At 31.6% G+C, this 57,671-nt stretch carries 49 protein-coding genes and 3 tRNA genes (1 of these 52 running past the window's edge); 28 read left to right on the top strand and 24 right to left on the bottom strand.

Annotation, left to right across the window (positions count from 1 at the left end; translation table 11 throughout):
• From AQ1689_RS01820 to AQ1689_RS01780, 9 genes are all read left to right on the top strand, one after another.
• On the top strand, positions 1-1,812 hold the 3' portion of the coding sequence (locus AQ1689_RS01820; RefSeq protein WP_101914300.1) for a TonB-dependent receptor. The gene continues 984 nt to the left of window position 1, outside the view; only the last 1,812 of its 2,796 coding nucleotides appear in the window; its start codon lies beyond the left edge, outside the window; it ends in the stop codon at positions 1,810-1,812.
• A gap of 3 nt (positions 1,813-1,815) precedes the next feature.
• Positions 1,816-2,646 carry a DUF4249 family protein gene (locus AQ1689_RS01815; protein ID WP_101955002.1) on the top strand — a complete coding sequence of 277 codons (831 nt, stop codon included), beginning with the start codon at positions 1,816-1,818 and terminating at the stop codon, positions 2,644-2,646.
• 229 nt (positions 2,647-2,875) lie between these two features.
• Positions 2,876-3,844: a M23 family metallopeptidase gene (locus AQ1689_RS01810; protein ID WP_101914302.1), complete on the top strand. Its 969-nt coding sequence runs from the start codon at positions 2,876-2,878 to the stop codon at positions 3,842-3,844.
• Between the two features lie 36 nt (positions 3,845-3,880).
• Positions 3,881-4,210: a MerR family transcriptional regulator gene (locus AQ1689_RS01805; RefSeq protein ID WP_101914303.1), complete on the top strand. Its 330-nt coding sequence runs from the start codon at positions 3,881-3,883 to the stop codon at positions 4,208-4,210.
• A 26-nt stretch (positions 4,211-4,236) separates the two neighbouring features.
• A complete protein-coding gene (locus AQ1689_RS01800; RefSeq protein ID WP_101914304.1) occupies positions 4,237-4,833 on the top strand; it encodes a LemA family protein in 597 nt (198 codons plus the stop codon).
• A 6-nt stretch (positions 4,834-4,839) separates the two neighbouring features.
• Positions 4,840-5,277, top strand: a complete 438-nt coding sequence (locus AQ1689_RS01795) for a TPM domain-containing protein (protein ID WP_101955001.1) — start codon at positions 4,840-4,842, stop codon at positions 5,275-5,277.
• A complete protein-coding gene (locus AQ1689_RS01790; RefSeq protein ID WP_101955000.1) occupies positions 5,274-6,083 on the top strand; it encodes a TPM domain-containing protein in 810 nt (269 codons plus the stop codon). The genes AQ1689_RS01795 and AQ1689_RS01790 overlap by 4 nt, the downstream gene beginning before the upstream one ends.
• Positions 6,084-6,169: 86 nt before the next feature.
• Positions 6,170-7,873 carry an alkaline phosphatase D family protein gene (locus AQ1689_RS01785; RefSeq protein WP_101954999.1) on the top strand — a complete coding sequence of 568 codons (1,704 nt, stop codon included), beginning with the start codon at positions 6,170-6,172 and terminating at the stop codon, positions 7,871-7,873.
• Between the two features lie 351 nt (positions 7,874-8,224).
• On the top strand, positions 8,225-8,992 hold the full coding sequence (locus AQ1689_RS01780) for an NHL repeat-containing protein (RefSeq protein WP_232122572.1): 768 nt from the start codon (positions 8,225-8,227) through the stop codon (positions 8,990-8,992).
• Here the strand turns inward: AQ1689_RS01780 and AQ1689_RS01775 are convergent.
• The 5 genes from AQ1689_RS01775 to msrB are packed head-to-tail and all read right to left on the bottom strand — an operon-like array spanning position 8,985 to position 15,719.
• Complete coding sequence (locus tag AQ1689_RS01775; RefSeq protein WP_101954998.1) at positions 8,985-9,356, bottom strand: DUF423 domain-containing protein; 372 nt, start codon at positions 9,354-9,356, stop codon at positions 8,985-8,987. The genes AQ1689_RS01780 and AQ1689_RS01775 overlap by 8 nt on opposite strands.
• Positions 9,357-9,367: 11 nt before the next feature.
• The gene (locus tag AQ1689_RS01770) at positions 9,368-13,057 is read right to left on the bottom strand and encodes a metallophosphoesterase (RefSeq protein WP_101954997.1); all 3,690 of its coding nucleotides are present in this window, start codon (positions 13,055-13,057) and stop codon (positions 9,368-9,370) included.
• Positions 13,058-13,116: 59 nt separating this feature from the next.
• Complete coding sequence (locus tag AQ1689_RS01765; protein WP_101954996.1) at positions 13,117-14,682, bottom strand: protein adenylyltransferase SelO; 1,566 nt, start codon at positions 14,680-14,682, stop codon at positions 13,117-13,119.
• A 38-nt stretch (positions 14,683-14,720) separates the two neighbouring features.
• Positions 14,721-15,260 (bottom strand): peptide-methionine (S)-S-oxide reductase MsrA, encoded by a 540-nt coding sequence (gene msrA / locus AQ1689_RS01760; protein ID WP_101954995.1) that lies wholly within the window; start codon positions 15,258-15,260, stop codon positions 14,721-14,723.
• A gap of 12 nt (positions 15,261-15,272) precedes the next feature.
• A complete protein-coding gene (gene msrB / locus AQ1689_RS01755) occupies positions 15,273-15,719 on the bottom strand; it encodes a peptide-methionine (R)-S-oxide reductase MsrB (protein ID WP_101954994.1) in 447 nt (148 codons plus the stop codon).
• A 118-nt stretch (positions 15,720-15,837) separates the two neighbouring features.
• Between msrB and AQ1689_RS01750 the strand changes: the two genes are divergently transcribed.
• On the top strand, positions 15,838-17,043 hold the full coding sequence (locus AQ1689_RS01750; protein WP_101954993.1) for a Pycsar system effector family protein: 1,206 nt from the start codon (positions 15,838-15,840) through the stop codon (positions 17,041-17,043).
• Between the two features lie 12 nt (positions 17,044-17,055).
• Here the strand turns inward: AQ1689_RS01750 and AQ1689_RS01745 are convergent, their stop codons facing one another.
• Complete coding sequence (locus AQ1689_RS01745) at positions 17,056-19,443, bottom strand: GAF domain-containing protein (protein WP_101954992.1); 2,388 nt, start codon at positions 19,441-19,443, stop codon at positions 17,056-17,058.
• A 343-nt stretch (positions 19,444-19,786) separates the two neighbouring features.
• Positions 19,787-21,091, bottom strand: coding sequence for a ribosome biogenesis GTPase Der (gene der / locus AQ1689_RS01740; protein WP_101914314.1), 1,305 nt, complete (start codon positions 21,089-21,091; stop codon positions 19,787-19,789).
• 116 nt (positions 21,092-21,207) lie between these two features.
• Between der and AQ1689_RS01735 the strand changes: the two genes are divergently transcribed.
• Complete coding sequence (locus AQ1689_RS01735; RefSeq protein WP_101954991.1) at positions 21,208-21,714, top strand: ABC transporter ATP-binding protein; 507 nt, start codon at positions 21,208-21,210, stop codon at positions 21,712-21,714.
• On the opposite strand, the gene era is transcribed toward AQ1689_RS01735, so the two are convergent.
• Entirely contained in the window at positions 21,711-22,592 is an 882-nt protein-coding gene (era, locus tag AQ1689_RS01730) for a GTPase Era (RefSeq protein WP_101954990.1), read from the bottom strand. The two genes, AQ1689_RS01735 and era, sit on opposite strands and share 4 nt — an antisense overlap.
• 137 nt (positions 22,593-22,729) lie before the next feature.
• On the opposite strand from era, the gene AQ1689_RS01725 reads away from it, so the two are divergent.
• From AQ1689_RS01725 to AQ1689_RS01705, 5 genes are all read left to right on the top strand, one after another.
• A tRNA-Met gene (locus AQ1689_RS01725) sits at positions 22,730-22,802 on the top strand.
• Positions 22,803-22,918: 116 nt separating this feature from the next.
• Positions 22,919-22,991: transfer RNA gene (locus AQ1689_RS01720), tRNA-Met, on the top strand.
• A 118-nt stretch (positions 22,992-23,109) separates the two neighbouring features.
• Positions 23,110-23,182 (top strand) — tRNA-Met (locus tag AQ1689_RS01715).
• 150 nt (positions 23,183-23,332) lie between these two features.
• Complete coding sequence (locus tag AQ1689_RS01710; RefSeq protein ID WP_101914317.1) at positions 23,333-23,779, top strand: protein-disulfide reductase DsbD domain-containing protein; 447 nt, start codon at positions 23,333-23,335, stop codon at positions 23,777-23,779.
• A 20-nt stretch (positions 23,780-23,799) separates the two neighbouring features.
• Positions 23,800-25,761: a protein-disulfide reductase DsbD family protein gene (locus AQ1689_RS01705; RefSeq protein ID WP_101954989.1), complete on the top strand. Its 1,962-nt coding sequence runs from the start codon at positions 23,800-23,802 to the stop codon at positions 25,759-25,761.
• A 131-nt stretch (positions 25,762-25,892) separates the two neighbouring features.
• Here the strand turns inward: AQ1689_RS01705 and AQ1689_RS01700 are convergent, their stop codons facing one another.
• The gene (locus tag AQ1689_RS01700; RefSeq protein WP_180947517.1) at positions 25,893-27,203 is read right to left on the bottom strand and encodes a S28 family serine protease; all 1,311 of its coding nucleotides are present in this window, start codon (positions 27,201-27,203) and stop codon (positions 25,893-25,895) included.
• Positions 27,204-27,337: 134 nt separating this feature from the next.
• On the opposite strand from AQ1689_RS01700, the gene lhpI reads away from it, so the two are divergent.
• From lhpI to AQ1689_RS01675, 5 genes are all read left to right on the top strand, one after another.
• Positions 27,338-28,333 carry a bifunctional Delta(1)-pyrroline-2-carboxylate/Delta(1)-piperideine-2-carboxylate reductase gene (gene lhpI, locus AQ1689_RS01695; RefSeq protein ID WP_101954987.1) on the top strand — a complete coding sequence of 332 codons (996 nt, stop codon included), beginning with the start codon at positions 27,338-27,340 and terminating at the stop codon, positions 28,331-28,333.
• 82 nt (positions 28,334-28,415) lie between these two features.
• Entirely contained in the window at positions 28,416-29,507 is a 1,092-nt protein-coding gene (locus AQ1689_RS01690) for a proline racemase family protein (RefSeq protein ID WP_101954986.1), read from the top strand.
• Between the two features lie 114 nt (positions 29,508-29,621).
• Positions 29,622-32,651: an aminotransferase class III-fold pyridoxal phosphate-dependent enzyme gene (locus tag AQ1689_RS01685; RefSeq protein ID WP_101954985.1), complete on the top strand. Its 3,030-nt coding sequence runs from the start codon at positions 29,622-29,624 to the stop codon at positions 32,649-32,651.
• Positions 32,652-32,892: 241 nt separating this feature from the next.
• A complete protein-coding gene (locus AQ1689_RS01680; protein WP_101914323.1) occupies positions 32,893-34,212 on the top strand; it encodes an AAA family ATPase in 1,320 nt (439 codons plus the stop codon).
• Complete coding sequence (locus AQ1689_RS01675) at positions 34,212-34,436, top strand: hypothetical protein (RefSeq protein ID WP_101914324.1); 225 nt, start codon at positions 34,212-34,214, stop codon at positions 34,434-34,436. The genes AQ1689_RS01680 and AQ1689_RS01675 overlap by 1 nt, the downstream gene beginning before the upstream one ends.
• A 97-nt stretch (positions 34,437-34,533) precedes the next feature.
• Here the strand turns inward: AQ1689_RS01675 and AQ1689_RS01670 are convergent, their stop codons facing one another.
• From AQ1689_RS01670 to AQ1689_RS01640, 7 genes are all read right to left on the bottom strand, one after another.
• Positions 34,534-35,754: a M24 family metallopeptidase gene (locus tag AQ1689_RS01670; protein WP_101954984.1), complete on the bottom strand. Its 1,221-nt coding sequence runs from the start codon at positions 35,752-35,754 to the stop codon at positions 34,534-34,536.
• Between the two features lie 24 nt (positions 35,755-35,778).
• Positions 35,779-37,074: an aminopeptidase P N-terminal domain-containing protein gene (locus tag AQ1689_RS01665; RefSeq protein WP_101954983.1), complete on the bottom strand. Its 1,296-nt coding sequence runs from the start codon at positions 37,072-37,074 to the stop codon at positions 35,779-35,781.
• 59 nt (positions 37,075-37,133) lie between these two features.
• Positions 37,134-38,381 carry an NAD(P)/FAD-dependent oxidoreductase gene (locus tag AQ1689_RS01660; protein WP_101954982.1) on the bottom strand — a complete coding sequence of 416 codons (1,248 nt, stop codon included), beginning with the start codon at positions 38,379-38,381 and terminating at the stop codon, positions 37,134-37,136.
• Positions 38,382-38,389: 8 nt separating this feature from the next.
• Positions 38,390-38,665 (bottom strand): DUF3781 domain-containing protein, encoded by a 276-nt coding sequence (locus AQ1689_RS01655; RefSeq protein WP_198912988.1) that lies wholly within the window; start codon positions 38,663-38,665, stop codon positions 38,390-38,392.
• 32 nt (positions 38,666-38,697) lie between these two features.
• On the bottom strand, positions 38,698-39,705 hold the full coding sequence (locus AQ1689_RS01650) for a 4-hydroxyproline epimerase (protein WP_101954981.1): 1,008 nt from the start codon (positions 39,703-39,705) through the stop codon (positions 38,698-38,700).
• Between the two features lie 204 nt (positions 39,706-39,909).
• On the bottom strand, positions 39,910-41,436 hold the full coding sequence (locus AQ1689_RS01645; protein ID WP_101954980.1) for an aldehyde dehydrogenase (NADP(+)): 1,527 nt from the start codon (positions 41,434-41,436) through the stop codon (positions 39,910-39,912).
• 308 nt (positions 41,437-41,744) lie between these two features.
• The gene (locus tag AQ1689_RS01640) at positions 41,745-42,674 is read right to left on the bottom strand and encodes a dihydrodipicolinate synthase family protein (RefSeq protein ID WP_101954979.1); all 930 of its coding nucleotides are present in this window, start codon (positions 42,672-42,674) and stop codon (positions 41,745-41,747) included.
• Between the two features lie 150 nt (positions 42,675-42,824).
• On the opposite strand from AQ1689_RS01640, the gene AQ1689_RS01635 reads away from it, so the two are divergent.
• On the top strand, positions 42,825-43,664 hold the full coding sequence (locus tag AQ1689_RS01635; RefSeq protein WP_101914330.1) for an AraC family transcriptional regulator: 840 nt from the start codon (positions 42,825-42,827) through the stop codon (positions 43,662-43,664).
• A gap of 267 nt (positions 43,665-43,931) precedes the next feature.
• Here the strand turns inward: AQ1689_RS01635 and murI are convergent, their stop codons facing one another.
• The 8 genes from murI to AQ1689_RS01595 all read right to left on the bottom strand — a co-directional run bounded on the left by murI (position 43,932) and on the right by AQ1689_RS01595 (position 51,886).
• On the bottom strand, positions 43,932-44,720 hold the full coding sequence (gene murI, locus AQ1689_RS01630) for a glutamate racemase (RefSeq protein ID WP_101954978.1): 789 nt from the start codon (positions 44,718-44,720) through the stop codon (positions 43,932-43,934).
• A 65-nt stretch (positions 44,721-44,785) separates the two neighbouring features.
• Positions 44,786-45,295, bottom strand: coding sequence for an OmpH family outer membrane protein (locus tag AQ1689_RS01625; RefSeq protein ID WP_058884300.1), 510 nt, complete (start codon positions 45,293-45,295; stop codon positions 44,786-44,788).
• Positions 45,296-45,352: 57 nt separating this feature from the next.
• A complete protein-coding gene (locus AQ1689_RS01620; protein WP_232118886.1) occupies positions 45,353-46,135 on the bottom strand; it encodes an OmpH family outer membrane protein in 783 nt (260 codons plus the stop codon).
• 58 nt (positions 46,136-46,193) lie between these two features.
• On the bottom strand, positions 46,194-48,764 hold the full coding sequence (gene bamA / locus AQ1689_RS01615; protein WP_101954977.1) for an outer membrane protein assembly factor BamA: 2,571 nt from the start codon (positions 48,762-48,764) through the stop codon (positions 46,194-46,196).
• Entirely contained in the window at positions 48,757-49,509 is a 753-nt protein-coding gene (locus tag AQ1689_RS01610; protein WP_058884303.1) for an isoprenyl transferase, read from the bottom strand. The genes bamA and AQ1689_RS01610 overlap by 8 nt, the downstream gene beginning before the upstream one ends.
• A 2-nt stretch (positions 49,510-49,511) precedes the next feature.
• Complete coding sequence (gene porG, locus AQ1689_RS01605) at positions 49,512-50,192, bottom strand: type IX secretion system protein PorG (protein ID WP_101954976.1); 681 nt, start codon at positions 50,190-50,192, stop codon at positions 49,512-49,514.
• 104 nt (positions 50,193-50,296) lie between these two features.
• Positions 50,297-51,193, bottom strand: coding sequence for an NAD kinase (locus AQ1689_RS01600; protein ID WP_101954975.1), 897 nt, complete (start codon positions 51,191-51,193; stop codon positions 50,297-50,299).
• Between the two features lie 33 nt (positions 51,194-51,226).
• Positions 51,227-51,886 carry a CBS domain-containing protein gene (locus AQ1689_RS01595; protein ID WP_101914336.1) on the bottom strand — a complete coding sequence of 220 codons (660 nt, stop codon included), beginning with the start codon at positions 51,884-51,886 and terminating at the stop codon, positions 51,227-51,229.
• 59 nt (positions 51,887-51,945) lie between these two features.
• Here AQ1689_RS01595 and AQ1689_RS01590 point away from each other — a divergent pair, with 59 nt between their 5' ends.
• From AQ1689_RS01590 to clpX, 6 genes are all read left to right on the top strand, one after another.
• Positions 51,946-52,659 (top strand): pyridoxine 5'-phosphate synthase, encoded by a 714-nt coding sequence (locus AQ1689_RS01590; protein ID WP_101954974.1) that lies wholly within the window; start codon positions 51,946-51,948, stop codon positions 52,657-52,659.
• Between the two features lies 1 nt (position 52,660).
• Entirely contained in the window at positions 52,661-53,434 is a 774-nt protein-coding gene (locus AQ1689_RS01585) for an alpha/beta fold hydrolase (RefSeq protein WP_101954973.1), read from the top strand.
• A gap of 124 nt (positions 53,435-53,558) precedes the next feature.
• On the top strand, positions 53,559-53,909 hold the full coding sequence (locus tag AQ1689_RS01580) for a phage holin family protein (RefSeq protein WP_101914339.1): 351 nt from the start codon (positions 53,559-53,561) through the stop codon (positions 53,907-53,909).
• Between the two features lie 77 nt (positions 53,910-53,986).
• Positions 53,987-55,309: a trigger factor gene (locus AQ1689_RS01575; RefSeq protein WP_101954972.1), complete on the top strand. Its 1,323-nt coding sequence runs from the start codon at positions 53,987-53,989 to the stop codon at positions 55,307-55,309.
• A 127-nt stretch (positions 55,310-55,436) separates the two neighbouring features.
• Complete coding sequence (gene clpP, locus AQ1689_RS01570; protein ID WP_101914341.1) at positions 55,437-56,096, top strand: ATP-dependent Clp endopeptidase proteolytic subunit ClpP; 660 nt, start codon at positions 55,437-55,439, stop codon at positions 56,094-56,096.
• Between the two features lie 113 nt (positions 56,097-56,209).
• Entirely contained in the window at positions 56,210-57,448 is a 1,239-nt protein-coding gene (clpX, locus tag AQ1689_RS01565; RefSeq protein ID WP_101914342.1) for an ATP-dependent Clp protease ATP-binding subunit ClpX, read from the top strand.
• The last annotated feature ends 223 nt before the right edge of the window (positions 57,449-57,671 follow it).

Below are 57,671 nucleotides of genomic sequence, written 5' to 3'. Positions count from 1 at the left end.
TTTGGAGGTAGAGCTTCTTCTGTTTTAGATATGCGACAAAAAGAAGGTAGTTCTAAAATTTTTAAAGCAGAAGGAGGTGTCGGTTTGTTATTTTCAAGAGTAACTCTAGAAGGACCTATAAAAAAAGATAAACTTAGTTTTTTAGTATCTGGGCGTAGAACTTATTTTGATTTGTTTTTTCCGTTAGCAGGAGAGGATTTAAAAAATCAAAAAATGTACTTTTATGACTTAAATACAAAATTATCTTGGAATATAAACGACAATAATACGTTGTTTTTATCAGGGTATTTTGGTAAAGATGTAATGAAATTTAAGGCAGAAGAAGAAACAGAATATGACGAACAAACGCAAACAGAAACAACAGAACCAGCGGGTGAAATAAGTTTTTCATGGAATAACGCAACTACAAGTTTACGTTGGAATCATGTGTTTTCTAATAAGCTATTTATGAATTTATCAACTATTTATAGTTCGTATAAATATGCGTTAGCTGCTCAAAATGATGGTCCTTCACAAACAGATTCAGGAAGTGCATTTGAGTGGACATCATCCGTAGAAAATTATATTTTTAAACCAGATTTTACCTATTATTTGAATCCAGAAACAAAAATGAGATTCGGAATACATGGAACGTATTATAGGTTTACACCAGCAAAAATAACAAGTACCGAACAAACAATAGGTAGTATAGATTTATCTGTAGAAAAGGGCTTGGAGATAGCTCCGTATTATGAGCTAGAAAAAAAATGGGATAAATTATCAATGAATGTAGGAACTCGGTATGCTATTTTTAGAAATTTAGGTCCATACGAAGTGGCTTCTTATGCTTCAGGATTGCCTAAAACACCAAGTACAATAACAGGACAGGTTAAATATAAAAGTGGAAAAACCATCGCAAAATATGGTGGTTTTGAACCTCGTTTGTCTTTAAAATATGATATTGATGATCGAAAATCTTTAAAAATCGGTTATAATAAAATGTATCAGTATATACATTTAATGAGTAATAGTAGTGCCGCATTGCCTTTTGATGTTTGGAAACTTTCGGGAAAGCATGTAAAACCATTAGCGGTAAATCAATATTCTTTTGGGTTTGCTTTTGATAGTGAAAACAGAAATTATAATTTTTCGGTAGAAGGCTATTATAAAGATTTTAAAAACTTAGTAGAATACGTAAATAATGCCGATTTATTTATCAATAAAAATATTGAAACACAATTGCTTCCTGCTAATGGATATGCCTACGGATCAGAGTTTTCTGTACATAAAACAAAAGGAAAATTAACAGGTAATTTAAACTATACCTATTCGGTTTCTAAAAGAAAAACTGTTAGTGAGTTTTCATCAGAAAATATAAATAATGGTGCCTATTTTTCATCAAATTACGACAAGCCTCACATATTTAATGCAACGGCTAATTATAAGTTTAGTGATACATGGACTATGGGTACTTTTTTCACTTTTCAATCAGGGCGACCAACAACAATAATAACAGGAAGGGGTATTTATGGTAAAAATAAAGATGAAACTGTTTTTACATATTCTGATAGAAACAAGTACAGAATGAAAAATACACACCGATTAGATGTTTCATTAACATACAGCTCAGAGGCTAGTTTACATTCAAAATGGAAAGGAAGTTGGAGCTTTGGGTTTTATAATATTTATGGAAGAAAAAATGCTTTTTCTAATTATTATACTTTCTCTAATAATGACAATCAAAATGTAGGAATATCTAAAACATTAAAAAAGAAGCAGTTTTCGCTGTTTGGGGCTCCAATTCCATTTATTACGTATAATTTTAAATTTTAAAAAATGAAATCACCATATATATTATTCATAATTTTTATAAGCATATTTACTTTTTTCGGGTGCTCAAAAACCATTCCGTTAGATGATATATACGAACCTCATGTAATCGTACGAGGAGGAATAACAAAAAATAATATAATTTTTGTAGACTTACAACAAACGGTACCTGTAAGTGTAATAACGAAAAAACCAATTAATACAGCAAAAGTATCTTTGCATACCAAAGCAGAAAATAGTGCCGCTAAAAAAATAGCCGATGTATTAATTTTAGATGAAAAAGAGGGAAAATATGCCATTAAAAAGAAGTTTAATCCAATGGTAGGTAATTATTATTGGATAAAAATAATTTTAGAAGATGGCACTATTTTAGAATCAGTTCCTGAATTATTTAAACCGAAGGTTGTACTAAATGAAATTACAAAAGAAGATGAAAGTACCCGTATAACTTTTGAAGATTTTTCAGGAGATAAAAAAGATTTTTATCTGGTTACTTATACTTTTTATACTAAACAAGGTGATGTGATCTTCACTGATTTTTTAATTGAAAATGATGTGTTTTTTGAAGAAGGCGAAGCTGCTTTTTTTGAAATAGAAGATATATCAGATAGTGTAGAAGTTGAAATATCAAGTATAAGCTTTAACACCTATAATTTTCTGAAAAGTTATTTAACTCAAATAGAAACGCAAGATATTGATGATGGAGATTTCTTTTCGCAATTATTCTCTGGTCCGCCGGCTAATTTAGAGGGGAATATTATAAATAAAGCAACAGGAAGAAAGGCGTTAGGTTTTTTTGAATTATTTAATCCAGCAGTTAAAAAACAAGATTTTTAAACCATGAATAATTTTTTGTAATTGTGGTATAATAGGTAAAATATAAAAGGAACGTTTTTTAACGTTCCTTTTTTTTATTTAGCATTTTTGTTAAATTATCATTAAAAAACAACTAATTAAAAGTAGTTTTAAAACATTTTGTAAATTTGTGTGTTTACAAATACTACCTTTAAAGAAAAGTAGCTTGTTTAACAAGTATAAAATAGTAGAAAATAGTACATTTAGCATTATGGCGAAAGTAAAATATCATTACGACCCCGATACCTTATCATATCGAAAAATAGAGTCTAAAAAAAGCGAAACCTATAAGAAATCTTTCTTAGGTATTGTGGGGGCTTTGTTAATTGCCTTTTTTGGTTTTATAGGGTTTAGTCAGTTTTTAATGTCGCCAAATGAAAGATCTCAAAAAAGAGAACTTGAAAATTTTAAGCTGCATACAGAATTGATGTCTAAAGAATTAAAAATGTTATCGGAGCGTTTATCAGAATTACAAGAAAGAGACGATAATATTTATAGAACTTATTTTGAGGCAAGTCCAATATCTAAAGAGCAACGTAATGCTGGTTTTGGTGGAGTAAATAGGTACAAACACTTAGAAGGATTTAAAAATACCGCCATGATTACCAATGTAACCAAAGAGATAGAAATGTTATCTAAACGAATGGTGGTACAGTCAAAATCGTTAGATGAAATTGTTGCTTTGGCTAAGGAAAAAGAAAAAATGTTAGCTTCAATACCTGCTATTCAACCTGTAAAAAATCAAGATTTAAAACGAATGGCATCTGGTTATGGTATGCGATTGCACCCTATTTTAAAATCATGGAAAATGCACAACGGAATGGACTTTACCTCGCCAAAAGGAACGCCTATTTTTGCTTCAGGAAACGGAAGAATTAAAAAAGCACATAGAAGTACTACGTTTGGCAATGTGGTTTATATAGATCATGGTTATGGTTATCAAACTATTTACGCTCACATGAGTAAAATAAAAGCGAAACAAGGGCAGAAAGTAAAAAGAGGTGATGTAATTGGTTATGTAGGAAACACAGGACGTTCAGCAGCAGCTCACTTGCATTATGAAGTACATAAAAATGGAAGACCTGTAAATCCTATTTATTATTATTATGGAGATTTAACACCCGAAGAATTTGTAGCAATGCAAAAAGCATCGCAACAAAAAGGACAATCATACGATTAATATTTAAGTAAAATAGTAAAATAACACGCCAAGTAAATGTATGTAGAATTACCTGAAAAAAGATATTATAAAATAGGCGAAGTAGCAAAAGCTTTTGACGTTAACGTATCATTAATTCGATTTTGGGAACAAGAATTTGACATTATTAAACCTAAAAAAAATCCGAAAGGAAATCGATTATTTACCAAAGAAGATATTGAAAATTTTAAATTAATTTTCAACCTGGTAAAAGAAAGAGGTTTTACCCTAGAAGGTGCTAAAAAGAAGCTAAAGAGAAACCCTATAGATGTTATAAATAATCACGAAATTATTAGTAGATTAGAGGCTGTTAAGGCAACTTTACAAAAGATAAAAAATCAATTATAAATAAAATTCAAGAAAAATAAAGAAAGATGAAAAAATTTATACCAATTATTATAGTAGCTATAGTAGCATTTTCAGTTTTTAAATGGGCTGTAAATTTTCAAAATACTGCTGTAGAATATCAAGAAAATGCAAAAACAACTTGGTCTAATGTTGAGAGTTCGTACCAACGTAGAAATGATTTAATAGGAAACTTAGTAAAAACCGTACAAGGCGCTGCCGATTTTGAAAAAAGTACGTTAATTGGTGTTATTAATGCTAGAGCTAAAGCAACTTCGGTAAATATAAATGCGGGCGATTTAACCCCTGAAAATATGGCGCAATTTCAAAAAGCACAAGCAGGTTTAAGTGGAGCTTTATCTAAATTATTGGTATCGGTTGAGCGTTATCCTGATATTAAAGCAAACAAGAATTTTTTAGAATTACAAAGCCAACTAGAAGGAACAGAAAACAGAATTAACGTAGCACGCGACCGTTTTAACGAAAGTGTAAATATTTACAATAAATTAATCAAAAAATTCCCAGGATCTTTCTTAGCAGGGCTTTTTGATTTTGATGAAATGAACCGTTACAAATCAGATAGAGGTTCTGAAAATGCACCAAATATCGATTTTAACTTTAAATAAAAATAAATGCTTCAAGTAGAAAATTTTCTTACTATTCAAGAAGAACAAGAAATTATTTCTGCTATTCAAATTGCAGAGAAAAACACTTCTGGTGAAATTAGAGTTCATATAGAAGCATCGACTAATATAGTGGCTTCTCAGCGTGCGCTAGAAGTGTTTCATCTGCTAAAAATGGACGCTACCAAATTGCAAAATTCGGTATTAATTTATGTAGCTGTACATGATAAAAAATTTGTTATTTATGGCGATAAAGGTATTGATAAAGTAGTGCCTGAAAACTTTTGGGATACTACAAAAAATACCATGCAAGCTCATTTTATAACAGGGAAATTTAAAGAAGCTATTGTTGCAGGGATTTTAAAAACAGGACAAGAATTAAAAGCTCATTTTCCTTGGAAAACAGATGATAAAGATGAATTGTCTAATAAAATATCGAAAGGATGATTCAAAAAAAAACAGGGAATAAAATAGTGTTTTTTAGTATTGCTTTTTTACTTTTAAGCATTCAAACTCTTTTTTCACAAGGCTTTAAAATTCCTGAAAAACCAGCTTTTCAAACCAGTGTTTATGATTATGTCGGGTTGCTTTCTCGTTCACAAAAATCACGTTTAGAAAGTAAATTAATTAAATATTCAGATACTACTTCTACCCAAATAGTGGTGGCAATTATCAATTCCACCGAAGGTGAAAACATTAACTATTTAGCGGCTAATTGGGGCGAAAAATGGGGCTTTGGACAAGCAAAAGAAGACAATGGTGTTTTTGTTTTATTAGCACATAAAGACCGTAGAATATCTATTCAAGCAGGTAAAGGAACGGAGCATTTATTAACCGATTTTACCTCTAAAAGAATTATCGAAAGAAACATTATTCCAGCTTTTAAACAAGGTGATTATTACACGGGTTTAAATAACGGAGCCGATGCTATTTTCAAAACCTTAAATGGCGAATATACAGGTAGCAGGAAAGAAAAAGATGAATTTGATCCTAGTATTATTATCTTTATAATTATTATGGTCGTATTTTTTATTATTATTTCAAGAGGCGATAAAAATAACCGTGGCGGTGGAAAACGATATCGAAAAACAAGCAGTGCTGGCAGTATTTTCGAAACTATAATTTTAACTAATTCAGGACGTGGTAGTTTTGGAGGCGGAAGCTTTGGAGGTTCATCAAGCGGTGGTGCTGGCTTTGGTGGCGGTTTTGGCGGTGGTAGTTTTGGTGGTGGTGGTGCTTCTGGAAGTTGGTAGAACGAGTGTGTAGTATAAACTTAAATTAACCTTAAGGAAAACTAGCTGAACTACTTTTGCTGAAAATTAATTAGCAAAACAACAAGATGGCAACAAACATTAAAAGGAGAAATTTTTTAAAAAATACTCTTTTAGCAAGTGGTGGAATACTTTTCGCAGCAAACTTTATTAGCTGTACTACTGATGATCCAATAACAAACCCAATTCCTACTAATTTATCCCAAGAAAACTTTAATGAAGGCGTAGCAAGTTTTGACCCTACAAATTCACAAGTAATTATTTGGACACGTTACACAAGCACTAAGCCTTCGGTAGCAATTACCTGGCAAGTAGCAACCGATGAAAAATTTGAAAATATTGTACGCCAATCAGAGGTAATTACCGATGCTTCTCGTGATTATACACTGGCTGTTGAGGTAAAAGAATTAGCCGAAAACCAAAAATTATATTACCGTTTTATCAATATTGAAGAAAAAACAACCTCGGTAGTTGGTAAAACATTAACCTTTGGAGCTAAAACTTCGGATGTAAAATTAGCGGTCACTTCTTGTGCAAATTATGCCTACGGATATTTTAATGTATATGAGGCAATTAATAAATCGGAAGCTGATGTGGTGGTTCATTTAGGTGATTATATTTATGAATATGGCGAAAATACGTATGGTTCATTTAGAACGCCAAATCCGAAAGGCGAAATAATTTCTTTAGATGATTACAGAACCCGTTACCGTCAATATCGTTCAGATAGCAAGCTAAAAGACCTGCATCAAAACAAACCCTTTATTTGTATTTGGGATGACCATGAAGTTGCAAACGATTCGTATAAAGATGGGGCTGAAAATCATCAAGAAAACGAAGGAAGTTATACTGCTAGAAAAAATAGCGCCTTACAAGCTTACAGCGAATATTTACCAAATACGACTAATATTGCTGATAATGAAATTATCTACAGAAATTTAAAAATAGGAAATTTAGCCGATTTAATTTTATTAGACACCCGAATAATAGGGCGTGACAAACAATTAGAATACGCTGATTTTTACACTTCAAAAGGCGAGTTTGATGTTGCTTCTTTTCAAAAAGAATGGTTAAATCCTAACAGAACCATGCTAGGAACTACCCAAAAAACATGGTTTGCGAATCAAATAGCAGCATCAAATGCGAATTGGCAAATTATCGGGCAACAAGTTTTAATGGGGAAAATGTTAATGCCCGCAGAATTATTACCAATTTTAGCTCGTGTTTCGGCAGAAGCAGCCGCAATTGGTGGCGCATCGGAAGCAACTTTTGGCGCATTTCAAAAAGCGATTACCGAATTGGTAACGATTAAAACAAGATTTTTACAAAAAGACCCAAGTTTAACACCTCAAGAAATAGCCAGAATAAAAACCGTTTTACCATATAATTTAGATGCTTGGGATGGTTATTTTATGGAAAGAGAAGCGCTTTTAGCTAGCTTCAAAAATAAAAAAGTAGTTGTTTTAGCAGGCGATACGCATAATGCTTGGCAAAGTGATTTAACCAATGCAAGTGGTGAAAAAGTAGGGGTCGAATTGGCAACAAGTTCGGTATCATCACCAGGATTAGAAAAATATTTAGGCGCAGGAGCATTGCAACTAGAACAGGCATTAAAATTGTTAGTCGATGACTTAAATTATAGCGATTTTTCACGAAGAGGTTTCATGGAATTGCATATAAATCAAGCATCGGTCGTTTCAAATTGGAAATATGTAAGTACTGTAATTAGCGAAACTTATACCACAAAAATAGGGCATAGCCTAACGGTTTAAAATCAGTATATTAAATATCAAAAACATCAAAAACATATAAAAGAGTTCCTTGAAATTTATTTTGAGGAACTTTTTTTCTTTAAGTATTTTTTGAAGCAATTTCCCGCTTTCCGCACTCGCTCTTTTTTTGAAAAAAAATCAAAAAAAGGAGCTCAAACAAAGCTTCAATCGGGGCTAGGGGTATTTGCAAATTATTAAAATTATGCAAACAAGCAAGTTACTTCTCTAAAAAATAAAATCGTATCATTGCGCTTAATAACCGTGTTTTTTATGAAAATAATAATGATATGTCTTGCTTTTATTTCACTAATTAGTTGTCAAAATTTTGGCGAATTAAAACTGAAATGTAATTTGCCAAAACAACTAGAAGAAGTTTCAGGAATCGAAAAAATAAAGAATAACGAATTACTTTGGATGCTAAACGATAGCGGAAACAAAGCAATTATTTATGGCGTTGATGCTGCGGGTGAAATTATCAGAGAAGTTGCTGTAAATACCAAAAATACTGACTGGGAAGATATCGCATCCGATGAAAACGGAAACCTATATATCGCCGATTTTGGAAATAACGATAATAAGCGTAAAAATTTAAAAATCCTTAAAATAAATCATCAAGACTTAGTAGAAAAAGATATTGTTGATGTCGAAAAAATTAAATTTTCCTATCCTTCTCAAACCAAATTCCCTCCTAAAAAGAAAAAGCGTTTTTTTGATGCCGAAAGTTTACTATATAAAAACGGATTTTTATATATTTTTACTAAAAGCAGGGTTAAAAATAAGTACGGAATAACAACATTATATAAAGTTCCTGCTAAAAAAGGAAATCATGTAGCAAAGCGTATTTCAACCTTTGAAACCTGTAATGATTTACCTTGTTGGATTACCGCAGCAGCAATAACTTCTGATGGAAAAAAAGTAGCCTTATTAAATGGTCAATCGGTTTTTATATTGACCAATTTTATAGGCGATGATTTTTTCTCTGGAGAAATTAAAGAATATCCGCTAGGGCATGTTTCTCAAAAAGAAAGCATTACTTTTAAAGATAACAATACCCTTTATATTGCCGATGAAAAAGCCCATGGAAAAGGCGGAAACTTATATGAGTTTACCATTAAATAAAGCGTATTAATAGCATAATCCATCCAATAACTAATAACAAACCGCCGATTGGCGTAATTGGTCCTAAAAACGACATTTTTTTTCCTTTGGCATCAGATAAAATTAATCCGTAAATACTAAAAGAAAACAGCATAATTCCTATAATAAAAGCCCAACTCATAAATTGATTTGGAGCAGGAAAATAATTCCCGATAAACAATAAAACAAGGGCGTGGTACATTTGATATTTCACGCCTGTTTCAAACGATTTTAATTGATCTTCAGATAAAATTTTCTTTAAAGCATGTGCGCCAAAAGCCCCAAAAATTACGGCTAAACCTCCAAATAAAGCCCCTGATACTAATACTATTTGTTGTGTAATCATATATTGTTTTTTTAAAAATTAAAACCTAAAGCAAAAGCTATTTGTAAGCCTTCGTGGCTATTGAATGCAGAAGCTTTAGCTGTCATCATATTTGCGGCATTAAAGAAAATACCTCCACCAATAGAAGTGTTCCATGTATCGGAATTCATATTCTTCATCCACACTTTACCATAATCAAAACCTCCGTAAATTCCAATATATAAAGGAATTAAACTTGTTTTTAAAGTGGTTAAATTTAGGCGAATATCAGTACTATGATAAAAAGCATTTTTACCTGTAAAACGTTCGTTTCTATATCCGCGTAATCCATTATTTGCTCCTAAACTAGCCCCTTGATAAAACTCAAAATCATTACCAAAAATAAGATGTCCTTTAAATTTAGTGGCAAGTACTATTGTTCCGCTAGGAATTAATTTGTAATCAAAAGAAATAGACGGAATTGTATAGGCAAAACTATTTTTATTTTCTAAATTATAAGTATAACCAATTTGCAGTGCTGTTTTCATTCCTGTGGTAGTAAAAGCAGTATTATCGGTATTTTCAAAATGATAACTAGCTTGAGTATTAAAGAAATTTTGACGGTTAAAATGAATTTTTTGTGAAGTAATAAATCGACCAGAAGTTTTATCAATTTTAAATGATTGATAATTAATTCCTAATTTTAGTATTGCATCCAAATCACTTTTCCAATGAACCGAAGAACCTGCGATTAATTTACTTATTTTAACTCGATTATAATCTTTGTTTTTAAAATTATCTGCTTCTAAGTTTATAGAATTATTCCCAAATCCGAAGAAATTTTTTGCATAATTAGGGCTTGTGTATAGTGTGTTAAATCCTAAATTCCAATTACCGATAATATTTGCAAATTCATTGGAGTAATTTAATTCAAAACCATCTGTAGCAAAATAATATGCCCCAGAAATTTTATGCTGTGCTGTAAACGGATTTCTTTCAAAACCATTAATAGTGTAAGTGTTAGAAACGCCTATTTTAAAACCGTCATCAGGGTTTGCACCAATAATTGGCACTAAAACATTGGCATTGTTCTTTAATTTTTTATAATTGTATGTATTTATTTCGTAGTCGTCTGTTAATTTTTTACGTCCTTTATTGGTAATAAAAGTATTTTTCTTTGATTTATAATCGTAAATTTTTACTTTTTTACCATTTCGAATATCATAATTATCATTGTTCTGTCCGCCAATAATTCGAAGTTTAATCAACTTATCTCCGTTACCTTTTACCACAAAATCATCATCATCATCTAAACCATAAATCCATATTTCTTTAGTTTTTGAATGCTTATAAGTTCTTTGATGAAAAACAGCTCCTTTTTCTCCTTTTTTAATTCGATATGCAGTAACATTTGTTTGTCCGTTTGGCAATCGATTAATTTCAAACCAATCATCTTTATTCGTTCCTTTAATTACTTGAAATTTATTGATATGACTAAAATAAGTATCAGATATTTTTTGCAGATTTTTCCTTCTTCCTTGTAATTTTTTCTTGATGATTTTAATTGTTTTTCCTTGTACTTCTTCAGGAAAATGATTGAAAGCTTCTGCTATAATTTCATCTGTAATTGTAGCTGCAATATGTTTTACTTGAGCATCCCAAACCTTTTTATCTGACTGACTAATTAAAGACATATCTAAAGGATACGGCTCTAAATTAAACCATTTCGGACTTTTTAAATCTTCTTTATAGGCTTTCATTAATCGTAAAGCAGGGATTATTCTAGTAGCGATATTTAATAAAAAACCATCACCCATAATTGAAAATGCTTGATCTCTATCTCTAGGAACAGGGCGATAAATTGTATGCCCATTTTCTTTAAAAACAGCCCAACGCCATTGGTCTTCGTGTCTGTCCCAATCGCCGATTAGCATATCAAACAAACGAGCTTTTATATAAGCTGATTCGTCTAATATGTGTTTTTCACTTTTAGCTAATTTTTTTAATAAATCATCTGTACTAATTATTTTATCAGAAAAACCAAAACTTGCTTTATCGCCATGACCAGATGCGGCACGTTCTTCAATCATATATAATTCATCGCCAAATTCAGCATTAAAAGAACCCAATGCATTTTGCTTTGGAATATAATATAAAACAGGGTTTGTATGATAAATTCCAGCCGCTTTAGACAATGTTCCGATGGTAAAAGGTGCATACGGATGCGAGCCTGTAAATGCGTCTAATAATAAACTTTCGGTATATGTTTTATCAAATTGATCTTTTAAATATTGATCTTTAAAAGCAACTGCTTGTAAATATTGAACCGCATTTTTACGCAAGGCACGCATTACATATTCACGTCCTTTTTTATCGCGTAAGCGCAATGATTTAGATTGATTTCCACCACCTTTTCTAACAGGTCTTAATCCGCCAAAAAGAGTATCTAAATTTACCGTTGGCGCTGTTACTTTTGTTCCGAAGTCTTTTCGATAACGTTTTCCCCAAAAATATTCGAATGCTTTTGTTTTTTTAACTTCTTTATCGCTGTAAATACTAGCCGATTTTTTTGTAATATTTCGATAAGGATACGTAATAAATTTTTTGTTTTTATCCGCAGGAAAAATACTAGTTTGGTACACTACTTTATGTTCATTTACTGAATAAAAACGAACATTAGAGCTCCCGTCTTTATAAATATCTAATTGTGCAAAACCTTGACTTCCGTAAGTGAATTTTGCACCACCAGTTAATTTAGTAGCACTACTTTTAGAACCTGAACCACTAATTATTTGGGGCAAATTATCTTCAACAATGTATTGTAAACTATGCTCGTGACCAGAAACAAAAATGGTTTTATCGTTTTCTTGAGCTAAAGTTGTAATGTGTTTTTTAAGCTCGTTATATTTTTTATTTTGTAAATCAACATTGGCAATACCAGTGGTTTTTCTTAGGATATTTTTTAGCGTTCCTAAAACAGGAAGTGGGCTTAAATGACTTTTAAAAGAATAATATCCACCGTGAGAACCATTAGTAAACATCGGATGATGCAAGGCAATAATTGTTGTTTTTCCTCTTGCTTTTTTAATTAATCCTTTAAATTCATCAAAGAATTTTTTTCTTGTTTTTATATCGCATTTGTCGTTTATTTTTGGATGATTATCCCAATTAGTAACATACCAATGTGTATCGACAATAATTAATACGACATCTTTAGAAATACTTACTTTTTTTAATGGACAGCCATTTTCAGGTAAAAAAGAGTTTTTTCCTAATGCTTTTTCAACTAATTTTTCTTCTCTTTTTAAGCCATCTAAACCGTTGTACCAATCATGATTTCCTGGGATAAAAATTGAATTACCAGCAAATTTTTTAGCAATATCTGTTTGTACTTTAATTCGGTGTTTTGCTAACGGATATTTTTTTGATTTTTTAGATGGAACGCCTGTTTCATAAACATTATCACCTAAAAAAAGTAAAGTGGAATTTTCAGAAACTGTATCAATGTGTTTATTTAAATATTTTAATGCAGGCGATATTTTTCCTAAATCAGAATTTCCAGCATCGCCAATTAAATAAAAAGTATGGGCGATTTTTTTATCAGAATTTAGCTTGTTTTTTTCTTTTTCAATGTTTTTTACAGCGTTTTTATCGGCATATTGCGCCTTAAAAGTAGCGCAATTATTTAATAATATAACCGTAAAAAAAAGCACTAAATATCTAAATTTTTTGATGAAATTCATACCTGTTTAATTAGAGGGTAAAAACAATTTACATTCTTTTATTGATAAACAAAATAAGATTAAGAGCTGCAACTTAATGCAGAACATCCAACTTTATTACGAGCCCATTCTGGTCGTTTTGCAAACCATTTTTCATGTTTTTCTTGTTCATCATATGGCTTTTTTAATAATTCATATAATTCATCAATTAAATTATAATCACCTTTATTGGCAGCATCAATAGCTAATTGTGCCATGTAATTTCGCAATACATATTTCGGGTTTATAGCATTCATTTTTTCTTTTTTTACTGAATCAGAAAAAGTTTCTTGTTGTAATCTTTTTAAATAACGCTCAAACCAATCTTGCCAATGATTTTTGATTTCATCTTTAACTTCGATAATCGTATAAAATGCGATTTTTATGTTATCGAAAGCAGTTTCAAAAGTATCATCCGAAGAAATTAAGGCTAAATTTCTAAAGAAAATTGTCATATCGGTTTCTGTTAATTGCAACGTTTCTTCTAAACGACCAATTAATTCATAATCATTAGCATCTTCAGAAAATAAACCGATTTTCGAAGTCATCATTTTTAAATATTTCTTTTGATAAATATCAGCATATTCATCTAAAATTTCTTGTAAAGGTGGCGCTTCTTCGATAAGCGGAAACAAGGCATTTGCTAATTGAAACAAATTCCAAATACCAATTTGTGATTGATTTCCGTAGCGATATCGCTTGTGCTGATTATCGGTTGTATTTGGTGTCCAGCCAGCATCGTAGCCTTCTAACCATCCGTAAGGACCGTAATCGATGGTTAATCCGAGGATAGACATATTGTCGGTATTCATAACGCCATGCACAAAACCAACACGTTGCCAATGCACAATCATTTCAATAGTTCGATTTCTTATTTGGGTTAAAAAATCAAGATATTTTTGTTTTCCTTCGGATTTAATTTCAGGATAAAAATTAGCAATCGTATAATCTGCTAACTTTTTTAAAGCAGGATAATTTTTTCTAGATGATAAAATTTCAAAACTTCCAAAACGAATAAAACTTGGAGCTAAACGAGAAACAATTGCACCTTTTTCATAGGCTGCATTTCCGTTGTATAACATATCTCTTAATACATCATCACCCGATAAACTTAACGATAAAGCTCGAGTTGTTGGAACACCTAAATGAAACATTGCTTCGCTACATAAATACTCTCTTACTGATGAGCGTAAAACTGCTAAACCATCGGCAGTTCTTGAATATGGAGTTTCTCCAGCACCTTTTAATTGTATTGCCCAGCGTTTTTTGTTGTGTACAACTTCGGTTAAATTGATAGCTCTACCATCGCCTAATTGTCCTGCCCAATTTCCAAATTGATGTCCGCCATAACACATCGCAAATGGATGCGTGTTTTCTAAGACTTTATTTCCTGTAAAAATGTTTACAAAATCTTCTGATTTTGCATCTTCTTTAGTTAATCCAATTGCAGTTAACATCTCTTCTGAAACATGAAGTAACTTCGGATTTGCTGTTTTTTTAGGTTCAACAAACGAAAAACAAGCATCTAAAACTTGTCTTCTGGTGTTTTCTAAAATTTTATCGGCAGGTAATTCTTTTGTAAAAGTATCTTGAATGTTAAGCTTCATTTGTGTTTGGATAAATGGATTGACAAAATTACGGTAAATTACTTTAATTTATGAGCATGCAATTTTCGAAGTGTTGCTAATTTTGGCGAAATAACAAAACTACAATAACCTTGTGTTTGGTTTTGTTTGTAATAATTTTGATGTGCTATTTCTGCCTGATAAAAAATAGTATATGGGCTAACTTCTGTAACAATTTTATCTTCATAAAAAGGAGCAACTTGTGTTAAAACAATTTCTGAAATTTCTTTTTGAGTTTCATTATGATAAAAAATTACAGAACGATATTCTGTTCCTTTATCCGCCCCTTGCTGATTTAAGGTTGTCGGATTGTGAGTGGTCATAAAAATGATTAAAATATCTTGATATGAAATAATATCAGCATCAAAAGTAAGTTGAATTACTTCGGCATGTCCTGTTAATCCGCTACAAACTTCTCTATATGTTGGATGTCCAGGAACATTTCCGCCAGCATATCCAGAAACCACTTTTTCAATACCTTTTACTTCCTGAAAAACGGCTTCTGTACACCAAAAACATCCACCGCCTAAGATGGCTATTTGTATATTTTTACTTGTCATTAATTGATTTTTTTAATTTTTATCTAAAATCATTGATTCCGAATTGATGCAATATCTTAAACCACTAGGTTCAGGTCCATCAGGAAAAACGTGTCCTAAATGTGCATCACAACTATTGCATAAAACCTCTACACGTACCATTCCAAAAGTACTATCTCTATGATATTTAATGGCATTTTCGGCAATTGGTTGTGTAAAACTTGGCCATCCTGAGCTTGAATCAAATTTAATAGTAGCATCAAATAAAGGTGTGTCACAACAAGTACAATTGTATTTTCCTTGATCATAAGAAGTACACAATTCTCCAGAAAAAGGACGTTCAGTTCCTTTTAAACGGGTAATTCTGAATTGTTCATCAGTTAATAATTCTTTCCATTGAGTTTCGGTTTTTTCAACTCTTTTTATAGGTGTTGGGTTTTCGTTTACTGCAAAGTGAATAATATTTTTCCAAGTAAGCATATTAAAATATTTTGGTGGTTAATTGTAGTTTTTATAAAATAATAGTCGTTTTAAACACGTCAAAATTACAACTAATAAGAGTAGAATAATATGCTTAATTTAGCAAAAAATATTTTTGATGGAAAATTTATTAATTGAAGCTGAAAATTTTGTTATTACGCTATTAAATGAAAAATTAGATACTTCATTTATATATCATAATGTATTTCATACCCAACGAGTAGTAGTAAAAACGAAAGAATTAATAAAAGAAGCAAAATTAACAGTTGAATCATCAAATAGTTTATTGTTCGCAGCATGGTTTCATGATACAGGTTATACAGAATCCATCGAAAATCATGAGGAAGAAAGTGTTAAAATAGCAACAGTTTTTTTGAAAGATAAAGGCGTTTCTCAAGCTGTTATTTCAGAAGTTTCACAGTTGATTTTAGCAACAAAAATTTGTGAAAAACCTGTAACCAAGTTAGAAAAAATAATTAAAGATGCTGATTGCGCTCATTTAGGAAGTAAAAATTTTAGTGATTACACCTTGTTATTAAGAAAAGAGTGGGAGTTAACTAAGCAACAGGTTGTTTCTGATAAAAAATGGCTAGAAGATAATATTCAATTCTTAACAAAACATCGTTTTTATACCGATTTTGCAGTTAAAAATTGGAGTAAAATAGCATCTAAAAATTTAGCTGAATTATTAAAAAATCAGCAAAAATTACAACAAGAAAATAAGAAATTACAACATAAAAAAGAAGAACTAGCTTTTAAGAAAAATAAAGTAGAATTACCAGAAAGAGGTATTGAAACGATGTTTCGTGTGGCACTTCGAAATCATATTACTTTAAGCGATATTGCCGATACCAAGGCAAATATTTTGTTATCAGTAAATGCTATTATTATTTCGATGAGTTTATCGACTTTAATTCCAAAATTAGACAATCCGACGAATCATTATTTAATTATTCCGTCGTTAATTTTTATATTGTTTACCGTGGCTTCTATTATTTTATCGATAATTGCCACCCGACCAAATGTAACGCAAGGCAAGTTTACCAAAGAAGATGTTGCAAATAAGAAAGTAAATTTATTATTCTTCGGAAATTTCCATCAAATGAATTTACCCGATTTTGAATGGGCAATGCACGAAATGATGAAAGATCGTGATTATTTATACGGTTCATTAACCAAAGATTTATACTTTTTAGGCTTGGTTTTAAACCGAAAATATAAATTATTACGCGTAACCTACACTGTTTTTATGATTGGTATTATTGTAAGTGTACTTGCTTTTGCTATAGCTTTTCAATTGCAAGAAATGAAAATAATGATCTAATTTATTGTTACTTTAAGACTTAAATTCACTCATTAAAGCATCAATAGTAATGGTTTTTTTAACGTCAAAATCAGATTGATAAATAACTGATACACGGAGCGCTTTTAAACCTGAAACTCCTTGTAAATCTTCTAATTCTAGCATTTCAACCTTGCCTAATAAGTTTTTAGATTGCAGGTATTTAATATATTTTGAATATTCTTTGGCATCTTTATCTTGTGAATACACAATGGCAATTTTTCCAGGAATAGTAAGGCGTTCTTTAGTGTTTTTTAAATGTATTTTGTCAATTCTTTTTTTAATAATTTCATAGCGAATATTATACGCACCATCAACATCAAATTGTTTTTCATCCATTCTAAATTTAATAGACAAAGGCGTGCTATGAACTAAAATTAACGATGCAACTTGTAAATCATGCGTCATAAATTTACGAGCCGTATTTGCCACATTTTCCATTTCGCACATTATTTGCAATTGCCATAATCGAAGGTTGTACAAATACACTTCATCAAATTTTTTGGCTTTGGTTAAAGACTGCCCGATGTACATATTATATTCGAGACCATCAGTTTTATAGCGTTCAAAATAATGCGGAAACATTGCTTGAGCCTCCTCTTGCTTACAATCAATAAAAGTGGCCAATTTATCATTTAATAAAGTAACGCTTTGCTCGTAAGCTTTGCGTTTTTCATATACAACATGTAAATTACTATCTAACCGAGTCATGTAGGTATTTACAATGGTTTTTAAGTTGTTGTTAATTTCTTTGATATGCTTAAAAACAGGATAAATTTCGAGCTTTAAAAAATCTAAAATCCCAATTTCATCACCTGATTTTAAACCGGTAACGACCTCTTTTAAATAGCCATTTACCCGAAACATTAATTCATTATAAATAGGCATTTTTTCAGAAACACAGGCTTGTTTTAAAACCGAAATTGCCAAGGTGAGTTGGGTTGTTAAATCATCTTTAATGGCATTGTTTCTTGCCGATGAAGACCCTTTTATGTCAGACTGTCCATATAAAGGATACACGTCTTTAAATACAATTTGTTCAATTTTTACGGCTTCTTTTTCTAGGTAAATATCTGCTTGATATTGTTCTGCTGCCTCGTAAAATTTCCACTTTACAGTTTCGTGTAATGCCGTATAATGTTCTTGTATAGTAGCCTCTAAAACATTTAAAAACTCTTCAGACGACCGATTAATAGCGGCTTTAAAAACAGGAATAATATCCTGTAATTTTTGTTGATTCACAGAATTTAATTCGTAGGCTTTTGGAGCCGTTATTTCTAGCAGGGCTAAGTTATTATTAGCACTTGCTTTAATAGGAATAAGCAATATACTTCCAATGTTTTTGTTTTTTAAGCGTTGAGAAAAATCATTATCATTTGAAGCACTTCGGTAATGTTGCGCATCAGAAATAGCGACAATTTTTTGTTCTTTAAAAACCTTGGTAATTATATGGTTGCAAAAAAAAGTAGTACAATCTATCTTTTTTTCACCCTTTAGTAAAATAAGACTTTTAGAGCGTTTAATATGCGTAGATTGTAGCGATAAACTAGTACTGTTAAACACTGAAAAACCAACTTTTAAGCCTTTTATATTAAACAATTCACTTAAATCTTTGCGTAGTTTTTGAATAATATTTCCATCATCTTTTTGCAACAACGTTGTTCTAATTGACGATATATTTTCATCGGCAGTAACATCAAACAAATTCATAATTCCAAAGCCTTTAAAAATATAGCTGTTTGGCGGAAATTTCTCTTTCCAAACGGCAATATTATCATAATTATTTAAAAGCGTTTTAATATCTTCTTCGGTAATTTTGGGTGCATTTTCACTAGGTGTAATTTCCATAAAATCAGCATTAAAAGCTACTCTGTAATGCTTTATAATATCTAGTTTTTTATCAGGAATATCAAAATAAAAAGGACGTTTTAAATCAATCGGATAGTTATAAACCATATTTAAAATAAAAGTACACGCCATAATATACATTTTATCATTTTCAAAATCTCGAACTTTTAAAACATAGTCTTCTCCAGCATTTTCGAGAATATTTTTAAGCCGTTTTGTAAATTTAAATGAAGTAAAAGAAAACGGAATTGTGGCAGCCTTAATTTCATTTAAAGTTAGCATTTCAGGAAACAAAGCCTCTAGTAATACGGCAATAATATCCTCATGTTTATCAAGTAAGCAAAGGTCAGAAAAACCATTAATAAGCTCAGGATATTTGTTCACTTTTGCAATAATTAGCCTTGCCGAAGCATTAAAAGGATGCTCGGTATCATTGGCATATACCTTAAGCCGATCATATATTTTTTCAAAACTAATATTTAGCTGCAAAGGCAAATCAATATCTTTAAAAGCAGCTATTTTTCTAATTTCCATGAAATCATTTTCTTAAATCTATTGCAAATTTACGAAATGCTAATCAATTATTTTTTTTGAAGCAATTTCCCGCTTTCCGCACTCGCTTTTTTTTGAAGAAAAATCAAAAAAAGAGCTCAAACAACTGCGTCAATCGGGGCTAGGCATTGTTACTAATTTAGTGTATTTAAAGTTTACTTGTTTATTTATAACCTGTTTAAATTTCATCTGAAAAAAAATAAGCACAAAAAAACAAGAAATTGAATCCGTTAACCTGATTTGCGGTAGTATCAAAAATAAGCATAAAAAAAAAGTAGCTTTTCAAAAAATGAAAAACTACTTTTTTTAGTGTTTTAAAAGAACCTTATTTCTGTCTAAAATAAATAATAATAGGAACCCCATTAAAATTATAATGCTGACGTAATTGATTTTCTAAATAACGTCTGTACGGGTCTCTAACATACTGCGGTAAATTTGCGAAAAATGCAAACTGTGGCGTGTAAGTAGGTAACTGCATACAGTATTTAATTTTGATGTATTTACCTTTAATTGCAGGTGGCGGATTTTGTTCTAAAATCTCTAACATCGTTTCGTTTAACTTACTTGTTTGAATACGACGTTTTCTGTTTTCAAAAACTTCAACAGCTGTTTCAATAGCTTTAAAAATACGTTGTTTTGTTAAAACCGAAGTAAATACAATTGGCACATCACTAAAAGGTGAAATTTGCTGTCTTATTTTCGCTTCAAAGTCACGCATAGTATTGGTTTCTTTTTCTACCAAATCCCACTTGTTAACAAGTATCACGACTCCTTTTTTATTCTTTTCAGCTAGCCAAAATATCTTTTCATCTTGCCCTTCAAAATCACGTGTTGCATCTACTACTAAAATGGCAACATCACAATGTTCAATGGCACGAACGGCACGCATTACAGAATAAAATTCTAAATCTTCTTTTACTTTTGATTTTTTACGAATTCCAGCAGTATCTACTAAGTTAAATTCAAAACCAAAACGATTGTATTTTGTATCAATAGAATCACGCGTTGTACCAGCAATATTAGTTACGATATTTCTATCTTCACCAATTAAAGCATTAATAAACGACGATTTTCCTGCATTCGGACGTCCTACAATTGCAAAACGAGGAAGCTCATTTTGTTCTTCTTCTTCTTCAAAAGGAATTTCTTCAGCAACAGCGTCTAATAATTCACCTGTTCCACTACCATTTATTGATGAAATGGTATGATATCCTCCTAAACCAAGATTGTAAAACTCTACTGCATCTGCATCACGCATTGCATTATCTACCTTGTTAACTGCCATAATAATAGGCTTTTTAACTTGGCGTAATATTTTTGCAACTTCGTCATCCATAGGGGTAATCCCTTGTTCAACATCAACAACAAAAATAATGATATCAGCCTCTTCAATGGCTAACTGTACTTGTTTACGTATTTCTCCTTCAAAAATATCATCAGAACCGACAACATATCCACCAGTATCAATTACCGAAAATTCCTTTCCGTTCCATTCAGATTTTCCGTAATGTCTATCTCTAGTTACTCCACTTACAGAATCAACAATCGCTTCACGACGTTGTACTAAACGATTAAATAAAGTGGACTTACCTACATTCGGTCTTCCAACAATGGCTACAATACTACTCATTACACTAAAATTTTTGCAAAGATACAACTTACACAACTAAGTTTCAGTGGAATTTTAAAGAGTATCGTATTTTTAGTACATTGTGGCACAATAACTTTTAAACGCTCTTATATAATATGGATGATCAATTATACAATCAAATTTTTTTAAAGCCCCGGTTTCAAATTGATTTCGAAATGAATTCAGCAGTGTTACTCGATGAAATTAAACAGCATTTATCTGACGAGCCAGCTTATAAAATGAGGGTAATAGACCAACATGTAATTATTGACATACCATTAAAAGAGGCTCATTTTTGGTCGCCTCAATTGCAGTTAGAAGTAGAAGAATTAACAGCAACAACATCAAAAATAAAAGGATTATTCGGACCGAAACCACAAGTTTGGACCTTTTTTATGTTTTTACATTTTATAGTAGCATTCGCCTTTTTAATTTTTGGAATTATGGCGTATAGTAATTGGTCGTTAAAAAGAATAGCAATACTACCCATAGTAATGTTGGTGGTTTTACCAATTATATGGGTAGCGCTTTATTTTGTAGGAAGCCTAGGAAAGGCAACAGGTAAAAAGCAAATGAATGCTTTAAAAAAATTCACCAAAGCATTATTAATAAAAATAAATTAGTCTTTATAACCAAAGCGTTTTAACTGTTTGTCGTTAGAACGCCAGTTTTTATTTACTTTAACGTATAATTCTAAAAACACTTTTTTATCAAAAAACACTTCTAAATCTTTACGAGACTCTGTTCCAACACGTTTAAGAGCCGATCCTTTATGCCCAATAATAATACCTTTTTGAGTTTCACGTTCTACCATAATAATCGAACGAATTTTAATAATATTTTCCTCTTCAAAAAACTCTTCTGTTTCTACTTCTATAGCGTACGGAATTTCTTTTTTATAGTGCGTTAATATTTTCTCACGTATTTTTTCATTTACAAAAAAACGTTCTGGTTTATCTGTTAATTGATCCTTCGGATAAAAAGCAGGACCTTCTGGAAGTAATTCTATAATTTTAGTAAAAACAGCATCTACATTAAATTTTTCTAATGCCGAAATTACATATACAAAAGCATTAGGCACTTTGTTTTTCCAATATTCTATTTTTTCTTCAACCTCTTCTTGCGATGATTTGTCAATTTTATTTAATAATAAAATTACAGGAATTTCACTGTGGATAATTCGTTTAAAAAAGGCTTCATTTTTAAGTTCTTTTTCGCCAACTTCCACCATATAAATTAAGACATCCGCATCATCAAAAGCTGCTTTTACAAAATCCATCATAGAATTTTGTAATTCATAAGCAGGTTTTAAAATTCCTGGAGTATCAGAAAAAACAACTTGATGATTTTCATCATTTACAATTCCTAAAATACGATGCCTAGTGGTTTGGGCTTTAGCCGTAATAATTGATAATTTTTCACCAACTAATGCGTTCATTAAAGTTGATTTCCCAACATTTGGGTTTCCGATGATGTTTACAAATCCTGATTTATGTGTCATTCGGCAAAGATAAGCTGTTTAAATTAGAAATTAATTTTTTTATAGTGCTGTTATTGTAGTAGTTAGAAATTTTTCTATTTAAAAGTTAATTTTATTAGGGTAGATAGAATAAAAGAACGTATCTTTGCACTCGAAATCGCGGGATAGAGCAGTAGGTAGCTCGTCGGGCTCATAACCCGAAGGTCACTGGTTCGAGTCCAGTTCCCGCTACTAAGCCAAAAGCTTCACAGAAATGTGAAGCTTTTTTTGTGTTTGAAAATAAAATAAATAAAAAACACATTTTATTTGGTGGGTATGCTAAAAGGTTGTAGTTTTGCACTCGAAATCGCGGGATAGAGCAGTAGGTAGCTCGTCGGGCTCATAACCCGAAGGTCACTGGTTCGAGTCCAGTTCCCGCTACTAAGCCAAAAGCTTCACAGAAATGTGAAGCTTTTTTTGTGCTCGAAAATTAAAATTAAAAATATCAGTATTTTATTTGGTAGGTAAGATAAAAGCTTGTATATTTGCACCCACAAATCGCGGGATAGAGCAGTAGGTAGCTCGTCGGGCTCATAACCCGAAGGTCACTGGTTCGAGTCCAGTTCCCGCTACTACTAAAAAGAGTAATCAGAAATGATTACTCTTTTTTTTTTGTTAAAATTTCAAAATTACAGCAAATTTTTTTTTGATGTAATCGTATTTGATGTAGAAAGGTGTTATTTTTACGAAAAATATAGAATAAAACCATTAATCATATAATAATGAGTAAATTACTAACAGTTTTAAGCTTTCTATTAAGTTTTGTTTCTTACGGGCAACTGGATAATCCTGTAAAATGGACTACAAGTGTAGAAAAAATTTCAGAAAAAGAAAGTGAATTAATAGTAGTAGCAACTTTAGATGAAGAGTGGCATATTTACTCTCAACAAATAGCGAATGGTGGGCCAATACCCACTTTATTTTCTTTCACAGGAGATCAGCGTTATTTAAAACAAGGAATAACAAAAGAAGGCGCAGGACAAGTTATAGATGATGAAATATTTGAAATGCGTATTAAATATTTTGACAATACAGCCGTATTTACACAGCGAATTCGATTAAAAACCAATGAAAAATTTGTTATAAAAGGAACTGTTGAATATATGGTTTGCTCAAATGAAACTTGTTTTCCGCCAGAGGAAGTAACTTTATCTTTTAAAATTAATTAAAAACCCCCAAATAAATTTCGATGAAAAAAAACCACATACTACTATTTATTTTATTGATAACCATATCAGTAAAAGGTCAAATATTTAATCCTATTCAATGGAAGACCAAAGTCGAAAAAATATCCGATTCTAATTATAAATTAATAACTCAAGCGACCATCAAAGAAGGGTGGAGTTTGTACTCGCAAGACGTACCTAAAGCAGGGCCAATTCCGACCACTTTTTTTTATCAAGAAAAAGAAAATAATATTAAATTAATCGGAAAAACTAAAGAGCCTAAAGGTAAAACTAAATTTACAAAATTGTTTAATGAGCAAGGAATGACTATTAAGTCATTTGCGTATAAAGCTGTTTTTGAACAAAAAATTGAGTTAATCGACTCAAAAACAACTAAAATTAATGCTTTTGTTGAATTTATTGCCTGTACAGATGAGCAGTGTTTACCTCCAAAAGAACTTGATTTAGTTTTTGATATCAGTAAGGCTGTTTCTGTAAAATCAGTTGCTAAAGATAAAACGAAGAAAGATAAAAAAGGAATGATAGCTATCTTTTTTATCGCTTTTTTATCAGGGTTTGCAGCCTTGTTAACTCCCTGTGTTTTTCCAATGATTCCGATGACGGTAAGCTTTTTTACCAAACAAAGTAAAAGCAAGGCACAAGGAATTAAAAATGCCATCATTTATGGAGTATCAATAATTGGAATATACGTATTATTAGGAACCGTAGTAACGGGTATTTTTGGGGCGGATGCTTTAAATGCGCTTTCTACCAATGTTTGGTTTAACGTTGTTTTCTTCTTAATATTAGTAGTTTTTGCTACATCATTTTTAGGCGCTTTTGAAATTACCTTACCAAGTTCTTGGGCTACAAAAGTAGATTCTCAAGCCGATAGAGGTGGTTTAATAGGAATCTTTTTTATGGCATTAGCCTTAGCAATTGTATCATTTTCATGCACCGGACCAATTGTAGGAACATTATTAGTTGAGTCAGCATCAAAAGGAGGAATTGCACCTATTGTAGGGATGTTAGGTTTTTCATCAGCGATTGCTTTGCCATTTGCACTGTTTGCAGCATTTCCAGGTTGGTTAAATTCGTTACCAAAATCGGGAGGTTGGTTAAATACGGTAAAAGTAGTTCTAGGATTTTTAGAACTAGCTTTGGCGTTTAAATTTTTATCAAATGCCGATTTAGTATTGCAATTACATATTTTTGAAAGAGAAGTTTTTATTGCTATTTGGATTGCCATATTTGGTGCTTTAGCATTGTATTTGTTAGGGAAAATTCAATTACCGCACGACAGCCCACAAAATCATATATCAGTAGGAAGATTGTTTTTAGGACTAATCGTAGGAGCTTTTACCGTATATATGTTGCCAGGTTTATGGGGAGCACCTTTAAATTTAATCAGCGCTTTTCCACCACCACAACATTATAGTGAATCGCCATATGGAGTAGGGTTTACTAAGAAAAGTACCGCATTAGTTTCAATGGGTAAGGTTGAAAAAATACCTACAGGTTTGCCCGAAGGAGCACATATAATGCCTCCACACGATATTATTTCATTCCATGATTACGACAAAGGATTGGCATATGCTAAAAAAGTAGGAAAGCCCGTAATGATAGATTTTACAGGACATGCCTGCGTAAATTGCCGTAAAATGGAACAGAATGTTTGGGTAAAACCCAATGTTTTAGATGTCTTAAAAAACAACGTAGTTTTAATTTCTTTATATGTTGATGATAAAAGAAAGTTAAAAGAGGATGAAATTGTAGATTCGAAGTTAAACCCTGGTAAAAAATTAAAATATATTGGGCAAAAATGGAGCGAATTACAAACTATAAAATACAAAGCAAATACGCAACCTTTTTATGTATTAATGGGGCATGATGAAGCTAATTTAATCGATCCAGCTTCTTATACACCCGATGCTACTGAGTATTACAATTGGTTACAAAAAGGGATTTCAAACTTTAAAAAATAGTGAAATTCGCAAAATAAAATAGCTAATTAATATTTTTCAAAACAGTATAAAATCAAAAAACACTTTAGAGCTTTCTAAAGTGTTTTTTTGTGATAATTTTATTTATCAATATAAAAATAAGCTTATTTTAATTATTTCAAAGGATATAATTTTACATCTTTCCCTAACCAAGCTTGTAATTTTGCGTAAATTTTTTGTTGATCTTTATCAGAAAAACTTTTAATTCTCGTTAAGTGTGAACCTCCTTCTAAAACCATTTTCAAAGCATCAACGCCTTTTTTTGGTGTTGGTCCACAAGCCGCCCAAGGGTCGTAAGCTCCCTGAATATATAAAATATTACTTCCTTTAGTTTCTACATAATTACGTACTTCTTTTATGTACGCAGGATTATAGGTTAAATCTACATTTTTAGGTGCAAACCTACTATTTGTACTGCTTTTAACTACTTTTAATAAATCTTTTACAGGCGCTAAATCAAAACCGTAATAGCCTAATTCTCTCATATGTTGATAAAAAGAAGGCAAGTAATTTTTAAACCCTGCATCGTTGTAAACATGAACACCAGAAATTTTAATCAAATACTTAAATAATTCTTCTGATGATGCCTCTTTTGTAGGTACATCTTCACATTTTCCGCTACCCCATTGCCAGAAAGAAAAAGGAAATTCTAACACGGCATATTCTAAGGTTTCTTCTAAAGGAACTTGGGTAAAACTCATCTTGTTTTTAGCCGCATAAGTCGCTAATAATTTTAAGATATCCGCTCTTTTTTCTAAAACAGTTCTTTGAAAAGTTTTAATACTCGCTCTACAAGCATCGCTACCAACCGAGTTGATTAAATCATTGGTTCTAGGGTCTTCTAAGGTGTTAATTAATGGAGCAACATAAGGCACAGTAACATCAATATCTTTCGGATATTTAGCCTTGTAAATTAAGGTAGTTTCTCCTCCTTTACTAATTCCTGACGATAACCATTTACCACTATAAACACTTTTTAATTTGGTTACAATAGTATGATAATCTTCAATAGCATTATCGTTTGTTAAATGTTTCCAAGGAATAGAACCGGGTCTTGATTTCCCATACATTCTGTACTCTACAATTACTTGATTTGCTTTAAAAACCTTACTTAATTCCGTGGTTCTATTTCTAGAAGAATAACCATCAGTAATTAAAACCGTTGGGCTGTTGTAGTTGGCATGTGAAACATACATATAATGATCAAAAGTTCCTTCGGATGGATTTTTAGGATCTAAATTTTGCTTTAAAACCACTTTGTAAGCCTCCGTAAAATGATCTTTAGCTTCAATAGAATCTATCTGGGCTTTTGGAAATGTACTTTGTAATTTTTCTTTAAATGATACGATTTTGTTTTCCGTAGCTGTTTTACACGATGCAAAAACGGCTAAAGATACAAGAATAAATAACTGTAAATTTTTCACTTTATATATGTTTTTTGCTAAAAATACAGGCTTTATGGTATTTGTTATGGTATTATTTTAACAAGTTTACGGCTTATATTAGTCTGTCTATAGATAAAATATGTAAAAGTTTTTATAAATAGTTATTTTAGAGCATGGAAAAAATCATTCAAATAGATAGTAATTATATAGAAAATAACACTAATTTTTCAGCACTTATTACTGAATTAAAAGCCGCTTTTTCTTCGCAAGAAACCCTTGTTCCGATGCGTCATCATCACGATTTTGCAAACCCAGCAGTTAATGCAGATTCTACCTTATTATTAATGCCAGCATGGAACCCTAGTAAAAATGCGGGGGTAAAAATAGTAACAGTAAGCCCCGAAAATAGTCAATTCGATTTGCCTTCAATCAACGGAACTTATATTTATTTAGATGCTGTTAAAGGAACAATTAAAGCCATTTTAGAAGCCAAAAATTTAACAGTAAAACGTACCGCATCGGCATCAGCATTGGCATCTTCTTTTTTATCCAAAGAAAATTCTTCGTCATTATTAATGATAGGAACAGGTGCTTTATCTGTTAATTTAATCAAAGCACACGCCTCGGTTCGTCCGATTAAAAACGTGTTTATTTGGGGACGTAATTTCAGCAAAGCACAAGCAATTTGTGAGGAGCTTCAAAATGAAAATTTCACGATAACTGCCGTTCAAACTATTGAAGAAAAAATATCGGAAGTTGATATTATTTCGTGTGCAACGTTGTCAAAAACGCCGTTAGTTTTAGGAAAATATTTAAAAGCTGGGCAACATGTTGATTTAGTCGGAGCCTATAAAAAAGATATGCGTGAAGCGGATGACCAAGTGATTAAAAAAGGGTCGGTTTATATTGATACTTTTCAAGGTGGATTAAAAGAAAGTGGCGATATTTTTATCCCGTTACAAACAGGAATTTTAAAAGAAGAAGATATTAAAGCTGATTTATTTCAATTGTGTTCATCTCAAGAAATATCAGAAGGAATATCAGAAGGAATAGTAGGGAAAAAAGGACGTGAAAATGAGGATGAAATTACCGTTTTTAAATCCGTAGGACACGCTTTAGAAGATTTAACGGCTGCAAATTATTTCTATAATCAATATACAAATCAGTAAAAAATCCTGTAAATCAATATTCGTGTAAAACAAGTAAGAAATAGGCAATAATTAGTGATAAATCAGCAAAAAAGCAGCGAAAATGAGTAAAACATATCAAAATATACTTTCAAAAACAACTTTTAAGCCAAACGAAAATTGGTTGCAAATTAAAACAATCGACATGCACACAGGCGGAGAACCCTTGCGTGTAATTGTTGATGGATTTCCTGAATTAAAAGGGAATTCTGTTTTAGAATACAGACGTTATTGCAAAGAAAATTATGATAATTTACGAACCGCTTTAATGTTTGAACCTCGTGGACATCCTGATATGTACGGCTGTATTTTACTGCCTCCAAATCCGAAAGAAAACAATCAAAATAAGGAAGAAATAGGCGATTTTGGCATTATATTTCTTCATAATGAAGGCTATTCAACCATGTGCGGTCATGCGATTATAGCTATTTCTACTTTGGCTGTTGAAATGAATTGGATTGAAGTAAAAGAAGGCGAAAATATTTTAAAAATTGATGCGCCTTGCGGACGAATTACCTCGTTTGCGAACGTAAAAAATGGCAAAGTAACAGGTGTTCGTTTTCATTGTGTACCGAGTTTTGTGGTTGGTTTAGACAAAACCGTTGAAGTTGAAGGTTTAGGAACTGTAACCTACGATTTAGCTTACGGCGGTGCTTTTTATGCCTATGTTGATATGGCAAAAAACAATTTTAATTTTGATTTAAGTAGCAATTCGTATCGTGATTTAATTGCCAACGGAATGAAAATAAAACATGCCGTAATGCAAAATGATTCTGAAATTATACATCCTTTAGAAGCCGATTTGAGCTTTTTATACGGAACTATTTTTATTGATAATAACAAACAACCTTCAGGAAATGACAGTAGAAATGTCTGTATTTTTGCCGAAGGAGAAGTAGATCGTTGCCCAACAGGTTCGGGAGTTTCAGGAAGAATGGCAATTCATAAAAAAAGAAACGAAATTGATTTTAATCAAACCATGAGTATCGAGAGTATTACCGATTCGGTATTTATTGGTTCGGTGGTTTCGCAAGCAAAATATGGTTCTTTTAACGCCGTAATTCCGCAGGTATCAGGAACGGCATATATTACAGGAATGAATACCTTTGTAATCGACCCAAACGACCCGATGAAAGATGGATTTATTCTTAGATAATTCTTAGGTAATTTTAAATAATTTTGGCTGATTTCGGCTAATCTTTAAAAATAAAATATTTTTTCTTCGGATAAAAAAACAGCATCTCTAATTATAGTTTTATAAAAAATAATTATGAATTACAATCAAATAAAAATAGCAATTCAACAAGCAGAAGAAATTCTTTTAAAAACCTATAATATTAAAGGAACAGCTTCTGAATTACCTGGCGAATTAGATTTTAATTTCAGAATAAAAACACCCAATTCAGAAGGCTATATTTTAAAAATTTCTCGTCCTAATGAAGAAGAGAATTATTTGGATTTTCAACAGAAATTATTACAATATGTTGCCGAAAATAATGCTGAAATTATTGCTCCAAAAGTTATAAAAGATATTGAAGGAAACGTAATTTCAACGATAATTGACGCTTTCGGAAATACTCGAAAAGTACGTTTATTAAGTTGGATTTCTGGGCGAGTTTGGTCGTCTGTAAATCCGCAATTAGATAGTTTGCGTTTTAGTTTGGGCGAGCAATGCGGACTTTTAACCAAGGCGTTACATGGTTTTGAACATCCGCAGGCAAAAAGAGAATTTGTTTGGGACGTAGCACAATCACTTTGGACAAAAAAGCATATCAATTTATTTGAAAACGAGCAAAAAGAAATCATCAGCTATTTTCAAAACAATTTTGAAAACAATAAAACTAGCTACGATCTTTTACGTAAATCTGTGGTTCATAATGATGCGAATGATAACAATGTAATTGTGTCAAAAGAACTCGTAAATCCAACGGTAAAAGCTGCCATTGATTACGGCGATGCCATTTATACGCAAGTAATTAATGATGTAGCAATTGCCTGCGCCTACGCAGTTATGAAGCATAATGAGCCGTTAGAATCGGCGTTGAGTTTTATAAAAGGCTATCATCAAAATTTCCCTTTACAAGAAAAAGAATTGGCACATTTATACGATGCAATTGCCATGCGATTGGTGATTTCTGTAACAAAATCGGCAATTAATAAAATTGAAGAACCCAACAATAAATATTTGCTGATAAGTGAAAAACCCGCTTGGGAAGTCCTTGAAAAATGGCGTGAAATTCATCCTGATTTTGCAGAATATAATTTTAGAATTGCTTGTGATTTTTCGGCACATCCGAATGAAAAAAAGTTTGAAAATTGGAGTTTACAACATACTTTTTCTTTAGAAAATTTATTTCCAACAGTTCAAAAACAACTTATTTATCCATTAGATTTAAGCGTTTCAAGTACTTGGATTGGGCATGAAAAAGAAGCAAATAATCTAGCACTTTTTCAGTTTAAAATTGATGAATTACAAAAAGAAAATCCTACAAAAATTATTGGTGGTGGTTATTTAGAACCTCGTGTTTTTTATACTGCTGATGCGTATCAAAAAACAGGAAATAACGGAAAAGAAAGCCGAACAATTCATTTAGGAACCGATTTTTGGTTGCCAAAAAACACGGCTGTTCACGCTATTTTAGATGGAGAAGTTGTTATTGCTTCGGATAATCAAGGCGATAAAAATTACGGTGGATTATTGGTGTTAAAACATCAAGCCGATAATTTTGAGTTTTACACATTATACGGGCATAACAGCCCAAAAAGTGTGCAAAAACATACAATAGGCGACCGCATTTTAAAAGGCGAAAAAATTGCAGAACTTGGCGCTGTTTCAGAAAACGGAAATTGGGTTCCTCATTTACATTTTCAAGTATTGCTATCACTTTTTGATTTGAAAACAGATTTTCCAGGCGTGGCATATTTAAAAGAAATAGAGGTTTGGAAAAGTGTTTGCCCAAACCCGAATTTGCTTTTTAAATCTGATGAATTAGCCGAAAATAATACGATTTCAAACAACGATTTAATTAAGTATCGAAAACAACACTTAGGGAAAAGTTTAAGTTTGCAGTACAAAACGCCTATAAAAATGGTGCGTGGCGCAGGGCAATATTTAATCGATCAGTTTGGAAATAAATATTTAGATACCGTAAATAATGTTGCTCACGTTGGGCATGAAAATTATAATGTTGTAAAAGCGGGGCAAAATCAAATGAGTTTAATTAACACAAACTCACGTTATTTACACGAAAACATCAATGAATTAGCCAAAGAACTGATTGAAACGTTACCGCCTGAATTAAATGTGTTGCATTTTGTAAATTCAGGAAGTGAGGCAAATGAATTGGCAATTCGAATGGCAAAAGCCGTTACAGGCGAAAAAGACATTATCGCTAGTGAAATTGGTTACCATGGAAACGCCAATATGTGTATTGATATTTCTTCGTATAAATTTGATGGAAAAGGAGGGAACGGCGCTCCTGAATACACGCAAATATTTCCTTTAGCCGATAGTTTTAGAGGGAAATATAGAGGTGAAAATACCGCAAAAAAATACGCTGAGGAAGTTCAAAAATGTATCGATACCATTCAAGAAAAAGGACGAAATGTAGGTGCTTTTATCATCGAGCCAATTATTAGTTGTGGCGGTCAGGTAGAATTACCAACAGGTTTTTTATCCGAAGCATATCAAAAAATTAGAAAAGTTGACGGCGTTTGTATTTCAGATGAAGTGCAAACAGGTTGCGGAAGAATGGGGAAAACTTTTTGGGGTTTTCAACTTCATAATGTCGTTCCTGACATCGTAACGATCGGTAAACCCTTAGGAAATGGGCATCCAATTGCGGCAGTTGCCTGTACTCAAAAAGTTGCAGATGCATTTGCAAACGGCATGGAATACTTTAATACTTTTGGCGGAAATCCTGTTTCCTGTGCCATTGCAACCGAAGTAATTCGCACGGTAAAGCGCGATAAATTACAAGAAAATGCCTTAGAAGTAGGCGAGTATTTAAAATCCGCATTAAAAGAACTTTCTAACCAATTTCCAATTATTGGCGATGTAAGAGGGCAGGGGTTATTTTTAGGCGTTGAATTTGTAGATTCTCAATTAAATCCACTAGCATCGCAAGCAGATTATGTAGCCGCACGAATGAAAAACCACGGAATTTTAATGAGTACCGATGGCGCCGATCATAATGTCTTAAAAATAAAACCACCGATTATTTTTACCAAAGAAAATGCCGAAGAAGTGCTTTTTTATCTGAAGAAAATAATGAAGGAGGATTTTATGAAGGTTGATTAATGTTATAAAAATAAGAATTATTTGAAGCTATTTCCCGCTTTCCGCACTCGCTTTTTTTTGAAGAAAAATCAAAAAAAGAGCTCAAACAATTGCTACAATCGGGGCTAGGGATTTTAGTTCATTTTTTATTTTTTAGTACTTTTTTGAAAGTGAAATTAGTTTGAGGTGAAAATATCACGTGATATTTTCACCTCAAACTAATTAATTGTTATCTTTGTATAATAACATAAAAAATAAAAAGATGCTTTTAAAATTTTATTTTTCAAACTATAAATCTATTAATCATGAAGTTGAGTTTAATATGTTCGCTGGTAGTTATAAAAGACATTCAAATCACCTTGTGAAATTTCAAAAAAAAGATGTCTTAAGATCAAGTGCGATATATGGAACTAATGGTTCTGGGAAAACGAACATACTCCTTGCTTTATCATTTTTACAAAACTTAATAACTAAAGGTACGCTAGAAGAGAAACCGCTAAATATTCCTGTTTTCAAATTAGCTGATTGTAAAAATAAACCAACAAAATTTGAAATAGATTTTCTTGTAAAAAAAAATAGATTCAATTATAAATTAGAGTTTTTAAATGGATATATAACATCTGAAAGATTAGTGAAAATTTCTGAGAATTCTGAAAAATTAATTTTTAACAGGATAACTTCTGATAATAAAACTAAATTAACAATTAATCCAAATGAAGGTAAGTCAGAAAAAGAAACTTATAGAGAAGAATTTTACTCTGAAGAGTTAAGAAATAATCAAACCTTTTTTAAGGAAGGTATAAATAAAAAGTTAAATGGATTTGATTTGCCTTATTCTTGGTTTGAAAATATTTTAAGATTTATATCATTAGATACTCAATTTGCCGGAATTGCGCATACGTTTCTTACTGATAAAAAATTCTTAGCAGCTTCTAAAGAAATTATATCTAAAGCTAATGTAGGTATATCGGACTTTAAGCTTCTAACGTATTCTAAATTAGAGTTAAAGTCTCTAGGGTATGAGCTTCCAAAAGAAATGGAGCAGATGCTTTTAGGTAAGGATAATTTTGGAGCTGATTTTGAAATAAGTGGAGAATTATTTAGTGCTTTCAAAAATGATAAAAATGAATTAGAATTTGTTAAAATTTCAACAATACATATAGATGATAAAGGTAATGAAGTAGAGTTTAAATTTTCAGAGGAATCAAAAGGTGTTCAAAGATTATTTGAACTTTTACCAGCTATACATAGGACACTTCATAAAGGTAAGGTATTTATAATTGATGAGATTGAAACTAGTTTTCACCCTGTTTTAATCAAAGAAATATTAAAATTATACTTTAAAAATAATCCATCAATGCCTGGGCAAATAATATTTACAACTCACGAATCACATCTTTTAGATTTAGAGTTATTCAGGCAAGATGAAATATGGTTTTGTGAAAAAGCAAAAAATGGAGAAACCCGTCTTTATTCTTTAAGTGAATTTAAACCACGATTTGATAAAGATGTTAGAAAAGGCTACTTAGAAGGGCAATTTAGTTACATCCCTTTTTTAGGGTCTAAAAATCAATTATTATAATGAGAGATGATAATAGAAAAGAGAATATTCAAAATCCAAAAATAGATCTATCTAGTTTTATTTATTCTAATTATAAAGAAATTTTAGCAGTTATTATATTTGTATTCTGTGTCTTAATATTGGCATTTAGTGAAAAAGCATTAACTAGTGAAAAACTATCAACAGTATTGATAACTTCAATATCTGGATCTTTAGGTTTTTTATTTGGGAAAAAAATTTCGTAAAATTTTATACCTACAAATCACAAACCATAAAAAAAACGCAACTCTTAAAAAATAAAGAGTTGCGTTTTTTATAAAATCAGTTAAATATCACTATAATTTATTTTGAAATCCCAAAAGGATCTTCAATGCTGTGCATTGGTTCTGTAAACCATTTAGCACCGTTTTCAGTCATATAAATATGGTCTTCATGACGGATTCCAAATTTGTTAGGAACACAAATCATTGGCTCATTACTAAACGCCATCCCTTCTGCTAAAACCGTGTTGTCGTTTTTAACAATATACGGCCATTCATGAATATCTAAACCAATTCCATGCCCTGTTCTGTGAGGTAAACCAGGTAAATCATATTTAGGACCTAGTTGATGACTTTCTAATGTTTTTCTAGCAGCAGCATCAATATCAGCACAAACACGCCCTAATTTAGCAGCTTTAAATGCAGCTTGTTGGGTTTCTTTTTCAATATTCCAGATAGATCTTTGTAAATCATCTGCTTCTCCAAAAACATAAGTTCTTGTAATATCAGAAATATAATCGTGTAAAACACAACCAGTATCTACTAAAACAACTTCGTTTAATTCTAAATTTTTCGGCGTTTTTACACCGTGAGGAAATGATGAATCAACCCCAAATAATACAATGCAAAAATAAGAACCAGCAGTTGCACCGTAAGCAATATGTGCTTCGTGGATAAAATCTTCTACTTCTTTTGCTGAAATCCCAACTCTTAAAATACGAGCTGCCGCTTTTTGAACCTCTAAAGTGATATTCATAGCATGTTGCATAATAGCAATTTCAGCATCCGATTTTATCATTCTACAACCTGCGGTAATTGGCGTTGCACTTTCTAAAGTAAATACTTCATTGCATTTATTTATTCCATCAATAATGAAAAAAGGCGTTGCTTCATCCATTAAAATATCACCTTGGGTAACTTTATTTTGAATTAGAATTTTAGTGAATAATTTAAAAGGACTTTTGTGTTCTTCCCAGCAATTTACGTCGCCTTTTATCAGCATAAAATCTAAAATTGTTCCTTTTTCAAACTTTGGAGCAATAAAATGTAAATCACCATTTTGAAATAAAATCGCACCTACCATTCGTTCGCTCGAACTCCATTTCATTCCTGTGAAATAAAATAAATTTGTTCCAGCATGTAAATACATTGCCTGCTTATTTTGAGCTTTCATCATTAAGCAAGCCTTGTTTATTCTGGCTTGAAACTCTTCTTTTTGAATCGGTTCAACTAAATGAGCCGTTGGAGTTATGGCATTTAATTCTGCTTCAATAGTACTACCTCCAATTCCGAATGTATTCATGTAAAATTTTTTATTTTTTATTATTTATGAAAGTTTCATTAATGCTTCAATCTCCTCAATTTCGATAGGCATTTTAGCAGTTAAATTCACATTTCCATCTTCTGTAATTAAATAATCGTCTTCTAATCGACAACCAATTCCTTCTTCTGCAATGTAAATACCAGGCTCGCAAGTAAGTATCATTCCCGCTTCAAAAGGACGAGAATATAAACCAACATCATGCACATCTAAACCTAAATAATGCGCTGTTCCGTGCATAAAATATTGTTTATATAAAGGTTTTTCAGGATCTTGATTTGCTACGGCATCAGCATTTAATAAGTTTAATTTTATCAATTCAGCTTCCACTAAACCTGCCATGTTTTTTTCGTAATCGGCAGGTAAAATTCCTGCTTTTAAAAGCTTACTTCCTTCTTTTAAACAATGTAAAACAGAAGAATAAACAGCAGCTTGTCTTTCTGAAAATTTTCCATTTACAGGAAAACAACGCGTAGTGTCGCTATTGTAATTTGCATAGCAAACGCCAAAATCAAGTAAAATCATTTCACCGTCTTTACAAACCGAATCGTTGGTATTATAATGTAAGGCACAAGCATTTTTCCCGGAAGCAACAATCGGCTGAAAAGCGTGATGTGAAGCCCCTGATTTCACTAAATTATAGGTTAATTCTGCCTCTAATTCGTATTCATTTTTACCAGGTTTACAGGCTTTTAAAATACGAGAAAAAGATGCTACGCTAATATCGGCTGCTTTTTGTAATAATTCAATCTCTTTATTAGACTTTACAGGGCGTAAATTACGGGTAATTTTCGCGGCTCTGTAATATTGATGTAAAGGATATTTTTCTTTACACCATTTTATCATTCTGTCTTGTTGGGTTTCTTGATTATTGGTGGCACGTTTATAGTGTTCGTTATGCCCTAAATAAAAACCGTCAGCTTCAAAAGCCATTGCTTGTAAAACACTTTCAAAATCTTTGTTCCAAGTTACTCTTGAAATTCCTGAAATTTCAGTAGCTTTTTTTTGAGTTAATTTTTCACCATCCCAAATTTTGATAAGATCACTGGTTTCTTTTACAAATAAAATGGCACGATTTTCTTTTTTAAAAGCATCAGGATATAAAACTAAAATAGTTTCTTCCTGATCAATTCCTGAAAGGTAAAAAAGGTCATTATTTTGCGCAAAGCCCATTACATCATCGGCATTGTTGTGTTTTACATCGTTTGATGTTAAAATAGCGATGCTGTTGGGTTGCATTTTGGCGGTAAAACGCTTTCTATTTTCTATAAATAACGAGTTGTCAATTTTATCGTAACGCATAGTATATTTTCTTACGGAGGTGTTTTATTATGTTGAGTTTTGTTGCTTCGGATAAAAAATTAAGAATAACGCTCTACATGAAACGGATTCAAATCTAAACTTGTTTTTTTATCAGAAATTACTTCAGATACTAATTTACCAGTTGCCGGACCTAAACTCCATCCCATCATAGCATGACCAGTAGCGACTGTTACATTTTTAATTTTTGATAAACGCCCAATATACGGCAATCCATCAGGTGAACAGGGTCTTAAACCACAAGCAACATCGTCAATTTCTTTCTGATCAATTTTTAAACCTTTGTAAAAGTTTTCACTTGCTTTTGCAATGGCATTTACACGTACTTTATTGATATTATTGTTAATTTTATCAACTTCCATAGTACCTGCAAAACGGGTAAAACCGTTCATTGGTGTTACGGCAATTTTTGCTTCAATTAAAATAGCAGGAACTGTAATTCCAGTATCTTTTGCTACGTTAATTCGATAGCCTTTACCTGCCTGAATAGGAATGTTAGCATTTAATTTTTTTACTAAAATTTGCGACCAAGAACCTGTTGCTACAACAATTTCATCGGCTTTTAATTCTTGCTTATTGGTTCTTAAAGAAGTTATTTTATCATTTAAAACATTGATATCTAACACTTCTTCGTTGGCTAAAATAGCAACGCCTTTTTTCTCTAAATATCTTTTTAATTGGGGCATAAATTCATTAGGTGTCATGTGCGAATCAGAATGATAATACACAGCACCTTTAATATTTAAACCTGCATTTGGTTCTATTTTTAAAGCTTGTTCTTTGGTTAAATTTTCAACTTTTAAGCCTTCTTGAATAGCACGCTCGCCAGTTTTCCATTCTTCTTGCCCAGCTTTATCGGTTTGATAACACATTAATAAACCTTTGTGCTGGTAAAAGAAATCAAAATCGTTAGAGGCTTTAATATCTTCGTATAATTCTCTACTTAATAGGTTGATGTCTTTGATGGTTTTAATTGAGCTTTCTACTTTTTTGTTGGTAGAAGCTTTTTTAAATAACCAGGTCCATTTTAAAAAATCATAATCTAAACGAGGCTTTACCGAAAAAGGACTTTCAGAATCGAACATCCATTTAATCCCTTTATTAATCATTCCTGGAGCCGCCAAAGAAATAATATGACTTGGCGTAATATATCCTGCATTTACATAAGATGCACCGCTTGAAAAATCAGATTTATCAATAACAGTTACTTTGTGCCCTTCTTTTTGAAGGTAATAAGCTGAACATAAGCCTATAATTCCTCCACCAATAATTACTACTTCTTTTGACATTTAATATATTATTTTAAACTTATGCTTTTAATGATTTGATTAACGGTAATAACTCTAAAAGTACTGGTATTAATTGTGATGGTAATATTGTGCTTTTTGTTAGTAATGTAGAAGTTTTTACCTATTTTTTCGTAGTCATCTAAAGCGGTATCTTCCAATACCTTTTGAATAAGTGTTTCTATTTCAAATTTAGAAAAAGCGATACCGAGCTTTTTATTTATCCGCTGATAAACAAGCTCGGTATAGCAATGATTTTTGAGTATTTTATGTTTTATTGTTTCCAATTTTTTTTTAAATTGAAAGATAACATTTTTTTTTAGATAACTTGAAAACCGTGTGCATAAGGATCATCTTGGTCATCAATAATAATATTATTGTAACCAAAAACCTTTGCCCAACCTTGAATACTAGGTATAATTGCTGGTTTTCCGTTTAAAGTAGTTTCTTCTTCTACACGACCAATAAATTTACTTCCGATAAAACTTTCGTGGATAAATTCTTCTTTTAGTTGAAGTTTTCCTTTGGCGTGTAACTGTGCTAACCTAGCAGATGTTCCTGTTCCACAAGGGCTTCTATCGATGGCTTTATCACCATAAAAAACGGCATTTCTACCAGAAGAAGTAGGGTCAATAGGATTTCCTGTCCATAACATATGGGTTACATCTCTAATAGTATCATTTTCAGGATGAATAAACATATCAGGATATTTCTCATTGATACGATCTCTAACAACCTGCGAATATTGTATGATTTTACTAGCGGTAAAATCGTGCACTCCAGAAAAGTTTTTCTGCGGATCTACAATGGCGTAATAATTTCCTCCGTAAGAAACGTCAAAGGTAATTTCGCCTAATTCAGGGCAATCAATTGTTAAATTTTCTGCCGCTAAATAACTTTTTACGTTTGTTAAACGAACCCAGTCCACTTTTTTACCTGTTTGACCATATTCGATATTTACCAAACCTGCGGGTGCTTCCATTTTAATTTTTCCAGGAATTTTTGGAATAATCAAACCTTCTTCAATCGCAATAGTAATAGTTCCGATAGTTCCGTGTCCGCACATTGGCAAGCATCCAGAAGTTTCGATAAATAAAATTCCAAAATCGTTTTCAGGGCTGTGAGGCGGAAATAAAATACTTCCACTCATCATATCGTGTCCTCGTGGTTCGAACATTAATCCTTTACGAATCCAGTCATATTCTTTTAAAAAATGCTGACGCTTTTCGCTCATATTTGCTCCAATTAAGTTTGGACCTCCACCAGCAACAACTCTTACAGGATTTCCGCAAGTGTGTGCATCAACGCAAAAAAATGTTTTTCTCATAGTAAAATTGAATAGCCAGCTTGCATTATTTCTTAGAAAAAACCCTTCAAAATTTCTTTAATTAAAAATACGAAGCTGGCATAGTTTTCAATTTCTTTATATTGTCCAAAAGTACTATATAAGTGATTAGATAATTTAAAGAAAATGTTAATATTTATTAATTTAATTGTTTTTTATAAATTGTTAATTAACAGTGTTTACCTATTAATTTCTTAATTCAGTAGGTAATAATTCGGTTGGCCAATCTTGAAAACTAAAAGGACGCACCCATCTTTTAATAGCTCCTAAACCTACGGCTGTAAATCTAGAATCTGAAGAAGCAGGGTAAGGGCCTCCATGTGTCATTGATTCGCAAACTTCAACACCTGTTGGAACACCGTTAAAAATAATTCTTCCTACTTTAGCTTGTAAAGCATCTGCTACTGCTGGTAAAGCGTCAAAATCTTCTTTTTCTGCTAAAACAGTACCTGTTAATTGCCCGTCTAAATGGTCAATAACATCTAATAATTCTGCTTGATCTTTTGCTTTTACAACTAATGAAAAAGGACCAAAAACTTCGGTATGCATTTTAGGATTCGCTAAAAACTCAGCTCCTGATACAGCACAAATTGTTGATGCTGCAAAATTTGCTTCAACAGTTGCTGTAATTTGACCAACAACCTGAACACCTGGTTGAGAGCTTACTACTTCTGCATTTGAAACAAAACCGTCTTTAATATTTGGGTGTAACATACATTGTGGTGCAATTGCTACGGTTTTTTCAGCTAAATCTTTTACAAAAGCATCTGTATCGGCACCTGCGATGGTTAATAATAACCCAGGATTTGTACAAAATTGCCCTGTTCCAACAGTAATTGAACCTGCATAAGTACTAGCCGTTTCTGCTGCTTTATTTTTGATAACATTTGGCAATACAACTACAGGATTGATACTTCCCATTTCAGCAAATACTGGAATTGGTTCGTCTCTTTGTGCTCCTAAATTGTAAAGTGCTCTACCACCTGCAATACTTCCTGTAAAACCAACTGCTTTTACCTTCGGATGTTTTACTAAGGCGCTACCAACAACTCTTCCGCTACCTGTAATGTTCGAAAATACACCGTTTGGCATTCCTGTTTTTTCGGCTGCTTTTATAATTGCTGATGCTACTAATTCACCCGTTCCAGAGTGCATTGCGTGCGATTTTACAATTACAGGACATCCTGATGCTAAGGCACTAGCAGTATCTCCACCTGCGGTAGAAAATGCTAATGGAAAATTACTTGCTGCAAATACCACAACAGGTCCTAAAGGAATTGATGTTTTTCTAAGGTCAGATTTTGGTAAAGGCTGTCTTGTAGGGATGGCTTGGTCAATTGTTACATTTCTCCATTGATCTTTAGCGACTAAATCAGCAAAAGCTCTTAACTGCCCAACGGTTCTACCTCTTTCACCTTGTGCTCTTCCTTCTGGTAAACCAGATTCTGACATATACATGTCTATAAGTTCAGTATCTAAGGCTAAAATTTCATCTGCGATAGCATTTAAAAATTCGGCTCTTTTTTCTCCTGAAACTTTACGATATACTTTGAATGCGCTATCCGCTAATACAACAGCTTGGTTAACCTCTTCTAAAGTTGCTTGATAAAAATCTGTTGGGTTTTGCATATTTAACTTCGGATTCACGGTTTTATGCGTAGTTGTTCCTGAAGCTTTTAATTGATTTCCTATATAATTTTTTCCTGTAATCATTTGATTTTAGAGATTTTGTTTTTTTAAATACACAGTAATTTTACAGCGCATTTAAATGGTTTATATAATTTTTAAGAGCTTACTTATATTCAAATAAATAATTATCTGTTGTTATTAACAAGGTTTAATTAACAAATTAAAGGTACTAAAGTATTTTATTTTAAAAGCTCTTTTAATGTTAAAAAAGATATAGAAAACAACAAATCATTGCCCTATAAATAAGACAATGATTTGTTAAATTGTATGCTGATTTTCTAACATTCTATAATCTTAAAATTAAAGATTAAAACGATAAATTTCACTTAAAATTAAGCTAAAACCGCTAATTCTTTATATTCAGGTAAAGTAGGTCTAGTTCTTAAACCTTCTTCAATAATTGCTAAAACGTTTGCTCTTTCTTCACCGATTAATGGTAAACGAGGTTCACGTACATTTTCAGTACCAATACCAGTAGCAACCTCTGCTAATTTAATATTTTGTACTAATTTAGAATTAATATCTAATTCTAATAAAGGTAAGAACCAACGGTAAATTTCTCTAGCTTCGTCGCCTCTTCCTGCTTTTGCTAAGTTAAAAATAGCTACTGTTTCTGCTGGAAATGCACATACTAAACCTGCAACCCAACCATCAGCACCCATGTAAATACTTTCTAAAGCTAAAGTATCAACACCAGATAATATTTGTAATCTATCACCAAAACGATTTTTAATACGTGTAATGTTCGATAAATCTCTAGTAGATTCTTTTACAGCTTCAATATTTGGGCAGTCACGTAATAACTCTTCAAACATATCTAAAGTAACTTCGATACCGTAATCAACAGGGTTATTATACACCATAATTGGTAAAGAGGTACTGTTTGCTACTTTTTTAAAGTACACAGTAGTTTCTCTATCATCTGCTTTATAACGCATAGGAGGCAACATCATTAACCCTGACGCTCCATCTTCTTTTGCTTTTCTTGCTGCATCAATTGCCGCTACAGTTGTTTGTTCAGCAATGTTCATTATAACTGGTACCTGTCCATTTACAACTTCTACTGCTTTTCTTACAATGATTCTTTTTTCATCATCAGTAAGTGTACTAGCTTCTCCTAATGTACCTCCTAAGATAATTCCAACAACACCAGCATCTAATTGTGCTTTAATGTTTAGTTCAAAATTAACTAAATCTAACGTGTCTTGATTTGTAAATTTAGTAGTAACAGCTGGCATTACGCCTTTCCAGTTTATGTTCATGTGTTTTTTTAAGGCAAATTTATAATTGATTTTTAAAGCTTAATGCTTAGTTTTTAACAAGATAGTATATTATATTATCTTTTTATTGAATTTTAGTTCTTTTTTAGGTGAATATTTTATAGATTTATACAAAATATTTTACTCACAATTATGAAGGTTTTACCATTTAAAATACCAAAAACTAAGAATTTAGGTTTAATTTACGAAGAAGATAAGGGTCCTTTTTTTTACGATAAATTTCATCAGCATGAAGAAATTCAAATGTGTTATGTTGTTAAAGGTGAAGGAACTTTAATTGTTGGAGATACTGTTAATGAATATAGAAGTAATGATGTTTTAGTACTTGCAGGGAATCAACCTCATGTTTTTAAAAGTGATAATTCAAAAATCAAAGAATCATTTATGATTTCACTTTTTTTTACTAAAAAATCATTTGGTGATAATTTTTTTGAATTAGATGATTTTAAAGAAATTGCAGGTTTTTTCAGTGCTGTTAAAAATAGTTTTAGGGTAAAATCGAATCAAAATAAAATTAAAAAATTATTTTTAAAGCTTCAAGGAGAAAAAGATTTAATGAAGTTTATTATTTTTTTAAAAATTATAAAGCTTATTTTAAAATCAGAAATCACATCGTTATCAACATTTGTATATGAAAAAAAATACACAGATAATGAAGGAAAACGTATGCGTGATATTATGGATTATACCTTGAGTAATTTTAATAAAAAAATAGAATTAGATGATATTGCGGCTGTAGCAAACATGACTTCAAATGCTTTTTGTAGGTATTTTAAACAAAGAACCAATAAAACATTTTTTACTTTTTTAAATGAATTACGTATTGAAACCGCTTGTAAATTATTGCAAAATAGAGATTATTCAATTATTGAAGTTTCCGAAAAAGCGGGTTTTAAAAATATTTCAAATTTCAACAGAAAATTCAAAGAGTTAAAACATAAAACACCTTCAAATTATAGGTTAAATTATTAAATCAATGTTTATTTTTTCGATAAAACCAATTGTAAATATATTTTCTATTAGAGTTTGTTTAAATTTCATCTAAAAAAAAATTGTAACATAAAAATAAGAAATCGAATCCGTCAAACTGAATTTATTTCAGTTTTGCATCCTGATTTGCCGTAGTTTTTAGCTTTTTTTTGATGATTCTTATCAATTCGAATGATTTTAATGACTAAAAGGAAGTAGAAGGAAAAAAATCACTCGAACTGACAATTTTTTTAATTTTTAAACAGGCTCTTAGAAGTCTAAAAAGGTACTAGTTACATTCTTATAATCTTTTAAAATAATGTCTAGAACACTTTTATCTTTGTTAACATAAAAAGTGTTGTAGGTATTTATTTTTGACTGATTAATAAGGTTGTTTTCTGTTAATATTTTTTTTGTTTGTTTCGCTACGGCTTCTCCAGAATCAATAATATGAACCTTATTTCCTACAATTTTTTTTATCTGCGGAATTAAATAGGGGTAATGTGTACAGCCTAAAACAATGCAATCACATTTCGAAGAAAGCATTAAACTTAAATGTTTCTTTAGTAAAATAGTCATTTCGGCAGAATACATTTTACCATTTTCAATAAGTTCCACCAAGCCATTACCAACTTGTTCCATTATAACAATATCACTATTAATACTAGCAGCTGTTTTTTCAAATAAACGACTATTTAGTGTTCCTTGGGTAGCTAATATTCCTATAGTACCTGTTTTAGTTTGAATGGATGCTGTTTTAATTGCTGGCTCAATTCCAATGATAGGAATAGGGTAGTTGTGTCTTAAATATTCAATGGCATTTGTAGTAGCAGTATTGCAAGCAACCACGATTATTTTGCATCCTTTGCTAATTAAAAATTCAGTATTTTTAATAGATAGCGCTAAAATTTCTTCTGTTGATTTTTGCCCATAAGGCGCATTTTTACTATCGGATAAATAAATAGTGTTTTCGTTAGCAAGCAATGTATGTATTTCTTTCCAAATAGATGTGCCACCAATTCCTGAGTCAAAAATACCGATAGGTTGTTGTGTTATCATATACTACAAAAATAAAAATCCTGCTGAATTCAGCAGGATTTTTATAAAATATTTTAAAGTTTTATTTAGAAACCTAATTTTGCTTTTACAGCACCATAAATATCTTCACCTTTTTCGTAAACGATTAATCCTTTACCAGGAGCAGCATCATATACGTAAATAATTCCTTTAGCAGCAGCAACATCTTTAATTGCTTGTTCTGCTTTCTTTAAAATAGGAAGTGTTTTTTCTTGGTATTTTTTTTGCATTTCTTGCCCAGCAGATTGTTCTGCTTTGCTAATACGTTGTCTGTCTTGTTGAACTTCGATAGCTCTTTTTTGATTTACTTCTTGCGTTTGACTTTTTCCTTCCGCTTCGTATTTTTTAATTTTAGCTTCTAGTCTTTTGTACATCGCTTCAATATCATCACGATATGTTTTATTTAACTTCTCTAGCTCAGCCTTCATAGACTTGGTAGCTGGCATTTCAGATAATAATTTATCAGTGTTTATATGTGCCGTTTTTTGTGCATTTGCGATACTACCGAATCCAATTGTGAAAATTGCAACTAATAATAAGGTTTTAAAATGTTTCATCTTTGTTTTTTAATTTAATTTACGTTCTCTATTCTTAATTTATATATTCTTTTGTCACTACTTTTTTTTCGCTTCTTCTAATAATTTTTTAGCAGCGGCTTTCTTTTCTTTTAATAGAGCTTTTGTTTGTGCTCTTTTTTTCAATTTAGCGGCTCTTTTTTCTTCGGTACGCTTAATTTTCGCTAATAAATCTGCTTGTTTTTTCTTTTTTAGCGCTTCTTTTTTTGTTATTTTTTCCTTTTGCGCATCGCTTAAACTTTCATTTTTAAGCAATTCTTTTTTAGCGGCAACTTTATCTCTTTTTACTTGTTTTTTCTGATCAATATTAATCATTTTAATAACAAGCTCGCTAATATCGTGTTTTTTATTGGAATAAAGCATAACTAAATCGCCTGATTTATCAAAAACAAAATCATATTTCTTTCTAGAAGCAATTGTTTGAACCGCACTGTAAACCTGATCTTGAATCGGTTTTATTAATTGCTTTCTTAAATTGTACATATCTCCTTTAGGACCAAAGTATAACGATTCTAATCGGCGTAAAGCTTCTTGTTTTAACGTAATATCTTCTTCACGTTCTAAAACCAAGTCTTTTGTTAAAATAACTTTTTCGTTGGTTAAATCAGTTTTCAAAATTTCAATAGCTCTTGCTTGTTTGTCTAGCGTTGTTTTCCAGTGTTCAACTTTAGCATCTAAAGAATTTTGAGCCGTTAAATACGCAGGGATATTTTGAAGAATATATGCAGTATCAATATAGGCTAAACGTTGGCTTTTCTGGGCAACAATACTACTTGTACTAATAAGTAAAAGAACGATAAATAGAATGTTTTTTTTCATCATGCTATAATGTATTTAGAAAAAACCGTGCCAAAAGCGAACAAATTTAAAATGCCTGTTTTTAGAACTGTCTTCCGATAATAAAATGTGTTTGCCAACCCGATTTTTGAGTTTGTCCAGGCAATGGATCAAATCCATGTGCAAAGTCAATACCTAATAAACCAAATGCTGGCATAAATATACGAACTCCAGCTCCTGCAGAACGCTTTAATTTAAACGGGCTAAATTCACTGAAATTTTCATAAGAATTACCCGCTTCTAAAAATCCTAAGGTATAAATTGATGCCGATGGTTTGTCTGTTATAGAATAACGGATTTCCATTTGAAATTTATTGTAAATAGTTCCACCTTCATTCTGCCCATCAGGACCAATAGAAAGCGTGTTGTTTTCATATCCACGAACACCAATAGTTTCTCTTCCGTCTAATTGCCCTTGTGCAATTCCGTCACCTCCAACAAAAAATCGTTCTACCGGAGTAGCACCTAATTTGTCGTTGTAAGAACCTAAATAACCCATTTCAAAATTAGACATTAAAACTAATTTATTATTTTGAGACAAAGAGGTGTACCATTTTCCTTTAGCAGAAATTTTATAATACTCTAGCCATTTGTATTTATCAGCTAAATAATCTTGTCTTTCAGCTGTTGTAGGATATAAAGGTTCGCTATAATCTTTTCCGTTAATTAAAGAATACGGTAAGGTTGCTTTTGCTTTAATGCTAAATTCCGAACCATAACTAGCAAATATTAAACTTGGTCCGGTAGAGTTACGGCTAAAGGCAACTGTATAGGCTAAATTATTTAAACTTCCTTTATTAATAACGTCGGTTGATGAACCAACACGGTATCCGTAGTTTTTAAGTTCAATTTGCTGATAGCTAATATTTTGAGATAAAGAGAAATAATCATCAGGCCATTGTAAACGTTTTCCTAAACCGATAGAAGCTCCTAAAATGCTTAAATTTTGATCTTTATCAACTTTATTGGTGTTATAATCGTATCGGTATTGATTCGATAAATACACAGAAAAAGATAATGATTGCGGTTTTTTACCACCTAACCATGGTTCTGAGAACGAAAAACTGTACGTATTGTAAGTTCTACTTGCTTGTAAACGCAATGAAAGTTTCTGTCCATCACCCATTGGTAGTGGTTTGTAGGCTTGTTTATTAAATATGTTTCTTAACGAAAAATTATTAAAAGATAATCCTAAAGTACCAATAAATGATCCTCCACCATAACCACCTTGTAATTCAATTTGACTACCACCTTTTTCAACGACAGAAAAATCAATATTAGCTGTTTTATTTTGATAATCAGGTTTTACGTCGGGCGTTACATTGGCATCAAAGAATCCTAATTGACCAATTTCACGAATAGATCTAATAATGTTTTCACGGCTAAATAAATCACCTGGCTTTACACGTAATTCTCTGTAAATAACATGGTCATTTGTTTTTTCGTTACCTGTTACAGTTACTTTTTTAATGGTTGCTTGTTCGTCTTCACGAATACGAACCTCAACGGTAATAGAATCATTTTGTACGCTAGTTTCTATGGCGTTAATTTGTGAAAATAAGTATCCGTTGTTATGGTATAAGGTTTGAATATCTTGTGAATTAGGCGTTCCATCACCTGAAATACGTTCTTTTAAAACCTTTCCGTTATAAATATCTCCTTTATCGATACGTAAAAAACGATTTAAAAAATCATCAGAATAATTTTTATTACCGATAAACTTAATATCATCAAAACGATACTGACGTCCTTCTTCAATAGCAATATCAAGGTTAATGGTATTGTCATTATTCCAAGTAAGTTGGTCTGATAAAATACGTGCATCACGGTATCCGTTTTCGCTATATTTTTCAAGAATACTTTCTAAATCTTTTTTATAATCATCTAAAATATATTTTGATGATTTCCAGAAACGCCCTAAAAACTTACGTTTTGTGTTTTTCATGGCGCTACGCAAGGTTTTGCTAAGTAGTGCTTTGTTCCCTGTAAAGTTGATTTCTTTTATTTTGACACGCTGTCCTTTATCAACAAAAATATTCATACTAACAGTATTGATGTCAGTGCTGTCTTTTTTGGTATTTAAAGATACTTTGGTTTTTAAAAAACCTTTATCGGTATATTTCTTTTTGATGTAATTTCTGGTGGTTGTGACTAAGTTGTCGGTAACCATCATTCCTTTTTTAAGCTCGGTTTCTTTCTTTATCTCTTTTGTTTTAGATTTGCTTAAACCTGAAATAGAAATAGTGGTTAACTGTGGCAATTCGGTTACATCAAATACTAAATAAACGGTTTCACCATCTTTTTTAGAAAGGTACACATCTACTTGGCTAAATTGCTTGCTTTCGTAAAGCTTTTTAATAGCGCTTGTAAGTTTATCACCTGGTAATTTAATAGGTTGCCCATCAACTAAACCAGTATAAACACGAATTGTTTGTTCGCTAAATTTTTGCAAACCAGTAACGGTAATTCCTCCAAGAATATATTGACTTCCTTTGGTATAAGGAATAATATTTTGGGAGGTAGTTGTACGGTTGTTATTTACGGTTTTTTGAGCTTGTACACTCGCCGATAAAAAGGCGATTAAAAATACGGCTATATAAGAATATTTATTCATTGATCTCAATCTGTTCGCTTGTTTTTCCAAATCTTCTCTCTCTGTTTTGATAATCTATTATAGCATTAAAAAGGTGCTCTCTTCTAAAGTCGGGCCATAATATATCTGTAAAATATAATTCAGCATAGGCTATTTGCCAAAGTAAAAAATTACTAATTCGCTGCTCACCGCTTGTACGTATCATTAAATCAACGTCGGGCAAATTAAATGTATATAAATGGTTATTTATAATTTTTTCGTCTATATTTTCAATATCTAGCTCGTTATTAACAACTTTTTTAGATATCTTTTTAATTGTGTTAACAATTTCTTCTCTAGAACCATAGCTTAAGGCAAAGGTTAAGGTAATTTTAGTGTTGTTTTTAGTTTGGTCAATAACATGGGCTAGTATTTTTTGCGCATTTTTTGGCAAACTAACAATATTTCCAATCGCATTTATTTTTACATTTTTGCGCTGAAATTCAGGTAGCTCTTTTTTTAAAGTGCTAACCAGTAGGCTCATTAAAGCATCTACTTCTAGTTTTGGTCTGTTCCAGTTTTCGGTAGAAAAAGCATACAGTGTTATAAATTTAACACCAGCATCACTTGCTGCATCGGCGGTTTCTCTAATAGCGGTTAAGGCATTTCTGTGCCCAAAAATACGCTGCATTCCTTTTCCTTTTGCCCATCGTCCATTACCGTCCATAATAACGGCAATATGATTCGGTACTTTTTGCACATTAATGCGTTGTAATTTTTCTTCCATAGTTATTCTGCCAATCCGTTATAACAGGGTGGTCTTCCAAAGCTGTAAACAATCGATACTCCTGTAAACATATATACATCGTTTCCAGTTCCACCAAAGTTTAAACTGTTTATTTTATCTGTTGTTAAATCGATATCATCTACCAAGGTAAAGCGAGCGCCTATTTCAAAAGCAGCTGCAAAATTTTTGAACAAGCGTCCTTTAACGCCAACACCTACAGGTAAAGAATATGAAATTTTATTTTTTAAACGAATGGTGTTTGCATCGATTCTTTTAGAAGGGCTCACATAATTAAACGCTGCTATTTCTGCTAAAATATATGGGGTAAAATTTGTTTTATAATTGCTGATATTATAATTGAAAAAATTAAATTCGATACCCGTAGCAAACTCGTGCAGGGTGTTCGAAAACACATAACCTCGTTGCTTACGAAAAGCATTTTTAGCCTGATTGTCATCACCAGAAACAGGAATATACGAATAGGTTGCTCGTAAGGCAATTCGAGGGTTTAGGTTGTATTTATAAATTAAACCGCCGCCAATTTTATTAGGATATATATAATTGGTACGACCAATATCTCCTACGTAATTAGAACCCCCAACGAAAAAACCGACTTCGTGAGTTTGTGATTGTGTTGTTATTGCTGTAAAAGCAAATAATATGAATAGGTAAATTATCTTCATTGTAAGAATAGCACGCAAATATAGGGAATTGAATTTGCTTTAAAAAGTTAATAATCTGTATTTGATTAACTTTTTTTTGATGAAATTATTGTATTGTAATTATTTTATAAAGATTCATTTCGAGTATCTTCTCCCCATAAAAGCTTGCCTCTGAGTATTTTTAAATGCGATTGTTGTTCTAATAAAATGCTTTTTATAGTAAAAGAAGCTTTTTGTATTTTAATTTTAGTTCCTTCGCTAACATTTGTTATGCGAGAGTCTAAGGAAATTAAAAAATCCTTTTCACGAGCGCTTACCTCTAGTTCAATAACAGTATCATCAGGAATTACCATAGGCCTGGCATTTAAATTATGCGGGGCTATTGGCGTAATTACAAAACTTTTCGAATTGGGCAATATTACCGGGCCGTTACAACTTAAAGAATACCCAGTAGAACCTGTTGGGGTTGCTATAATTAAACCATCTGCCCAATAATTTGTTAAGTATTCATTATTCAAAAAGGTTTTTACACCAATCATTGAAGTGGTATTTCTGCGGGCAATAGTAACTTCGTTTAAGGCAAAATCTAATTCGTTAAATTCGTTAACTTTAGGGGTGGTGGTTATTTGTAATAAAGTTCGTTCTTGTATGCTATATTTTTTAGCCATTAATAAATTTACCGCCGCTTGAATTTGATCTTTTTGAACGGTTGCTAAAAACCCCAATCGCCCAGTGTTGATTCCTAAAACAGGAATGTTTAAATCACGAATATAGGTTGCCGCTCTTAATATAGTACCGTCACCACCAATAGAAAATAACAGGTCAAAGGTGTTTGACAAATCGTTAAAATGTGCGTAGGTAGGATATTTTTTTGATAAAGAATTATTTTTAATTAAAAGCGTGTAAAACGCTTCTTCAAAAAAAATAACGATATTGTTCTGTTCTAATGTGGCTACTAATAATTTAATTTCTTTTTCAGCCGAAATATTATAAGCTTGTCCGTAAATGGCTACTTTTTTCAATGGTTATAATGTTTGTTTGCTCAGGTATGTAAATTACATATCTAAGTATTTTTTTAAATATGCCGCCCTGTCTTTTAATTCTTCTAAATAAAAATCATCTTCATGTTGTGTAAGAACGGCGTAGTCATACCTACGAAAAGTTTGAATAATTTCATTGATATCATTTGTAATTACTTTTAAAGTAACTTGAATAGTATCTTGATTTTCAGAAGAAATATACAGCCCTAATAATTTACCGCCACTAGCTTCAACTATTTGAGCAATTTGACTCATTGAGTAATCATTTTTATTTTTTGCTACAATCAACGTTTCACTTTGGTTGTGTAAAAAAGGACTATCGGCAAAAGTATCTAAAATATCACTTAACTCATAATAACCGATGTAATTCATTTCCTGATTTAAAACAGGAATTAAATTACAATCATTATCAGCGAATAAAACAATTAAGTCAAGTAGCGTTGCTTTTTCATTGCAATGAAAATTATCTAATAGATAAGAATACTCACTTAATTTATGGTCTTTATTCTCTATTGTTTGAATGTCACTTTCAGGCAAACAGCCAATTAGTTTTCCATTTTCAACAATAGGAATATGCGTTATCGGTAAATTTCCACATACCTTTTGAGCGCCTTTTACGGTGCTTTTTAAGCTAAGTGCTTTAATTTCGTCTAATATAAAGTCGTTGATATTCATCACTACGAATATAGTTTAAAAAGTTTTAATGATTTATCTTTGTAGCTTAATTTTATGAGATGACAAAGTTAAGTGTAAATATAAATAAAATAGCAACATTACGTAATTCTAGAGGTGGAAATACACCTAATTTATTGCAGGTTGCGACCGATATAGAAAATTTTGGAGCGCAAGGAATTACCATTCATCCAAGACCTGATGAACGTCATATTCGGTATCAAGATGCCTACGATTTAAAATCAATCGTTACTACAGAGTATAATATTGAAGGAAATCCGATAGATAAATTCATGAAAATGGTGTTGGAAATAAAGCCAACTCAGGTAACTTTAGTGCCCGATAGCGTTGCCACTTTAACCTCTAATGCAGGTTGGGATACGGTTGCCAATCAATCGTATTTGCAGGAAGTAATTACCGAATTTAAAAACAACAATATAAGAACTTCCATTTTTATTGATACCGATTTAAAGCTGATTGAAGCAGCCGCAAAAACAGGTGCCGATAGAATTGAATTATATACTGAAGAATTTGCAACCCAATACGCTTTAGGAAATAAAGAGGCAATAAAACCGTATACCGATGCGGCAATTTTAGCTCATAAATTAGGTTTAGGAATTAATGCAGGGCATGATTTAAGTTTAGAAAACATTCAGTTTTTTAAAGAGAATATCCCCAATTTAGCAGAAGTTTCTATTGGGCATGCGCTTATTTCTGAATCGTTGTATTTAGGATTAGAAAACGTCGTAAATATGTATCTTGATAGATTAAAATAATATGCAAATTCTACACTCAAGAATACTAGGATCGGGCAAGCCGTTGTTAATTTTACACGGTTATTTTGGTATGGGCGATAACTGGAAAACCCACGCCAATAAATTAGCAGAAGATGGTTTTGAAGTTCATTTAATAGACCAACGAAATCATGGGCGTAGTTTTCATTCCGACGCTTTTGATTATGAATTAATGGTCGATGATTTACACGATTATATTACACATTATCATTTAGAAAACATTGTTTTATTAGGGCATTCAATGGGCGGAAAAACAGCCATGTTATTTGCTACTCAATATCCAGAATTGGTACATAAATTAATTGTTGCTGATATTTCTCCTAAAATGTATCCGCCACATCATCAGGCTATTTTATCGGCTTTAAATTCTGTTGATTTTACGGTTCAAAATTCTCGAAATTTAATTGATGATAAACTAGCTGAATTAATTCCAGAACTTGGTATTCGACAATTTTTATTAAAAAGTGTGTACCGAAAAACAAAAACTGATTTTGCTTTTCGTTTTAACCTAGCATCACTAACAGAAAATAATAATGAAGTAGGTGCAGCATTGCCATCATTTACTATTTTTGAAGGCGATACCTTATTTTTAAAAGGCGAAAATTCGGGTTATATTTCTGAAGATGAAGTGCCGCTTATTGAAGCTCATTTTCCAAAAGCGATTATTAAATCAATTTCAAATGCAGGGCATTGGTTGCATGCCGAAAATCCGACAGATTTTTATGTTGAGGTTATTGGGTTTATCCAAGGTAAGTAAACCTGTCAAAATAGCAGTTTTTTATTTTTGGTATAATTATCGCATTGTAAAAAATAATAGTGCAAAAAAGTACTTCTGATTTTTTATCCGAAGAAAGAGGTGCTTTATCAAAAAATTAAAATAAATGAATACCTTTTTAAAAATACTATTAACAGCAGTAGCTGTTATTTTATTAGCCGAATTTTTACCCGGCGTAGTAGTAACAAATTACACTACGGCAATAATTGTAGCCGTTGTAATAGCGTTATTAAATATGTTTGTACGCCCAATATTGGTGGTTTTTACCTTACCGGCAACTCTTTTAACACTTGGGTTATTTTTATTTGTAATCAACGCTATTATCATATTATTGGCAGGAAACCTTATTGCAGGTTTTGCCGTAAACGGATTTTTTACCGCACTTTTATTTAGCGTATTATTATCCGTGTTTAGGTCTTTCTTATTTTCTTTTTTAAAAGAAGATAAAAATAACTGAAAACGAAACATTTAAACCTTTTGAAAAAAAGGTAAAATAAACTAATTTTACACCCGATTTTAAAGAAATACTTAAAGATGAATATTACAAAACAAAATGTAGATGCGTTAAACGCAGTTGTGAAAATAGATATCGTTGCTGAAGATTATCAAGCAAAGGTAAATGCAGAATTAGAAGCACGTCGTAAAAAAGCGACACATCCTGGTTTTAGAAAAGGAGAAGCGCCTATGGATGTTATTAAAAAGCAACACGAAATAGAAATCGTAATAGAAGAGGTAAACAAAGTAGTACAAGATTCTTTAAATAAATTTTTAACAGAAGAAAAGTTAGATCTTTTAGGAAATCCTTTACCTGTAGTAAACAAAGATTTTAGATGGGATGCTAAAGAGTATTCTTTTGAATTCGAATTAGGATTAGCTCCTGAATTTGCTGTAGATTTAACGCCTGCAAAAAATGTTACTAAATATAGTATTTTTGCTACCGATGAATTATTAGACAAAGAAATTGAAAATATCCAAACTCGTTTTGGTAGTCAATTACCTGTTGACGCTGCAAATGAAGAAGCAAACGTAACTGGAACTTTTGTAAACGAAGAGAAAGAAATTAATAAAAAAGCAACCCTTTCTGTAAAAGAAATTAACGGAAAAGCAAACTTAGATAAGTTTGTAGGTGCTAAAGCTGGTGATGTTTTAGAATTAGGAACAAAAGGTTTATTTGAAGACGCTCACAAATTACAAGAAGTTTTAGGTGTACCTCATGAAGGAGTTCACGCTTTAGATGTAAATGTATCTTTTACTATTGATGAAGTTACAAAAACGGAGCCTGCTCCTTTAGAAAAAGAATTATTTGAAAAATTATTCGCTGACGGAAGTGTAACTACTACTGCTGAATTAAAAAGTAAAATAAAAGAAGATGCTGAATTACAATTTGAGCAACATGCCGATCAGCAATTATTAAACGCAATTACTGAAGAGTTAGTTCAAAATACAAAGTTCGATTTACCAGCAACATTTTTACAAAAATGGTTACAAACTGCAGGAGGAAAAGAATTAACTATTGAACAAGCTGCTGCTGAATATAGCAAATCTGAAAAAGGATTACGTTACCAATTAATCGAAGGAAGGATTATGAGAGATAACGAAATCAAATTAGAATATGCTGAATTGGTAGACTATGCAAAAGGATTTGTTCGTTCTCAAATGGCACAAATGGGTAATATTAATCCAGAGGAAAAAGAATTAAACGATATCGCTGGTAGAGTTTTACAAAACCAGGAAGAAGCGCATAAATTACAATCTCAATTAATTAGCCATAAATTATTAGCTTTTTATAAAGAAAAAATGAGTTTTGATACCAAAGAGGTATCTTATGAAGACTTTGTTCAAGAAGTTTATAAATAAGAATAGTTACTATTTATATTTAAAAACCTGAATGAAAATTCAGGTTTTTTTAGGTATAAACAGTAGTGAAATACTAACTAAATAGTTCTTATATTTACACCATTATAACCCAAAAAACATTTTCAAAATGGATTACGGAAAAGAATTCGAAAAATACGCAACAAAAGAGCACGGAATAAATAGCACATATTTAGGGAAAATAACCAGTAGTTTAACGCCATACATTATGGAAGAACGTCAAATGAACATTACCCAAATGGATGTTTTTTCTCGTTTAATGATGGATAGAATCATTTTTTTAGGTACAGGAGTTAATGACCAAGTAGCTAATGTAATTCAAGCACAATTATTATTCTTAGAAAGTGTTGATGCTACTAAAGATATTTCAATTTATATCAACTCTCCAGGAGGGGGTGTTTACGCAGGTTTAGGTATTTACGATACCATGCAATTTATCAAGCCAGACGTAGCAACAATTTGTACAGGAATGGCAGCTTCAATGGGAGCTGTATTAATGTGTGCAGGAGCAAAAGGAAAACGTTCTGCATTGCCACATTCACGTATTATGATTCACCAACCAATGGGTGGCGCTCAAGGGCAGGCTTCTGATATGGAAATTACCGTAAAAGAAATTGGAAAGTTAAAAACTGAATTATACGATATTATTGCAGATCATTCAGGGCAAACTTTTGAAAAAGTACAAGCAGATTCTGATAGAGATTATTGGATGAAAGCCGATGAAGCGAAAGCGTACGGAATGGTAGATGAAATTTTAAAAAGAAAATAATATTTCAGAATTACCGATAAAATAAATGACTCTTTTTATGTTTTTTTATAGCTAATAAGAAAGCATAAAAAGAGTTTCATTTTTTTAATAATTAAGAATAACAAGTTAGTCAAATGTCGAAAGAAGAAAACTTAGAATGTTCCTTTTGTGGGCGTAAAAAGCCAGAAACAGATTTATTAATTGCCGGTATGGATGCTCATATTTGTGATAAATGTATAGAACAAGCTCACGGAATTGTAGCAGAAGAAGTATCCGAAGCAAAAGAATCAGGATTGCCTAAAGATTTAACCTTAAAAAAGCCAAAAGAAATTAAAGCTTTTTTAGATGAATATATTATAGGGCAAGATGAAACTAAAAAAGGAATGTCGGTTGCTGTCTATAATCACTACAAACGATTATTACAGTCTAAAGATGATCAAGATGAGGTAGAAATTGAAAAATCTAACATTATTTTAGTAGGTGAAACAGGAACTGGTAAAACATTAATAGCACGTACAATTGCTAGAATGTTAAACGTGCCATTTTCTATTGTTGATGCTACTGTTTTAACACAAGCAGGATATGTTGGTGAAGATGTTGAAAGTATTTTAAGTCGTTTATTACAAGCGGCAGATTATGATGTAGACAAAGCCGAGCGAGGAATTGTTTTTATTGATGAAATTGATAAAATTGCTCGTAAAGGCGATAATCCATCAATTACACGTGATGTTTCTGGTGAAGGTGTGCAACAAGCCTTGTTAAAATTATTAGAAGGTTCTGTAGTAAATGTAGCGCCTAAAGGTGGAAGAAAACATCCTGATCAAAAATTTATCGAAGTAAATACCAAAGATATTTTATTTATCGCAGGTGGTGCTTTTTCAGGAATTGAAAGAATAATCAGCAAGCGTTTAAACATGCAAGCGGTAGGGTATAGTGCTTCAATTGATGAAGACAAAGTAGATGAAACCAATTTATTACAATATATTATTCCTTCGGATTTAAAATCGTTTGGATTAATTCCTGAAATTATTGGACGTTTACCTGTATTAAGTTACATGAATCCTTTAGATGCAAAAACATTGCGTGCTATTTTAACAGCGCCTAAAAATTCATTAATTAAGCAATACACAAAGTTGTTTGCAATGGATGATATTGCCTTTTCTTTATCAGAAGAAGCGATGGAATATATTGTAGAAAAAGCAATAGAATACAAGTTAGGAGCTCGTGGATTGCGTTCATTATGTGAAGCAATTTTAACCGATGCTATGTTCGAAATGCCTAGTTCTGATGACAAAGAATTAAGAATTACCAGAGAATATGCCGAATCGAAAATAACAAAATCAGGTATTAAAAAATTAAAAGCAGTTTCATAATAATAGCGTAAAATAGGCTGTTGTAAAATAATGAAATTGATAAAATAAACCTAGCTTCAAAATATTTTGAAGCTAGGTTTCATTGATTTACAGTTTTCGAACTGTACTATATTTGTTAATCCATTGATCAGGGCAAACTCATACTTTAATATTTAAGACTTTTAATAGATATGCTTCATTCCAACCAGCTTTAAGTCTTTTTCCAGCAATACCTTGTTTCTCT

Origin of the sequence: Tenacibaculum finnmarkense, from assembly GCF_900239185.1 — a bacterium.
GTDB lineage: Bacteria > Bacteroidota > Bacteroidia > Flavobacteriales > Flavobacteriaceae > Polaribacter > Polaribacter finnmarkensis.
The sequence above is the reverse complement of the archived record's forward strand: the minus strand, read 5'-3'. Positions and strand labels throughout refer to the sequence as shown.

Excerpts from the sequence above, each read along its gene's own strand:
- AQ1689_RS01810 (WP_101914302.1), top strand. The coding sequence starts at position 2,876 with ATGGCGAAAGTAAAATATCATTACGACCCCGATACCTTATCATATCGA.
- msrB (WP_101954994.1), bottom strand. The coding sequence starts at position 15,719 with ATGCTTACTTGGAAAAATATTATTCACTTTGCAGTAAACGAAAACCCA.
- AQ1689_RS01680 (WP_101914323.1), top strand. The coding sequence starts at position 32,893 with ATGCTTTTAAAATTTTATTTTTCAAACTATAAATCTATTAATCATGAA.
- AQ1689_RS01795 (WP_101955001.1), top strand. The coding sequence starts at position 4,840 with ATGCTTCAAGTAGAAAATTTTCTTACTATTCAAGAAGAACAAGAAATT.
- AQ1689_RS01815 (WP_101955002.1), top strand. The coding sequence starts at position 1,816 with ATGAAATCACCATATATATTATTCATAATTTTTATAAGCATATTTACT.
- AQ1689_RS01625 (WP_058884300.1), bottom strand. The coding sequence starts at position 45,295 with ATGAAACATTTTAAAACCTTATTATTAGTTGCAATTTTCACAATTGGA.
- AQ1689_RS01805 (WP_101914303.1), top strand. The coding sequence starts at position 3,881 with ATGTATGTAGAATTACCTGAAAAAAGATATTATAAAATAGGCGAAGTA.
- porG (WP_101954976.1), bottom strand. The coding sequence starts at position 50,192 with ATGAAGATAATTTACCTATTCATATTATTTGCTTTTACAGCAATAACA.
- murI (WP_101954978.1), bottom strand. The coding sequence starts at position 44,720 with ATGATAACACAACAACCTATCGGTATTTTTGACTCAGGAATTGGTGGC.
- AQ1689_RS01705 (WP_101954989.1), top strand. The coding sequence starts at position 23,800 with ATGAAAAAAAACCACATACTACTATTTATTTTATTGATAACCATATCA.
- AQ1689_RS01790 (WP_101955000.1), top strand. The coding sequence starts at position 5,274 with ATGATTCAAAAAAAAACAGGGAATAAAATAGTGTTTTTTAGTATTGCT.
- era (WP_101954990.1), bottom strand. The coding sequence starts at position 22,592 with ATGACACATAAATCAGGATTTGTAAACATCATCGGAAACCCAAATGTT.
- AQ1689_RS01640 (WP_101954979.1), bottom strand. The coding sequence starts at position 42,674 with ATGAACATAAACTGGAAAGGCGTAATGCCAGCTGTTACTACTAAATTT.
- AQ1689_RS01635 (WP_101914330.1), top strand. The coding sequence starts at position 42,825 with ATGAAGGTTTTACCATTTAAAATACCAAAAACTAAGAATTTAGGTTTA.
- AQ1689_RS01595 (WP_101914336.1), bottom strand. The coding sequence starts at position 51,886 with ATGAATATCAACGACTTTATATTAGACGAAATTAAAGCACTTAGCTTA.
- AQ1689_RS01590 (WP_101954974.1), top strand. The coding sequence starts at position 51,946 with ATGACAAAGTTAAGTGTAAATATAAATAAAATAGCAACATTACGTAAT.
- AQ1689_RS01650 (WP_101954981.1), bottom strand. The coding sequence starts at position 39,705 with ATGAGAAAAACATTTTTTTGCGTTGATGCACACACTTGCGGAAATCCT.
- lhpI (WP_101954987.1), top strand. The coding sequence starts at position 27,338 with ATGGAAAAAATCATTCAAATAGATAGTAATTATATAGAAAATAACACT.
- AQ1689_RS01620 (WP_232118886.1), bottom strand. The coding sequence starts at position 46,135 with ATGATGAAAAAAAACATTCTATTTATCGTTCTTTTACTTATTAGTACA.
- AQ1689_RS01675 (WP_101914324.1), top strand. The coding sequence starts at position 34,212 with ATGAGAGATGATAATAGAAAAGAGAATATTCAAAATCCAAAAATAGAT.
- bamA (WP_101954977.1), bottom strand. The coding sequence starts at position 48,764 with ATGAATAAATATTCTTATATAGCCGTATTTTTAATCGCCTTTTTATCG.
- der (WP_101914314.1), bottom strand. The coding sequence starts at position 21,091 with ATGAGTAGTATTGTAGCCATTGTTGGAAGACCGAATGTAGGTAAGTCC.
- AQ1689_RS01610 (WP_058884303.1), bottom strand. The coding sequence starts at position 49,509 with ATGGAAGAAAAATTACAACGCATTAATGTGCAAAAAGTACCGAATCAT.
- AQ1689_RS01690 (WP_101954986.1), top strand. The coding sequence starts at position 28,416 with ATGAGTAAAACATATCAAAATATACTTTCAAAAACAACTTTTAAGCCA.
- AQ1689_RS01670 (WP_101954984.1), bottom strand. The coding sequence starts at position 35,754 with ATGAATACATTCGGAATTGGAGGTAGTACTATTGAAGCAGAATTAAAT.
- clpX (WP_101914342.1), top strand. The coding sequence starts at position 56,210 with ATGTCGAAAGAAGAAAACTTAGAATGTTCCTTTTGTGGGCGTAAAAAG.
- AQ1689_RS01785 (WP_101954999.1), top strand. The coding sequence starts at position 6,170 with ATGGCAACAAACATTAAAAGGAGAAATTTTTTAAAAAATACTCTTTTA.
- clpP (WP_101914341.1), top strand. The coding sequence starts at position 55,437 with ATGGATTACGGAAAAGAATTCGAAAAATACGCAACAAAAGAGCACGGA.
- msrA (WP_101954995.1), bottom strand. The coding sequence starts at position 15,260 with ATGACAAGTAAAAATATACAAATAGCCATCTTAGGCGGTGGATGTTTT.
- AQ1689_RS01765 (WP_101954996.1), bottom strand. The coding sequence starts at position 14,682 with ATGAAGCTTAACATTCAAGATACTTTTACAAAAGAATTACCTGCCGAT.
- AQ1689_RS01710 (WP_101914317.1), top strand. The coding sequence starts at position 23,333 with ATGAGTAAATTACTAACAGTTTTAAGCTTTCTATTAAGTTTTGTTTCT.
- AQ1689_RS01745 (WP_101954992.1), bottom strand. The coding sequence starts at position 19,443 with ATGGAAATTAGAAAAATAGCTGCTTTTAAAGATATTGATTTGCCTTTG.
- AQ1689_RS01800 (WP_101914304.1), top strand. The coding sequence starts at position 4,237 with ATGAAAAAATTTATACCAATTATTATAGTAGCTATAGTAGCATTTTCA.
- AQ1689_RS01660 (WP_101954982.1), bottom strand. The coding sequence starts at position 38,381 with ATGTCAAAAGAAGTAGTAATTATTGGTGGAGGAATTATAGGCTTATGT.
- AQ1689_RS01735 (WP_101954991.1), top strand. The coding sequence starts at position 21,208 with ATGGATGATCAATTATACAATCAAATTTTTTTAAAGCCCCGGTTTCAA.
- AQ1689_RS01580 (WP_101914339.1), top strand. The coding sequence starts at position 53,559 with ATGAATACCTTTTTAAAAATACTATTAACAGCAGTAGCTGTTATTTTA.
- AQ1689_RS01585 (WP_101954973.1), top strand. The coding sequence starts at position 52,661 with ATGCAAATTCTACACTCAAGAATACTAGGATCGGGCAAGCCGTTGTTA.
- AQ1689_RS01770 (WP_101954997.1), bottom strand. The coding sequence starts at position 13,057 with ATGAATTTCATCAAAAAATTTAGATATTTAGTGCTTTTTTTTACGGTT.
- AQ1689_RS01645 (WP_101954980.1), bottom strand. The coding sequence starts at position 41,436 with ATGATTACAGGAAAAAATTATATAGGAAATCAATTAAAAGCTTCAGGA.
- AQ1689_RS01685 (WP_101954985.1), top strand. The coding sequence starts at position 29,622 with ATGAATTACAATCAAATAAAAATAGCAATTCAACAAGCAGAAGAAATT.
- AQ1689_RS01750 (WP_101954993.1), top strand. The coding sequence starts at position 15,838 with ATGGAAAATTTATTAATTGAAGCTGAAAATTTTGTTATTACGCTATTA.
- AQ1689_RS01775 (WP_101954998.1), bottom strand. The coding sequence starts at position 9,356 with ATGATTACACAACAAATAGTATTAGTATCAGGGGCTTTATTTGGAGGT.
- AQ1689_RS01665 (WP_101954983.1), bottom strand. The coding sequence starts at position 37,074 with ATGCGTTACGATAAAATTGACAACTCGTTATTTATAGAAAATAGAAAG.
- AQ1689_RS01575 (WP_101954972.1), top strand. The coding sequence starts at position 53,987 with ATGAATATTACAAAACAAAATGTAGATGCGTTAAACGCAGTTGTGAAA.